We start from the raw sequence: 57,671 nt of genomic DNA, 5'->3' as shown, positions 1-57,671 counted from the left end.
AAACCTTTACTTATTAATAATCTTACTAAGTTGTTTCCCAAATGCCCGTTTGCTCCGGATACCAATACCAAATCTTTAGTTTTCATGTTCATTGATTTTAAATGATAAAGCAAAGTTCTGCCTTATTCATTTTAAACCACTTCACAAATGTTACTTAATGATCTTTTTACGGATTCGGCTCAAACTTTTAGGATTCATTCCTAAAAAAGAAGCGATATATTGCATCGGAACGTGATGAAGTATTTCTGGTTGTTCGTTCATTAGTTTTAAATACCGTTGCTCTGCCGTTAGTGTTGCCAACTCCCTGGATCTTTTTTCATTGTACGATAACGATTGCTGAAACACATAGATGCTAAAGTCTTTGAATGATGGTGTCTGTTGTATTAAAAGATCCAGATCAGATCTGGTAATACGCAAAAGCTCGCATTCGGTGATGCATTCAAGATTTTCGTCTGATCGCGTCTGATTGCTAAAATTTATATAGGACGTGATAAACCCAGGAGGACAGTTGATATGAGTCGTCACTTCATCACCCTTTTCATTATAGTGAAACAAACGTACAAAGCCTGATACCACAAAATATAGATAAGCCGGAACCTTCCCTTGCTCTTCGATGATCTGATTTTTAGGATAAAAAACAGGTTCCATAAAACGCCGGCATAATTCTTTTTCCTGATCGGAAAGGATAACATGCTTGGTGATAAGATCAATAAACTTTGCGTGCATGGATTGAAATTTAATAATGATCTGTTTTTTTACGGAAATAGTTTTTACAAGAGAATTGTTTTACTAAGCTATTAATAAGCCAACAGGTTTTCCAATACTTTTTCAGATAACCTTATTTTCGCCTCAGCTGTAAAACCCGCAAATTTATCAGAACTGATAACCCGGTTCTTTTTAGACAATTCGTCAGCATATGGAGCCATTCCATCTGCATCAAAAATTGCATAAGAAGATTCATCAGTAAGCAACCATTGACTAAAAGCTACTTTATCAAAGGTCAATCCTAATGATGTATTGATCAATATTGAATTCTTTTTCTTGATACTAAACTCGGACTCTCCAAGAAGAATTGTATTTTTAGGAAGATGGGTCGTGACAACATCACAAATAGCAAGAAGCTTATGCAGCGGTAAATAAGTAATTCCTTTTTGTTCGGCTTCTGTTTTTCTATTTCTGTTATAATAAAACACTTTCATTCCAAAATGTCCAGCCATTGTTGCGACCATACTCCCGAGGGTTCCCAAACCTATAATACCTATACTTTTCCCCTTCAATTCGGTTGAGTCAGCTTTCCATTGGTATTTTCCTAATCCCTGAAATAAATAGATCAATTGAGCAAAGATAAATTCGGCAGCTCCTTCATCTCCGTAATCCCTTACACCTTTAACCGTTATTCCTAGTTTTCGCGCAGCTGCTATATCAACATTTGCAGCACTCTCATCATACAAACTGCAACAAAGTCCAATAAATTTCAAGGACGGACAAGCTTCTAAAATTTCAGCAGAAATAATTGTCTTCCAACTTAGAAGAATACAATCACTATCACCAATTCTTTGAATAATTTCCTCTTTAGAAACGGGTGTATTATTAAATATGATGATGGACGACTTCGACAATTCGGCTATCTTTTGTACAATAGATTCTTGAATGCCACAATCATCTATAATCGTAATTTGATTAAATTTCATTCATCAAATATAGCGAAATAATACACCAGCAAATTCTTTTAAACAGAATTGTGCAAAAGAGACAGATACTTTGCTTTTGCCTAGGTTTCTCGTACAACCGATCTTCTTAAGACTAACGGCGGCTGAAATAATATCCACGCACCTTGTTTCCCCGGACTATTTTGCGAAACAGCACCAATCGTCTTTGATTGAATCTGCCAAAGTGATGCAACAGCACCAATAGAAGCACCGGAATACTGATCCAGCACAATACACCGAAGACGATCTTCAAAGCCGCCAGCATGGCATTGAGCTGCGAGGCCGGATACATCGCTATCCCATTAGAAAAATCACCGATATCCATATACAGTGCACTGTCATACAGACTCTGCCATTGCCCTTGATAGGAAGCCCAATTTAAAATAGCGGCGCCAAGTGCTGTTGCTACAAATGTTCTGACTATGATCAAAACCCCTACAATACCGAGAAGCTCATCCATATTCAGACCAGAACCGGCATAAAACCAGATTCCAATATAGAGTATTCCCATCCCTAGCCCCTTTAAGAACATCGGAAAATAAAGATATTCCATATTCATCTGTGGCTGTATGAGCAGATACATCATTAGGCAATGAATAAAGAACACCAGAAATCCCGAAGCAATAAAATACTTCAGTAACCATTTATGCTTAAAACTGATATACCCATATATACCTGCCAATATGATTCCAGGAATCATCCATAGATTCAGCTCCGAATTTAAGAGATTATTGTAGCCGAGTGCTCCTACAGTATATTGCGACAGCAAAGTAGAAGTTGCCAGATATATCCCCAACAGCAACAGCAGCAACATACTGTACCAGATGTTGACTCTTGCGGTAAACAGTTCAAATTTGACTAATTTACGTTTTGCTCCCTTTTGCCTATAAATTACGATTGCTATAAGTAGTAGACATAGCAGAATAGACACTATAATATAAGGAGAATTAAACCATCCCTGTTGCTTCATAAAGGTAAGTGCAAAATCCAAACTCAAGGCTGCAATAGCGAGTAAACCTAAAGAAAGCCAATCAATCTGTGATAAGGGCATCCGAAAGGAGAACCGTTGATTGTGCTGAAAGATCAATGAAAGCGCCGCAATGACCAGCATAACCGCAGACATCAGAAAATAGGGTGCCTGCCAGCTTCCGTCAAACACGACGTCGGCCATGAGGTAAGCTGATAACTGAGACAGACAGATCGAAAGCGGATAAAACATCGCGTAGAATTTGCCGCGATCTCCAGTAGGCGTCAGGATGACCATCATGACCAATAAAAGCTCTATAAAAGGAAAAGTTTTAAAAAAACCAATAAAGAAACCTGCAATAATAACGACCAAAGGATTGTCAGTCGTACCAATACAGTACGATAACAGTGCAAGAACTATCGAACAGAACACAATGATTTCCTTAGAGCGGAAACGCATTTTCACCCGCAGACTAAAGATAATAGCTACTCCCATTCCGATTGTAGTAGCATTACTTGCCATCGCCATATATTCCGTATAGGTCGCAAGCGCCCCTGAGATATCGGTAATACTATTGCTGTAAACGCTATTGATACTGAGTACCGGGATCAGAAAAATAAAAATGAGCAATAACATGAGCGGTTTGGGCACCCAAGCTGCAAACAATCCTTTATTATACATTATCTTAAAGTAACCTCCACATTCATTCCTGCACGCAACAGTTTTAAGTCCTCGGTTTTATTTTCCGAAGTAAATTCTATTCTTACAGGTATTCTTTGCTGTACCTTTACAAAATTACCGGTGGAGTTATCCAAAGGTACTGCCGCATACCGCGCGCCTGTCGCGCCTGAGATCGCCGTGATTTTCCCGACAAAGTGCTTTCCCCCCAGAGCATCTACCTGAATGGTCGCCAATCCTCCGATCATAACATTTTCCATCTGCTTCTCCCGATAATTGGCCGTGATCCAGATGTTATTACTGTCGACGATAGTTGCTACCTGCTGACTTGGACTCAACAGCTGTCCAATATTGATCGTCCTTCTCCCCATGATACCATCATGAGGCGCTGTGATCACGGTATATGATAAATTCAGTTTGGCCATATTTAATGCATTTTCAGCACGTTTGATCTCTGCATCGTTCATTCCTAAACGGGACTGTACCTCGGTAACCGTAAGTACCGAAGTACCTTGCGCATTGGCTACAGCTTGGTATTGCGAAGATACCGCCTCTAGAGCAGCACTACTCGCTTCATATTCCGTTTTCACCTGGTCGAACTGTTGACGGGTTACCGCCTCGTCCTTCAAAAGGTTTTTATAACGGTTAAAATTCTGTTCCGCATTCCACAATCTTGCTTTTGCCGAAGCAATGTTGGCCTGAGCGGCATCGCTGTTAGATTGTGCTGTACCGATATTATTAGTTGCTGTTCTGACCGAATTAGCCGTAACATGCTTAGATGCAAGTGCCGACAAATAGGCTGCTTCCGCCTGCCCCAGTTGAGTCTGAATCTCACTATCATCCAATATAAGCAAAGTATCTCCCTTTTTTACGTACTGATGCTCGATAAAACGAATATCTTTGATATAGGCCGATACCCGGGTATTGATCGGGTTAATATACGATTCGACCTGTGCTGCATTGGTAAAACGGTTATTACCGATATTGAAATAGGCGTGGATTACCCAATAGAGTCCTGCCAATACCAATAATAGCACCAACATACTGACGATCGTTCCTCTGTTCTTTTTTTTAGGCATTCTCTGTTTTACTTTACTTGATTTAACACCTGTATTTTCTACCGAATCTGTTCCTTGATTCTGATCCTGATTTTGTGACATATTTTTTATCTACTTCGATGGAGTTAGTTTCCAGTTCTTACATTTTCCCGCTTTCTTTCAATAATTTGTAATACGCAAACACGATATTGATTTCCGAGTTGGTGTACTGCAGTTCAGCATCCAACTTCGCATTGCTTGCATCGATCATATCAAGCAGAATGGCCAGCTGGTTATTGTATTTACTTTCCATGATTCTGTAATTCTCCTCTGTCAGATCTTTATTTTTTGCCAATGTTGAGTTCTGGCTACGTGTTTCATTATATTTTATGTAGGCGGCATTAACCGCAACTTCGATCATTTTTTCTGTTTCATTTTCCTGCGCTTTAGCTTTCTCTAATTCATATCTGTTAGCCTGTATCTTTTTAGAAGATTTGTAGAGCGAACTGATATCATAGCTTAATGACAAACCTACATTCCAACCATTTGAGTACATATCCAGGGCGGGTGATGTAGTCGTAATTGGTCTTTGCAATTTATTACCTGCAAAAGCGGCTAAAGTGGGCATACGTTCGGTCTTTGTTATCTTCGTTGCTGTTTCGGATAGTTCAACACCCTTTTTACTCATGAGAACTGAGGGGTGCTGATCAATATCGTTTTGATAGAACGCTAAAGGAGATGCTTCCAAATTGGTTTGCAATAGCTTTTCATCTGCCAGGAGCTGTATTCCTTCAGGAAGACCCAAGGCAACCAATAGCTGTTTATTCAAGATCTGCACATTATTCTCGATCACCTGTAAAGCCAGGTTTAGATTGGAGATCTGCAGTTCACCACGGATCACATCATTTCGAGTGACCATACCTTCTTTATAAAACCGGCTGATATTCTGTAAACGTTGCTCGGCCAATTGAATATTTTTACGGTATACGGAAGCCTGGTTTTGTAGCTTATACAAGTCCAAATAGTAGCCCAAGGCTAGCAACTTGATATTCTGCTCGTTAAACTGATAATTCAGGGTTGCGAGATCTTCTTGTAGCGATTTGGCTTGGATAGTATGTTTCACCATACCACCCTTCCAGATTAACTGAGTCGCTTCCAAGGCATAGTTATTGCCAAAATGTGGCATCTTGACCGTCGTCGAATTGGAAAAATCTTTATCAAGTAGGACACCGTCACCGATATAAAGAGCGCTGGCGCTTAGATTAAGATCAGGAAGCTGTAAATTTTTAGCGACCTCTACGTTCTGTTTTGCTATTTTTATACCTGCTTTGGAAACTGATAAAGTTGGATTGTTTTCCAGAACCAAAGAAAAGAGTTCTTCAACGCTGAGCTTTTTTTGAGTAGCTTCCTGAGCAAATAGTAAGGAGTCTGAAAAAAGCAATCCGATTACCAAAAACAGATAACTGAATGGTTTTATTTTCATTGTGTGCGATACATTTTAGAATTTCACAGCACAAAAGTCGTAAAAAACAACCCTAACAAAAAGGTTGAAAGCGGGGCAAAAGAAGTCCAAATAGTATCAAAACAAGGTAACCTCGTGTTTATTCCGGTAATTTTTGGGACTTAATCCCGTATGCTTTTTAAAAAATTTACCAAAAGCATACTGATCTGAGAAGTTTAATTCCTCGGCAATCCTTGTAATGGTATCCTTTGAACTGAACAGTAAAGTTTTAGCCTCATTGAGTAAGGCTGTAGCAATAAATACAGAAGGTGCTATATCGGTAATTTCCTTGACACAAATCGATAGATACTTGATCGAGATATTGAGTTTTTTGGCATAAAAATCTAACTCCTTTTCCGTTTTATAATAATCTGTAGCCAATTCAAGAAACTGCAAGGTGATTTCCTCTTTTCGTGCATTTCGTTTTCGGTCAAATTGAAGCTGGATTTCTAATGAATCCATCAATTTATAGGTTATGGTGGAAAATATGGAGAGGATGATCTGTTCGTGAAAGAAAGATTGTCTATTCTCCATATCAGTCTGATAAATCATAAGTTCCACCAAACCGGTTAACTGGTCAAAAATCACTTTATCTGGATTGAAGATATTTTGATTTTTCTCCGCATTGATGATCCGGTACACATCGTACCGGCTAAAGTTAAAATGAATCTTTTCCCTGATAGTCTCCCGATTATAGATCAGCATGTATATTTTAAGGTCATCGGTATAATGGCTCAATTTATAGCTGTTATGCGAGGATATCAGTAAAACGTGATCCTCCACATAAGAAACAGATTGGTTATTGATCTCCAAATGAATGGATCCACTTCTGATAAAAATCATGCTAAAATTAGCGGGTCTCAGGATATGGCCCATTTTAGCATTTTCAAAAAAGTCTTTTTCATTTAGTATTCTTATCAATGACATCAGCAAACTCTTTAAGTACTAAGGGACAAACTAAGATAAAATTATTTTATATGCAATATTATCTTTTGACGCTGTCTATCGAATGACCCGTTTACTTTCCATTACATGTACGTTGCAGAAACCGTAATTTTTAGCTATTTCATATGATCAGCATCAGTCACACAGAACTATGATTTACCCAATTATTATTGTACTTTTAAATAGATCAATCCATTATGAAGAATAACACCAAGATCACCAATACGAGTATAGAATCGGCAGGTTTACCAAAAGACGCCAAACATGTTATGGCAGAATATATCTGGAATGGATTTGATGCTAAGGCTACAGAAGTCTCTATCGACATCGAAAGTAATACCCTCGGATTTATAACAAGTATCTGCATTCGTGATAATGGAGAAGGAATTCCCAGGGAAACACTGAACCTTTCATTTGGAAATTTTTTAGATTCACTCAAGAAAAATAACTTAAAACGGAGCTCCTATACGCGTGGAAAAAAGGGAAAAGGCCGTTTTTCTTTCTCACTCTTTGCCACACGAGCAACTTGGAATACCACTGTTAAGACAGATGATGAGCTGATTTCCTATAGCATACGAATAGATCGTGACGCTAAAGAACAGTATGATATCGGGGATATCAAATCAGCGGCTAAACCTGAGGGAACTGGTACAACTGTCAAACTGGAAGGTATCTTTGGACTAACAGCTACTACACTGGAGTCTGAAGAATTTACAGATTTTCTTGCGCAGGAATTTGGTTGGTATCTGCTTCTCAACCGGGATTGGGGGTACCGCATCCTCCTCAATGGGACTGCACTTCATTATCATAACCTGATACAGGAGACCGACAGTACAATATTCACTCTTTATAGTATAGCGGAAAACTCGTACAGCTTCCGTGTAAACTATATCCGATGGAAAGAACAGATCGGAGACCGTTACTATTACTATTTTTTAAACAGCAACAAAACTGAAGTAGCAAAACTGCTCAGTAGTTTTAATAATAATGCGATCGACTTCCACCACTCGATATATATAGAATCTGACTTCTTTGATCAATTCGAGCAAGCTGATATCGCGATTTCTTCGGAAAGCAATCTCTTCAGTGAAAAAGAACAGCAGGTTATTTATCGTAAATTACTGGCTGAATTACGTGATTTTCTGGAGCGTAAACAGAAAAAATATATTCGCGAGCAGGCCGTCACAGTCAAACTTGAAGAACTGGAGAAGAAAAACCTACTGCCGCATTATAGTTCGTCGGATATCGATGTAAACCGAAAAAGGATTTTACTATCTCTGATTCAGGAACTGTATATTGCCGATCCACGTGCCTTTGTTGGCATCAAAGCTGACCTCATACGTACTTATCTCGGTCTTCTGGACCTGCTCTTGCAAACAGACCGTAAACAGGATATAGTACCACTTTTTGAAAATGCTATTGCGCTTTCGGAAAAAGAGCGTGATACGATCAGAAAGATACTGGAAAGGTAGATCTGCTTTATTCAATGGGTGAACTTAAAATTTAAGCATTTTCCGTATCCAAATCTGAAATTAAATTCATTTGGATGTTAGACAAGGCTGCTAAATAATTGAAAAATGCTTTTGACTTTCTGTATAATTGTCTTAAACATAAAAATATTTAAGACAATTATATTTCTATACGAACGATCATATTCAGTATCTATTGATATAACGATTCGCGTATTTGAAGAAGACTTTTTTCTAAATAAGTGGTATCCACTGATTTTGGGAATGAACTCTCGAAATACATTTCATCAATTTCACATTGTATCACTTCCACCTTTCTACATAATTCATCATATGTGCATCTGCCTGATTTTATTTCGAGCAATGCTTCACGATTAGGGCGCTTAAGAATGAGTTCTCCCTTTAATAACAAATCTCGCGCAACCTCCATCAGACGTATAGTATGCATCATATTTTTAGCATCATATCCTTGTCCATGTGCGACAGTTCCAGCATAACGCATAACATTACGCTTCTTTTCCCACTCCTTGTATGCCTTAAAATCTTTACAATATGAAGAATAGGCTTCATGATTAACAAAGAGCAATGCTAAGGTCTCCTCTCCTTTCGCAATGGAGCTCAAGGCAACTTCATGGCTATCTGCTTTTGCCATTATACCGCGATATAATCCTTGCTCATTCTTATCATAATATAATGCAAACACATTTTTACAATGATTCAATTTAATCAATCCGCAAAAGTGAGACTTTAACTTATGATCCTGTAACCATGATTCTACAGGATAACTTTTTCCGCTACTCATTATGTAAGCAAAATCTAATAAACTTTTCCGCGCTCCTGCATGTGGATTATTGATCTTTTTGTTCAAGCCTTTGGCTTTTTTCACCTGCTGCATCGCATATTGAACAAAACTGTCTATCAATCCCATATTAAGGAGTTTTTTAAATTGAAAATTTGCCATTAATGGATGGTTTATCAATATGGATGCTGAAGCACTAGCCAGTAGTTCCATTGCTCCTGGATTGTTTTTACTGAGTAATTCGACAAATCTGCCTAATTCATAATATACCTCATCATGACTATCGTTATTAATTTGAGCGATGTAGCTTAAACCATAGAATACATTTTTTGGTAAGTAAAACACGCCTTTAATATCTGTATCAGATGCCGCTGTATCTAAACCGTAAGCCCTGCTTCCTGTTATTGCTTTAAACAGAATCAGATTTTGATCATGCAGATCTTTAATTATCATCATCTTCTTTACGTATTAAGTCTATAAAATAACTATTGATCGGTTCTACTGAGATTTTTAAAGCAGGTATCGTCATAACAGTATCTTTAAGTTTTTTGAATGTATTTTTCATATAGATACACAGCTTCTCATCCGGAGAGAATATAAAATCTTCTCTAACTGATGCTTTTATCATAATAATCGACTCCAGACTTTTAATAAGATCGGATGGAAGCAATCGCATTAAATCTTTCATTTCCATTGGCGCATAAGATCTGTTTGTTTCAATCCATAGAGCTGATAAAAGACTTCTAGCAATGTAAAGAAAATCTTTCAGCGAGATGTTTGACTGATCAAGCCCTTCCATTTTCTTATGACATAAACCTAAATAATGGTGCATATGTGCACGCAAGTTAGGTGCATAATCAAGTAGTGTGATAAAATCATTTTTAAAAAAACTATAATCTCCATAACAAATTGGGGATTGCAACCATTCATATAATGTACAGTTACTTTTGTAAAGTAGCTTCAGTACTTTGCGAATATCCCAACCATAAATATCAAGATCACCAACAATTGGGTACTTAATATCCTCTTCTATAGAGAAGACCGATAGATAATCGGTCTTTCGTCTTTGATAGATAAACCGAATATCGTAGTCACTGTCTAAAGATGGAAAACCCCATGCACGACTTCCTGACTCACATGCATAAAGTATCTTTATATTTTCCTTAATTTCAATTTCTTGAATGATTCCGCATAAATAATGATGATCCATTTTCAATTTTATTTTCCACAAAGGAACATTCCTTTGTACTACATGACAAAGATGAGAGCTACCTACTGCAGCTTAACTGCGCAATAAAAATTAACAATATAAAAAGCTGAAAATCAAAACAATAAAATATTTAAGATCAAAATAAACCAAGTCGAATCGCAGTAGCTACGCAACTTGATTGCGCAGGAATATAAATCATTTATTCTCTATCAAGCTACTGTACAAGAAAAATTAGAGATAAAGTTCCAAACTATAGTTTAGAATACGGTTATTACCATAATTATGAGCAATTGTGAAATTGTTGCCAAACGCACTATTCACTTCATAATAAGTAAAAAGTTGCTACATTTGTCTCAGTGAAAAATTTTTCAATCTTATTGATATTATCAATTTATTTGTTTTCAACAACTGAACTGATTCAATTGTTGAAAATTCCTGTATTAATTTCTCATTGTATAGAACATAAAAATAACAACAGTAAACTGACGTTTGTACAATTCTTAAATGATCATTATAATATTCCTGTAAAAGATAATGACCGGGATACAGATGAAAAACTTCCTTTTGTAAAACATGTCAATTTTTTAAACATCACAGCAATTTCTTCTACCGTGTCATCGGAAGTACCATTAATGACATCAAGCATATTCTTTGAGAAAAAGCTGTTATTTTACCCTGATCAGTATTATTTAAATACTTATACCAGCCATATTTGGCAACCTCCAAAAATTTCTTAATTATTTTCATTTTTTTTATCCTTTATCTGTATTCATTTGTTGTTAGTTAAAACAGCATTTGGTTACGGTCTGGATTTCTTTAATAGCCTTTGCTGATCATGCAATTCGAGGTTATTAGGGAAACATTTCTATATTCTCATTAAATTGACGCTTAAAAAACAATAAAATGTCAAATGAACAAACGGCTATAAAAGCAACCTACTTTAGTATAATTGGAAATTTTTTACTGGCGCTCTTAAAATGGTTAGCTGGTTATTTTGGAAATTCATACGCGCTTATTGCAGATGCAATAGAATCTACAGCAGATATATTTTCCTCTTTTTTGGTTTTACTTGGATTAAAATATGCAAAGAGGCCGGCAGATGAGAACCATCCTTACGGACATGGTCGCATTGAACCACTTGTAACATTTGTCGTAGTGGGCTTTTTAATTATTTCAGCGACAATCATTGCTTACGAAAGCATTCAAAATATTCGCACCCCTCATGAGTTGCCCAAACCATGGACTTTATTCGTCCTATTGGCGATCATTATCTGGAAGGAAGTTTCTTTTAGGGTTGTCATTAAAAAAAGTAAAGAAACTGGAAGCTCTTCATTACGAGCCGACGCATGGCATCACCGAAGTGATGCGATCACTTCGGTAGCAGCCTTTATCGGCATATCAATCGCTCTGATTTTAGGAAAGGGCTATGAGAGTGCCGATGACTTTGCCGCGCTATTTGCTTCGGGATTTATACTTTACAACTGCTATCTTATCTTTCGTCCTGCCTTGGGAGAGATCATGGATGAAAACCTTTACGATGATTTAATCGCTGAGATACGTATCAACGCCGTAAAGGTAGATGGTATCTTGGGTACAGAGAAATGCTTTGTTCGTAAATTAGGCACAAAACATCTGGTTGATTTACATGCAATTGTAAGTGGTGACATCTCAGTAAAAGAGGGCCATCAATTAGCGCATAGGCTTCAGGACTATCTGCAAAAAAAAATACCCCAACTGGGAAACATTTTAATACATATTGAACCAGATTAACGCTGGCAGTCTGAAAAAAAATCCAAAGGTCCTAAGAATTCATTAAAAACTAGAAACAACTGGATTGAGCTACACGTAAATCAAAGATGATATGTAATATCTTAAAAGAAGATTTAAAGATTACCTACATTGGTGTCTTTTCACTACTTCCACCTTATTAACAGCAGATTAATAGATGGAAATCATTAATTTATAAAACTATTCATCTTGTTCCTATCCTATATTTTGATTCATTTAATATTCTTAAATTTAGGTCATGAAACTAAATAAAGCATTTCAACAAATTACAGAAGATTTCATCTCGCTACTTGATTCTTTAGATGAAAATCAACTGAATACGAAACATAAAGCTGAAGATTGGTCGCCTGGACAAATCGGCGATCATATATTGAAGTCTTATGCTTCAGCAGAAGTCATGAACGGGCGTACCGAATCGACTCATCGGAAACTAGATGAAAAGGTAACAACCATTAAAGATACATTTACGGACTTTACAATACGCATGAAATCTCCTCAAGCGATATTGCCTTCTGAAAAACGACTCGACAAACAGCGTTTACTACAAAATCTTCGTGATCGCATTGCCCAGATCGAAACCATAATTAAGGAGAAAAATCTTTCAGATACCTGTATCGATTTTGCCATCCCTGAATATGGTCCATTTACAGTTTTGGAGTGGGCTTGGTTCAATACCTATCATACACAGCGACATGTACATCAATTAAAAGATGTGATTCAATCAATTAAATCTTAAAATATGACTAATAAAGATCTCATTTTAGCTTATTTTAATTGCTATGAAATAGGTGCCCGGAATAGGCTACAAAGCCTGCTGGATGAAGATTTTCAATTCAGTAGTCCTCACGATCCAATGCTTACTAAAGAAGACTATTTCCGAAAGTGCTGGCCATTTCATAAAAAAGCAACTGCATATCACATCGATACCTTCCTGGAAGACAAAAACAGTATTTTTGTCATTTATACCTGCACGACTCATGATGAAAATAAGTTTGAAAATGCCGAATACTTTCAGATCGAAAATGCAAAAATAAAAAAGGTCAGGGTATTCTACGGAACGCTGAATTAGTTAATATTTCTATTAATTTCATCACCCATTACACTATTCGTTAGCCATACCCTCCTCGCTTAAAATCACCCGCTGATTTTAATCATTGTAAACATAATACTTTACCCTGTAGCATAAATAAATGCGCAGTACCATAAGCTTCCATAACTAGTTCTCCTGTCTCAGAAGATTTATAATAACACACGAGTATTAAAGGCACATATGTTAATGGAGCCGTTATTCCTATACCTCCTTTCCGCATCAGCTGATGATTAAACAATAATTTTCCTTTTTTGACTTAAGTCAAAGGTTAAGGTTTGCAATACTTGCAGCTTTGCACTGTAAATAATAATTAAAACAAAAAATTATGAGTGTAGCATTAGAAAATGGCATAACCAGTAATTTTTACAGGGCCATAACGCCGATTATAATATCGGTATTCGGAGTGTATCTTACCATAGGGATTGCATTGGGTGTACTGCCAAAATTTGTTCAGCAAACCTTAGGATTTGACAGTATCATCGTCGGCCTTGTTATTGGAATGCAATTCTTGTCGACTTTATTAACTCGGGCATATGCAGGGAAACTTACAGATACCAGAGGAGCTAAAAAAAGCCAAATGATCGGTGTAGTACTTGCAGTAATAGCTGGCATTACATATCTCCTATCAGTCACAATACAAAGTAATGTAATCTTTGCATTAGCCTTACTCTTACTTGCAAGAATCATTCATGGTGTAGGAGAAAGTTTCTTGGTTACAGGAGCGTTAACTTGGGGAATCGGACTTGTCGGAACATCAAATTCTGGAAAAGTAATGACTTGGAACGGAATAGCGATGTATGCAGGTATTGCAATTGGAGCACCTTTAAGTATTTGGATCAATAAAAGTTATGGCGGTTTCCCAGCGTTTATCATGATCATGCTCCTGCCCTTTGTCAGCTGGCTATCTACAGTAAAACTACCCGCAATAGCAGTTGACAAAGACCATGTCAGAACACCTTTTTACAAAGTAATCGGAGCTATATCCGGACAAGGATTAAGTCTCGCTTTTTCTTCAATGGCATTTGGCTGTATTGCTTCTTTCATCGCCTTGTTTTTTAGCGAAAAAAATTGGGGTGATGCCTCATTAGCTTTTATGGTCTTTGGGGCTTGTTACATCTTAACCAGAATTTTCTTTGCTTCTTCTCCTGATAAATATGGCGGTTATAAAATTGCATTGCTTTCACTTATTATTGAAGTGATTGGTCAAGTTTTGATCTGGACTTCCGTATCAAAAACGATTGCCATTATCGGATGTGGGATGACAGGGATTGGGTTTTCACTGGTTTTTCCAGCTCTAGGTGTTCTAGCTATCCAGAAAGTAAAGCCACAAATGAGGGGCACGGCTTTAGGTGCCTATGTAGCTTTTGTTGACCTTTCTTTGGGATTGGCAGGGCCTCTAGCAGGGTTAATAGCTGGCTGGTTCGATTACCAGACTGTCTATTTATTTGGAGGAATAAGTTGCATCCTCTCGATGATTACATTAATGATGAATAAAAAATAAGTATAACAATGGAAAATACATTAAAAATGTTTGGTAAAGATGCCAACGAAAGGGTTGAGAATGCTTTAAAGGAACTAAAATCTGGTAAAGGCGTTATCCTCTTAGACGATGAAGATAGAGAAAATGAAGGTGACCTTATTTTCTCGGCAGAAAACATGGATATTCAGGATATGGTGCAGATGATAAGACACTGTAGTGGTGTAGTCTGTCTGTGTCTTACAAATGAAAAGGCTGATGAACTCGATTTACCTTATATGGTCAATGCTAATTCCAGTCTCTTTCAGACTCCTTTTACAGTTTCGATTGATGCTCGGGAAGGTGCAACAACTGGTCTTTCGGCATCTGATAGAATTGCCGCTATTAAAGCGGCATGTGCTGAAAATGCGCAACCTGGAGATTTGGTTCGACCGGGGCATATCTTCCCATTGCGTGCTCACGATTATGGTGTCTTAGGAAGAAATGGTCACACTGAAGGCAGTATCGACCTCATGAAGCTTGCTGGTCTAAAACCAATGTCCGTATTATGTGAACTAATGGAAGATGATGGAACCATGTCGCGTCTGCCACAGATGATCGCCTTTGCTCTAGATCATCATCTAACGATATTATCCATCGCCGATATTATCGAATACCGAAAATTGCAGTTAGTAGCGAATGAATTATAAAGTCCTTTAGTCCATCAAAAAATCAGCATTAAATAATACCATGATGAGAAAAATACGTTTCGTATTTACGGTTAAACGCAAAGAATTCCTGACACCACATATGATTCGTGTGGTGTTTGGAATCAGTAATGAACAAGCGGTACTTTTAACGCATATAAAGTCCGGATCTAATAATAAAATTTTCATACCACCTGCCGATAGAAATGTCATTTATTTCCCTGAAAAAGAATCAGAAACAAGACCTGAATTGCTGGCATCAATAAGAACATACACCAATCGCAAAATTGATCTGAAGAAAAAGGAACTAACCATTGATTTTGTCGCCCACGGAGATAATGGACCTGCATCTGCATGGGCATTAAAAGCTAAACCGGGCGATGCTCTAGGTATCGGTATGAAAGAAAGTATGAAACCCTTAGTGCCCGAAGCCGATTCCTATCTACTTATAGGTGACGCAACAGCATTGCCCGTAATCAGTGCAATTTTAGAAAAATTAAAAACCGGGATTGATGTTAAGGTTATTTTGGAGGTATCTGCTAAAGAAGATCGAATAAATATTCCATCTTCGGCAAATGTAGATATTGACTGGCTGTACAACCCGCATCCTGAAAAAGGAAGCAAATTAGCGTCTACAGTAAAGACTTTTAAATTCGCAAAGGCAGACCTGCGTAATTATGTATATTTAGCCGCTGAATATGCTACTGTCAAAGAATTAAGAAACTATTTTAAAACTGACCTAGAGTGGGATCCACAGATGATATACAGCTGCAGCTATTGGAAGTCTGGTGAATCTGAAAGCGCATATCTTTAAAGATACAACACGCCAAATAAACAGCGCTACGATCGAGCTTTTATTGATAAATTTGTCTATCACTGATTTCAAATACATGCAAGAACTATTAGCTTCATATATTAAAAGTAAAATATCATTAACGGATAAAGATCTAGAGATCATTTTGTCCCATTTTAAGCCGATGAAGCTCAAAAAGAATGAACTCGTACTAACAAATGGGCAATCCAGTCAACGGACATTTTTTGTTACACAGGGATGTCTGCGCATTTTCTTTATCAATGAAGAAGGAACGGACTCCACCCGATATTTTGCTTTTGAGAATCAGTTTGCAACAGCATTAGTAAGTTTTATTACTTCCGAACCTTCAGAAGAATTTATTCAGGCTGTTGAAGATTCGGAAGTATATTACATCACACATAAAAGCTTTTATCATCTTCTGGATATCATACCCCTATGGGAAAAATTTTACCGTATATATCTTGAAATTGCTTACGTAACCAATACCAAAAGGTTAATGTCTTTTCTAATGCAAGACGCTTTGGAAAAATATCGGCAGCTCTTAGATGAAAATCCGATTATTGTCCGAAGATTGTCGAATAAGCTTGTCGCTTCCTATCTCAATATTTCCCAGGAGACGCTAAGTAGACTAAAATCAAAAATCTGATCTTCTTTTTTTGACTCAGGTCAATGTTTTAATATATGCTATTGACCAACTTTGTATCACTAATACAAAGACAATGAGCAACCAGGCCCGTACCTTCGAAATATTTTCAGGAATTATTCTTCAGAAGAATAAAATAGCTGAGCATACGTATCATATCAAAATTCAGAGTATGGATTTTTCGCGCATCCACTATATTTCGGGTTTTTCTATTGATATATTTTTATCCAATCCTTATTACAATCCACTGAGCGAAGTGCGAAGATATTCATTCTGGAATTATGAACCGGTCTATCATGTTGCAGACTTTGCCATTAATACCTTTTCCAATGGCAAGGGGGCACAATGGGTTCAAACCGTACAGGAAGGCGATACCATATTTTTTAAAGAACCGTCCAGTGAAATAAGTATGAATGACACAGCAGACCACTACTTTTTAATTGGGGATATTATTGCTTTATCTCATCTATATGAAATAAACAGAGCCTTATCGGTAAGTAAACAAGTAAGTAGTTTTATTTTTGCAGAACATCAAGCAGATATTTTTCCAGATCTCGATCATAGTTTTCCTTTAGAAACGCACATAATTGAATCATTAAATCCGCAGAAAATTATTGAATTGATTTCCCTTAATTTTCCTGAACATAAAACAAATACCATTGCTTACATACTTGGTGATTCTAAAACAGTATCCTATATTTATAATTATTTAAAAGATAATCCAATGTATGACATCAGTACGATTTACATCAAAAGCTTTTGGAACAAAAAAATCATTTAACATGTAATAAAGATGATTATAGCAGGTATAAAGAGAGATTTATCAAAATAACAAAATTACCCTACGAAGCTCTGCGACTAGAAGAATAGATTTGAATAGCGAAAGAACTACGATGGCAATGTTACGCGCATATTTAAATTAGATCACAATAAAACTAAAAAAAATCAAGTCAAAATAGCTTTCAAAAGAAAGTAAATAAGCTCAGATGCCACCAATCGACATTTTTTTGTATTTGGACAGAAAAATTAATCAGCTTGAAATGCAATGACTTAATGTTTTTGAGTAAAAAAAAAGTACATAAGTTTTGGAAATATAGATCATTTAAGTACTTTTGCATCACCGAAAGGGAAACGCGCTCATAGCTCAGCTGGATAGAGCATCGGTTTTCTAAACCGACGGTCTCAGGTTCGAATCCTGATGGGCGTACTTAAAATCCTCTTTACTTTTGTAAAGAGGATTTTTTGCTTTATGACTTTTTCACTTGAACATTTCTTTCGATCCACTTTTCAAATTTTTCAACAAAGGAGGTTAGAAAATCATGTGTAGAAGTATCTATAAGTTCTCCACTGGCATCAAACAACTTTGCGGCATGGCTGATATACGCTTCCGGCTGTTGTAAAGTAGGCATATTTAAGAATACCAAAGATTGGCGAAGATGATGATTGGCACCAAAAGCACCTAATCCTCCCGGGGTACAGCTTATAATGGCCGCAGGCTTTCCATCCCACACACTCTTTCCGTATGGTCTTGAACCTACATCCAGTGCATTCTTAAGTACTGCAGGAACCGATCGATTGTATTCGGGAGTAATAAATAATACAGCGTCATAAGGGTTGATTATTTCTCTAAAATTTTGCCAGGCTACAGGTACGTCTTTTTCTAAATCCTCATTGTACAATGGCAATTCTCCAATTTCAATGTCATCAAACTGTATACCGGCTATTTTAAATTGGCCAATAGCTCTTCCTATCTTTTTATTGAAAGATTCCTTTCTTAAACTTCCAACGATGAGTGCAACTTTAAATGGTTTCATAAATGATCATTTGTTTTTTTAATAACGTACAACAGTAGCTTTTGGTTTGCATATAATTCGCTGATTTGTCATGACACAACATGATTTCTAAGTTTAAAAATCATTACATTAGCGAACCATTAAACCAAATATTTTAAGCATTATGATGTCAGATATCTATAGAGAAAAATCACCTTTATCAGAGCAGGATTGTTTCGTAGTATTCGACCGCAGAAAATCATCTTTTACCTTTCCTGTACATATACATCCGGAGTATGAACTGAATTATGTAGAAGGAGCATCTGGAGCGCAACGGATCATTGGAGATTCCATTGAAACCATCGGTCACAAAGATTTAGTTCTTATTGCCAATCCGGAATTAAAACACGCATGGAAGGATGGGGAATGCACATCAACAGACATTCACGAAATCACCTTACAATTTCACCCCTCGCTGGTTGAACAGATCTTAGACAAAAAGCAATTTCAAAGCATACAGGAATTATTTAACAGGGCATCCAAAGGAGTTCACTTTGGCACCGCAACTATTGAGAAGGTGCTTCCCTTACTACGCATTTTGACCATGGAAAAAGATGGCTTTTACGCGGTAATGAAACTCTTTATCCTGCTATATGAATTATCCAAAGGAGAAGATCTCAGAGAACTTTCTAGTTCCACAAAAATGGGTATGACCCCAAATGAAATACTCCTACAAAGACTACAGAATTACATTTCTAACAATGTTAGTCACATGATTCGACTACCGGAAGCTGCCAATACGCTTAATATGAGTCGGTCTACATTTGCTAGATTTATAAAATGCCACACGGACATGAATTTCACAGATTACCTGCTCGATTTCCGAATTAATCTGGCCACACGAAAGCTAAAAGAACAAACATCCATCGCAGACGTTGTGAATCTCTGCGGATTTAATAGCATTTCCTATTTTTATAGAGTCTTTAAAAAAGCTAAAGGGGTTACACCCGCAGAATTTAGGGACAACTGTAAAAATCATCAGCTCATTATCTAACAACAACCTAGAAACATAGTTCTGATCATCAAACGATCATCTCCCACATTCCATTGCATACCTGATTCAAAATAGGGTTTATTATGATATAAGCCCTATTAAATAGCCTCCCCCCTTCCGCGCCTTTCCACCAAAGAGCTTAAAATTCAAATAATTTGAGTGTAGAGTGCAAAGGTCAAAAAGACAACCAACACATAACTAACTAAATATTAACTCATTAATACTTTTCAAACTCTTAGACGAATAGTTTTAAAAATGAAGCATAAATAGACCAAAACCCGTTCTATTCGGTTATTTATTCCTCTTTTCTCCCCAATTTGTATAAACAAAGAATAAATAGTTCAATCAACTTGAATCTATTGTACAATTTACCAATTGTGTTTTACCGTAGTTTAGCCCCCACTGATTACTAATAAACCAATTAGCAGCTTAAGGATAAATCATCTTACCCTTAAATCCGCCAACATGACAAACAACTAATTATCAACAAGAATATGAGAAAAACCATATTACTATCTCTACTTTGCAGCTCTAGCCTATTTGCATGGGCACAGCAGGCTATTCCAGTTAAAGGAACGGTAAAAGACAAAGAAAATAATCCAATTGTCGGAGCAACAATTGTTGTGAAAGGAACCACAGATGGCACAAAGACGGATCAAAACGGTAATTTTTCGATCAGCGTTCCTACTGGAAAACTTCTCCTCATTACCTATGTAGGTATGCAGCGTGCAGAAGTACCGATTAAAGACGATTCGTTTATCAATCTAAGCCTCGTAAGTGACAGCCAACTGGATGAAGTAGTCGTTATCGGCTACGGAACGGTAAAAAAACGAGATCTAACGGGAGCCGTAGCCACTGTTACGGGTAAAGATTTACAGTCTAATCTTGCAAAAAGTGCTTCAGGTGCTTTGCAGGGCCGTATAGCCGGCGTAAGTGTTTCCAATGCTGGTGGCACACCTGGAGCGGGCATGAGTATAAATATTCGCGGTCTAAGCTCCATGGGAAACAATACACCATTATATGTCGTAGACGGTGTATTCAGTGATATTAACCTGGTAGACCCTAACGATATTGCATCATTAGATGTGTTAAAAGATGCTTCTGCTGCTGCAATCTACGGTTCTCGTGCCGCAAATGGTGTGGTAATAATCACAACTAAAGGTGGAAAAAGAGCTTCACCTGCTACACTTGGAATAAACGCTTACACAGGTATACAGAGTCTTCCAAAAAAAATGGACCTCATGGATGGACCACAATGGAAAAAATTTCAAAAAGAAAATAAATATCTCCCAACACAAGCTGAAAGTTTCAATGCCAATACCGACTGGCAGGATGAGGTATTTGACACTGCTCCTATTAATAAGATCAATGTCGATATTTCTGGAGGTGGCGAACGATCGACATATAGTGTATCTGCGGGCTACCTGAATCAAGAAGGGATCCTAAAAACAACGGGCTACAAAGCATTCAATGTTCGTTCAAAGAATACATTTAATTTTTTTAATGACCACCTCCGCATCGGAAATACGTTTCTACTAAAATCAGGTGATCGGAAATATTCGGATTTGACCATTACTGATATCCTTCGCCAAAATCCTTTGCTACCGATCTATGATGAAAATACGCTGGGTGGTTATGCGACCTATGCACCCTGGATGAAAAATTTAGAAAATCCTGTAGGCTATCTAAATCTATACAATAAACATGTTTATCAAACAGATATCATGCTTAATGGTTATGCTGAAGCAGATCTGTTTATAAAAGGCTTAAAATATAGATTAAACGTTGGAATTAATAGAACTTCTGGAAGAAATTACAACAAGAATGAAGCTTATACCTATGGTACAGCCAAGAATCAATCTTCCCTCAATGAAAACGCTTTCTTCAACAATCAATGGTTGATCGAAAATACCATTCACTATGACAATACTTTTGATAAGCATACGATTTCCGCATTAGCGGGTTATTCATCACAGGAAAACTCCAATCGGGGGTTTGGTGCTGGCCGAAAGGATATTCCGATAGGAACTGACGTAATTGGTGCAGGTTCACCAGCCGAACAGTCCACCTCCGGAAATTTAAATGAAGCCGCTTTAATATCTCAATTTGGTCGATTAATGTATAGCTACGATAGCCGGTACCTGTTCACAGCCACAGTACGTCGAGATGGTTCATCCAAATTTGCCAGCGGACAGCGATACGGAGTATTTCCTTCTGTTGCCCTTGGCTGGAATATCATGAACGAAGGTTTCTTTGAAAGCGCTAAAAATACAGTGAATGATTTCAAACTGAGAGCGAGTTATGGCCGATTGGGGAATCAGGAAATCGGTGATTATACAACACAAAATGTAACCACCTACGGTATCAATTATATACAGGGTGGTATGTGGTGGCAGGGTGCTATCCCCGGTAACAGCTGGGTATCGCCTCGGAATTTAACCTGGGAAGAGACTGAAACCAGCAATATCGGTTTAGATCTAGCCTTTTTGCAAAGCAAATTGAACATCAGTGCCGACTATTATATCCGGGATACAAAAAATATTCTTTTAGGAATTAATCAGCCACCTTCTACAGGACTTAGTGGTACACCCACCATGAATGCGGGTACAATCAGAAACAAGGGTTTTGAGTTTTCGGCAACGTTTAAAGATGCTATTGGAGATGTAAATTATAACTTCGGCATTAATGCTTCTACGGTGAAAAATGAAGTAAAAGCTGTCACAGTGGGTGGCAAACAGGAATTTGAAGGTTATAACCCACAGGGCGAAGGTACTGTATCATGGGCAAAAGTTGGTTATCCTATTGGCGGATTTTGGGCGATAGAAACCAACGGACTCTTCCAGTCGGATACCGAAGCACAAAATTACAAAACCGCAGACGGCACAGTAATCCAGCCCAATGCAATGGCAGGGGATATTAAATTTGTCGATTTTAATGGAGATGGACACATTGATAATAATGACCGCCAATACATGGGCAGTCCTTTCCCTAAGCTTGCGTATGGTATTCGAGGAGGCCTAGATTTTAAAGGAGTTGATTTTGCTTTTTTCTTTGATGGCATGTATGGCAACAAGATCTATAACTACACGCGCGCCCGTATGGAACAAACCAATGAGGTAAACAACCACTCGGCACGCATCTTAGATTCCTGGACCCCAACAAATACGGATACCGATATTCCGCGCTATACAAGAGAAGATCCTAATGACAATAAGCGTCGAGTTAGTGACCGTTGGATAGAGAGTGGTGCTTTCTTCCGTCTTAAAACCATCGAATTGGGTTACACATTGCCTACACACTGGCTGAGCAAAGCTACATTGAAAAACGGCCGTATATTTTTGGCTGCAGACAACCTGTTTACCGTAACAAAATATAAAGGTTATACACCCGATCTTGGACAAAGTAATGGTGACAATGGAGCTCCGTCGGGTGTACTAACAGCTGGTACAGATCATGGACGTTTTCCGCTGGCACGTAACATTATGTTCGGTATACAAGCTAACTTTTAATGGATAGACGACTTTTAAACAACAACCTTTAATTTCCTAAATACGATATACATGAAAATTTCAATCATAAAATGTTCGATCGCGGCAACCCTTCTTCTGTCACTAGGGGGCTGTAAATCTGACTTTCTAGACCGCATCAATCCCAACAAACCAGTTGAAGATATCTTCTGGGTCAATGAGGAAGATGCCCAGGCAGCCATGGCTACCATCTATTCACCTATTCGCTCGCAGATGAGCGGATATTATGGTGCCTATAGCGGCTATCAAACGATGAACAGAGCAGATGATGTATGGTTCCTCGCTGGTGAAGAACCATTTACCTGGGAATATATTAATTTCTTAAACTCTGCTGGGACCTCTGCGAGTGACTTTGGCAGCTTGTATAGTGGTATAAACAGGGCTAATGTGTTTTTTCAAAACATATCCAAGGTTCCAATGGATGAAAATAAAAAGAAAGAACTAAGTGCTGAAGCAAGCTTCTTGCGGGGAATGTATTACTTTTTATTGGCTGCTAATTATGGCGATGTACCTCTGTTGCTAATTCCAGCTGGTGATGATCCAGAAGGAACTAATAAACCGGCTTCTCCAGAAGCTGAAGTATGGAAACAGGTCATAACTGATTTTAAAGCAGCCAAAGACAATCTTCCTGTAACCAGACCTGCCGCCGAAGCGGGACGAGTAACAAAAGGTGCGGCAATTGCTTATCTTGGCAAAGCCCTTGTTTACACCAAGCAATATGCACAGGCTGAAACAGAGTTAAAAGCCTTGCTAACCGCACCATACACGTATGATCTGGTTGAAAATTTTGAAGATAACTTTAAAGATAATACCAAGTTAAATAAAGAATCAATCTGGGAACTGGTATATGACAGCAAATTTGGATCAGATGGTCCTTGGGGACAAGAATCGCCAAACAGCCCACAAGGATTTGTTCTACCAAATTTTGCCGGACCTGATGGCACCGGAGCTTGGTTCAAATTAATGCCAGGTGCTTCTGTCGTGTCAAGCTTTATTGCAGAAGAGCGTCCGGCGGGATCAGACACACGTTTTGACAAAAGGATGTATACCAGCTTTTTTTGGAAATATTCCGACTATGAAACCGGTCTGACAGATGGTGCCTGGTTCGGAAATCAACCTTTTGATCTGATGTGGAGCAATGCAAGCAGCAAAAGACAACGTGGCGAACCGGTATATCCAACGATTAGCAATAAACCGGGCCGCTTTCTAATCAAAAAATACACGAACTTTTTCTTAAATGCAGCTGGCTCGAACAGCATGTATGATGCAACAAATCGAAATAACAATTTTCGCGTATTCCGATTTGCTGAAGTATTATTATTGCATGCAGAGGCCTGTGCAAAGAATGGGAACTTGATAGATGCAGCCAAGTCGCTGACACGCGTCCGTAGTAGAGCTGGTTTGGGGACAAAAAACTGGACCGGTGAAAACGAACTGATGAAGGAGATCATCAAACAAAATGAACTCGAGTTTTTCTTTGAAGGGCATCGTTTCTTTGACTTAAAACGCTTGTATACTCCAGCCGAAATGAAACAGATCCTGATAACAAATAAAAAACAAGGAGCCAATAATTTTCAACCAAAACATTATTACCTGCCTATTCCGGAATCGGAGATGAATACAAATACAAAAATACAGCAACATCCATTATGGAGATAAGTTAGTCAAAAGCAGCTCACAATAAAGTAACCACAGTTTTCTAGCGAACACAGGAACGTCTTCGCTAGAAAACTTAAAAAATTCTTCCAGCTTTAAAAATACAATAGATGATGGTAACAGGTAGAACACAAAATAACATAGCAAATAAGATCCTAATAATAATCCTCCTGATCATACTGCTCTCCTCTTGTGCTAAAGATAAAGCTACACCTATAATAATAGCGTCACAGCAGTCACTAAGTTCTAAAATCGATGCCGGTGAGTTATTGATCAATATTTCTAAAAATGAAGATTATATCTTCACTTTTGAAAAGGAGACACTACGGATTCCATTGCAGGATATTTCCAAGATTGAAGCTGAACTTGATCGCTGGCGCACCAAGATTATCTTCCGCGACGGTTCAGAGCTTATTGTACCGACCAAAGGTACTGAACTTGATTATATCGTTGAAAAGATAAAACTCAACCCCTCCGGATACAATCCTTTAGCGGCTTTAGTCGATGTATGGTTGCCAACCTACGGTAGAATAAAAGTAACGGTAAAGGGCAAAAACAGCTCAATCGGAACAATAACACATTTATGTCAGGAAAATGCAATCCGCCAAAGCGTACCTATTCTGGGTCTTTATCCTGACCATGACAATCTGGTTGATCTTACTTATACCGATATGGAAGGTAAGGAACGAGGCAGTACCCAGATACATATACGTACAGCAGCGATTTCACTTACAGACTTTCCGAAATGGAAAAAAGTGAAAGCACTACCCGAAAAGATGGAACCTGGAATGAATTTAATTAACTATCCGGGTATGAGTGAAGCGGATGTATCCCTCCCTTATATGTTAGATAGCGAAGGAGAATTACGCTGGCTATTGCTTCTTAAATCATCTCCAGATTTACAGAAACTTTCGACCTCTATCGGGCTCAAACGGACTAAAAAAGGAACTTTTATTGCAGGTGATCAAGCACAGGCACGTGTGGTGGAAATCGATATGTTTGGTAATTTAAAGCGTCAGTGGGATCTTCAAAAACTAGGATATGGATTTCATCATGAAATTACGGAATCGAACAACGGGAACTTCTTAATTACAGTGACAAAAACTGGTGCGCGCCTGCGAAATGGTGAACCACGCGTCAATGACCACATTATCGAGTTAAATCCCGAAAGTGGTACGCTAGTAACCGAATGGGATCTTGCTCATCAGCTCGATACTTCCCGCTACATAAAGCCAGATGGTATTACTCCGCCCCTTTTCTCGCAGACACCCAACAACTGGGCCCACAATAATGCTATAGGCGAAATAGGCAATGATTTATTAGCCACGCTACGCTACCAGGGAATTGTAAGTTTTAATCATTCCGGAAGTCTTCGCTGGATCATATCACCTCACAAATTATGGAAAAGCCAATATCACGCTCTGTTACTAAATCCTATTGCTGAAGACGGCACTCCGGTTACAGATCCCGCAGTTATCAATGGCGACGCACAAATCGACGGCTTTGACTGGCCATGGGGGCCTCATACTCCGGTAGCTATTGCCAATGACCGCATACTGGTATTTGACAATGGTTATGACCGTAATTGGATATCAAACTCCATCCCCTCTAGAACGAATTATAGTCGTATAGTGGAGTACAAAATTGATGTTGCCAACAAAACTGTACAGCAACTTTGGTCCTATGGTAAGGAACGCGGTGCTAAGGGATTTTCTCTTGCCGTGTCAGGAGTACAATACCTGAAACAAACCGGAAATGTCCTTTTCTGTCCCGGTATGGGCGTGTCCACCTCATTGGGAACAGGGGGCCGCATCATGGAAATAAATCCAAAGACTAAAGAAATACTATTTGAACTTGAAATCGCGGCCAACAGTGGCTTCGCCTTCCACCGTGTAACCCGCATGCCTTTATACCCAGAGAACTACTAAATTGAAAATACTTCTAGATTTTACTGCCTGATGTCGACTATATTTGAAAACCAAAAGAAACAAGTAGCTGAATACCATGAATCTTTACTTAACCGACCCAATTATTGCATTCCTTCATCAAATGGTATTATACAGCGTTGTGAAAATCCTGTAATTACAAAAGATCACATTCCTTTGCATTGGCGTTATGATTTTAATCCACAGACGAATCCCTTCTTTTTAGAACGCATAGGTTTTAACTCGACTATGAATGCAGGTGCACTCTACTGGAAAGAAAAATATCTCCTTTTTATCCGTGTAGAGGGCACAGATAGAAAATCCTTTTTTGCGATTGCTGAAAGTAAAAATGGTCTTGACAACTTTCGCTTCTGGGATCGTCCGATCTCTGTGCCAGATACCGATCCTGACGAAACAAATATTTATGATATGCGACTCACTGTTCATGAAGATGGCTGGGTTTACGGAGTCTTCTGCAGTGAAAAATTAGATCCTAATGCAGCACCAGGGGATCTCTCAAGTGCTCTTGCTTCTGCAGGCATTATACGTTCAAAAGACCTGATCCAGTGGGAACGTCTCCCCAATCTGCGTGCTTCCAGTCAGCAACGTAATGTTGTGCTTCATCCGGAGTTTATCGATGGAAAATATGCACTTTACACAAGACCTCAAGATGATTTTATCCTGGCCAAAAGTGGTGGCGGAATTGGATGGACATTGATAGATGATATCGCTAATGCTACAATACAAGAAGAAAAGATCGTCAATTTCAGACATTACCATACGATCAAGGAAGTTAAAAATGGAGAAGGTCCACCTCCTATTAAAACAACTGAAGGCTGGTTGCATTTAGCCCATGGTGTGCGTAAAACCGCAGCGGGTCTAAGATATGTTTTATACCTCTACCTCACAGCCCTGCAAGACCCTAGTCTATTGATTGCGGAGCCAGGTGGATATCTGCTAGCCCCTCAAAAAGATGAAAGAATTGGAGATGTGTCCAATGTTTTATTTTCAAATGGATGGATTGTAAAAGATGATGGAACTGTTTATATATACTATGCATCCAGTGATACACGCATGCATGTTGCCATATCAGATATTGACAGACTACTGGATTACTGTCTTCATACACCAAAAGATGATTTTAGATCATTGGAATCTGTAAAAAAAATAAATCAGCTGATTGACAAAAATCACGCTTACCTCGCTAAAATGATCTAAAAGAAATTTCAAGCCACCAGCCAGGAAACATCAATTTTTTCTTAAAGCCTTCATGAGTTCTTACAATTTCAGGAATTCATGATGGCTTTATCTCAACGATACAATCATTAATTTCTTTAAAGTCTTCATCAGCTTATACTAAATTGTCCTGATAACGATGTATATGGTAACATCCCTATCGCTGAAAACGGGATAAGGAATAGTAGAAAAAAAATGTATATTTGGTTACCGAAGAAACCAATTTACAAATCAATCACTAGAAAGGAATAGTTAATATTCAATGAAGCTCCAACTCATAGATATACTTATAATAGTCGTCTATCTCATCGCTATGATCGTTATCGGCTTATTATTAAAAAAAAGAGCCTCAAAAAATCTGGACTCCTATTTTCTTGGAGGCAAAAAACTTCCGTTCTATATGCTTGGTCTATCGGATGCATCTGGCATGTTTGATATTTCAGGGACCATGTGGATGGTCTATCTTGCATTTGTTTATGGTTTTAAAAGCCTTTGGATTCCTTGGCTATGGCCTGTTTTCAATCAGGTATTTTTAATGATATACCTTTCAGTATGGTTACGCCGTTCCAATGTACTAACGGGAGCTGAATGGATCCGAACACGCTTTGGTTATGGACGAGGAGCCAACCTGTCACATACAATAGTAATCTTATATGCAATTATTGGGGTTCTTGGATTTCTTAGCTATGGTTTCATCGGAATAGGAAAATTCATGGAAGTATTTTTCCCCTGGGAGTATATATCTCCCTATGTTCCCATTCATCTGGAACCAGAATCTGTCGCCAAAGTTTACGGTATATTTTTTACGACTATTGCAACGTCCTATGTGATGCTTGGAGGCATGCATAGCATTGTTTGGGCCGATGTTGTCCAATTCAGCATCATGACTATTTCAGGAATCATCATTGCGACAATAGCCATGAATAAAGTGAGTCCGGAAATGCTTGCAGCACATACACCCAAAGGATGGGACTCTCCTTTTTTTGGGTGGAAATTGGATCTTGATTGGGGAGATTTAATTCCCTCCATCATGACTAAAATTCAAGAAGATCAATATAGCATGTTTACGACATTTGTTATGATGATGCTTTTCAAGGGTGTATTTATGAGTATGGCAGGGCCAGCAGCTAATTATGATATGCAAAAAATACTTGCCTGTCGCAGTCCAAGAGAAGCCGCACTCATGAGTGGCTCGGTATCGGTTATTCTATTAATTCCCAGATACTTGATGATCATGGGTTTTACAGTACTTGCACTTGTATTTTTTAGCGACGAATTTAAGACAATGGGAAACAATATAGACTTTGAAACCATTCTTCCTAAAGCGATCAATGAATTTGCATACGTAGGGCTCGTAGGTATTTTGCTAGCAGGGTTGCTCGCTGCTTTTATGTCGACATTTGCCTCCACTGTAAATGCTGCTCAAGCATATCTGGTAAATGATGTTTTTCTAAAATACATCCACACAAAAGCATCCTCCAAAACTCAAATTAGAGCAAGCTACATCATATCCGTACTGGTTGTTGTTGTCAGCACCATAATTGGCCTTTATCTGCACAATATTAATTCTATTTTACAATGGATCGTTTCTGCATTGTATGGCGGATACATCGCTGCTAATGTTTTAAAATGGCATTGGTGGAGATTTAATGGCAATGGCTTCTTTTCAGGTATGTTTACAGGTATTGTAGCTGCAATGGTGGCACCATTGTTTTTCCCAGACATATTACCTTTGTATTATTTTCCGATATTAATGTGCATTTCATTGATTGGATGTATAGCAGGCACATTACTATCCAAACCTACTGAAGATAAAACGCTCATAGACTTCTACATTAAAGTACGTCCGTGGGGTTTCTGGGATCCAATTATAAAAAAAGCACAAGCTCAATATCCCGATTTAAAGCAAAACAAAAACTTCAAACGTGATATGTTCAATATTGTTATCGGTATTGTATGGCAGTGTTCTTTGACATTAATACCGATGTATATTGTTGTTCAACAAGGATTCCCATTAATAACCAGTATATTGGTTCTGAGTATTACTTCGCTAATATTAAAGAAAAATTGGTACGACAAAATGAATATGGAAGAGAAAGAATACGATGCATTTATGAAAAAGAATTTCACACCATAAAAAACTGAAGATTTTTCCCTCCATACAACTCCTTTTTCATAATAGATCCAATATGAAATATAGTTCAAAACGGAAAATGTATATCTAAAACAATCGAAATATAGCTTCTGGAACACGGTATTATCGGATTTTGGAAATACAAGTGATGTTTGTTTTATCGAAAACATCGATCTCTTTATCATAAAACAAAAAACTAATAAAAATTAAGACACTTAAAATCAGCAAAATCACTGTTCAAAATCTATTTTTACCTTTATTTTTTTAAAATAAATTTGGTAGGAATGTTAAAATTCGTACTTTTGTCGCGGAGAGCTGGCAGAGTGGTCGAATGCGGCAGTCTTGAAAACTGTTGACTGTCATAGGTCCGGGGGTTCGAATCCCTCGCTCTCCGCCAACAAAAAATAAAGCCCAACTGCAAAGTTGGGCTTTTGTTGTTTATCAAGTTTTTGAAGCTTGCTTAAATAAAACTCTATAAACAACAAAAGAAATGAGCAAAGCGAATGGTTATATTTTGTGATTGAAGCCCCCCCTTTTTAGGATCATGAAATAATCCCTCGCTCTCCGCCAAAAAACAAAGCCCAAAGTAATTTGGGCTTTTGATTTATATGATATTTTGCAAGCTTTTTTATATTACTATATTCTATAGGGCTTCCTCTTCCTGGGATCATAAAATAATCTGCCACACTTTCCAAATATTAAAAACGATCGGTATCGAAATAACAAGCATACTTTATTCTATCAAAGATTCTTTAAATTGCAAGATAAAGAAATCTAGGATTTCAACTTTTTTATTTTTTGGAAAATGGAATTAAAGACAATTTGAAATTGTTTTAATTTTCACTAATAATTTAAACAAACCGATGATATTAGAATTAGCGATATTACATGTAAAAGCAGGTAAGCAGCTTGCATTTGAAAATGATTTCATCACAGCCAGCCAATATATTGCAGCTATTGACGGCTATATAAGGCATTCACTAAAAAAATGTATCGAGGTAGAAAACCAGTATGTACTTCTAGTGGAGTGGAGTTCTGTAGAAGCACATGAAATTGGATTCCGCCAGTCTCCGCAATATTTAAAATGGAAAGAGCTGCTTCACGACTATTATGATCCCTTTCCTCAAGTTTTTCATTACGAAGATTTACCTCAAAAAATATGATAAATTATAATAACAAACGTTTTTCTGCTGTAAACAATAGCAATAATGGAGAAACATCCCATGAAACAGTTTTCCACTATAAACAGCTTGACTCTATTGTAACAGCTCAATATAACGGAGGTAAAATCATCCATGGCCAATTGATTGGTCTCGTGAATGAGCAGGGGGAAATTGATATGCGCTATCAACAGGTGAATAGAGAAGGAAAATTAATGACTGGAATCTGTAAATCTAAACCTGAAATCTTACCGAATGGAAAAATAAGATTACATGAAAGCTGGCAATGGACTTCGGGAGACCTATCTTCGGGGCAGTCTATTATTGAAGAGTTGTAAACCATATTTTGAATACCAATACTAAAACAATAAATAATGAATTTCACGTTCCACCAGATCAATAACATTAAAGTAGCAGAATTAATTTCCGATGGTCTAGTCATAAAAACGGCAGATGATGCCGTAGATTTAATAGGAAATCTTTATTATGAGGATCTCTCTAAAGTAATCGTACACGAAAAAAATTTGATATCAGATTTTTTTGATCTCAAAAATAAAATCGCGGGAGAAGTATTGCAAAAGTTTTCTAATTACCGCATGCAAATCATTATTATAGGTGATTTTTCAAAATTCACTTCCAAAAGCATGATTGATTTCATATATGAAAGTAATAAAGGAAGACAGGTTAATTTTGTAAAAACACTAGAGGAGGCACTGTCACTTCTTGCAAAATAAAAAGCATGAAGGAGGGATTTTGAACTTTCACAGGCAATTCAAGTATTATTCATAAGCTTGAATGAAGTATAAAATTTAAATTTTCTATTTTTTAAAAAAAACCTGCTTCAGCAACAAAACTGTTAGATAGGAAAAAAACAACAGCCAATATTTGCTGGCTCGCATAAAAAGCCCTAGCTTTACCTCAATATGAACCGCTTTAGACTACATATCACAAGAAAATCGCAACGCATCTTATTTGTCGTTGCAACGGTTTTTTGTGTACTGTTGACTTCCTGTGCAATAAAAAGTAGCATCAAAAGCTGGGCAGATATTACAAGTAATACAACAAAAGCTCCGATAAAAAATGGAAATCTATTTTCCAGCAACGGAGCTGAAAAATGTATCAATAGTGAAAGCACAGATACACAGATATCACAAGCTGTTTCTTTTCATGTTGGTGATTTTGCTCCACTTGTATTATTCACCCTTGCGTTTATGTTGCTGCTTAACATTGTTATCCGCAGTCAACAAGTACACCCCAATTATGGTAATCTGAAACTATCAGGCTCCATTCCTATTTTTATAAGAGATCGCAATCTCCAAATTTAGTACTTCTTTTTACCTTCCTATAATCCTATTGATCATTACTTTTCAATAGGCTAAAACTTCTATTTTATTCTAGACAGCTTGTTGTTATTTCAACGGCTTTTCAAAAACATAATATCATTATGATAAAAGACATAGTGGCAGCTATATGTATGTGGCTTGCCCTTGCATCCGTGCTACCCTTATACGGACAGCAAAAAAAAGAAAACACACTGGGCAGTTTATGGTCTCAGGTGGAAGAAAACTACCCTGGAATAGGTGTTAAAAAAAGTGCTATAAATGCGGCCGAGCTAAATGCCAAAGCTGTAAAAAGTGCACATCTTCCACAAGTAAAAACACAATTTCAAAACACCTATGGCACTTATGAAGGAAGTGCCGGAGCTTTCTTTCCGCAGCCCGGTTTTTTTAATGTAAGCGGAAATCCTGGAGCATTAGAAGGAAGCAACTTAGCGGCAAATAGCTTTGCATCGGCTACTGTTGAATGGGAATTATTCACCTTTGGTAGACTTAAAAAAGAAAATGAAGTGGCAGAAACGCTAGTTCAGAAAAAAGTGAGTGAACAGGAAGCTTACATCCTAAATCTCAAAAAAGTACTTTCTGAACGCTACATCACATTGCTTTATAATCATGCAAAATTAGAATGGTCTAAAAAAAATACGGAACGCTTAGATGATATCCGCAAGATCAGTTCAGGTTTAGCGGCTTCGGGTCTTAAACCTGCGGCAGATAGTCTTTTGGCTACTTCTTCTTATGTGCAGGCAATGGGTGAGCATGATAAATGGAACGGTAATAAGTATGCTTCCTATATCAAACTCCAAGAACTATATGGTCAAGATACTGTTATGTACAGTTCATCCATTCGGCATTTTTCAGCTCCCATGGAAAGTCAGGATGTAAATGCTAGTCAGGGCATCAATGACAGTCATCCAATATTAGCTGCATTAGGCAAACAGGTGCAATACTATACGCAAAGCGGAGAAGCCCAAAAGAGAGCAGCGATGCCATCATTAAAGCTACTAGGTGGCTATGCTTACCGAGGAACAGGTGTTAACTCCAATGGTAAAAGTTCAAGTGCATGGCAAGACGGTTTTAGAAATAACACGAATAATATGCTTGTCGGTATAGGCATAACATGGAATATAACAAGTTTATATACAAACCGATTAAAAGCTAAAGGATTAAATGAAGAGGCCAACAGCGCTAAATTATTGCAAACGCAATATCAGGATGCGATGGAAGCAGATCTATCAGCATCTCAAACAAAAAGCCACTGGCAATATAAGCAGTTACAGAAATCTCAAATCGCCGTTAAACAGGCACAAGATGCTTATGGTATGTACCTAGCCCGTTATAAAAGTGGACTGATCACGCTTAGTGAATTATTACAGATCCGCATTTTACTTGAACAGGCCGAGAATAATCATATCGAAGCCTCCCGTTCGTATTGGATGTTACTGGCATATGAGTCAGAGCTAACGGCCAATTTCGATTATCTGTTTAATAACCTTTAATATATAGATATGAATCTAATAAGATTTGCACTCAGGAAACCCATTGCTATCATGGTAGCGGTCATTACGATTGCCTTTTTTTCTTATAGCACAATAAAAAAAATCAATGTAGACATCTTTCCTGAAGTTGAATTACCGGCTATGTATATCGCTATGCCTTATGGCGGATTATCCCCGGCCTATATGGACGGATTTATGGCAAATGAATTTCAGAAGGTGCTCCTATTTGTCAGCGGTGTTAAAAATATAGACTTTAAAAGTGTTCAGGGGCTTAGCCTGATGAAGCTTACCTTTTATCCAGGTACCAACATGGCACAAGTTGCCGGAGAAGTATCTACTTCAGTTTCAAGAGCGATGGGCTTTCTACCTGCTGGTGCAGTACCGCCGATGGTAGTCCGTTTTGATGGAAGTTCATTACCGGTAGGTCAGTTGGTCTTTGAAAGTGACAAACTCTCGATCAATGAAATACAGACACTTGTGTTAACCAAAATCAGACCGATGTTTGTCGAAATCCCCGGGATCACCGCACCCGCACCTTTTGGAGGTAATGCGCGTTCAATTGTCGTCGATATTGATCCCGAAGCGATGCAGGCCAGCGGACTAAGTGCCGAAGACATTACAATTGCCATCACCAAAAGCAGTATTCCTTCTCCTGCCGGAAATATCCGTATAGGTGATGAAAATTTAATGGCTCCAATTAACTCAATCGCTAAAAATCCGGAGGAGTTTTTAAATACACCGATCAAGACCACTGACAACCGTACCATCTATGTCAGAGATGTCGCTTCTGTGTCAGATGGCGCAGATCAAACAGTGGGATATGCATTGGTCAACGGGAAACGCTCCGTATACCTGCCTATCATCAAAAAAGCAGATGCTTCTACACTAGATGCTGTAAATAATTTAAAGTCCTCCATGGATAAATTAAAGAATCAACTTCCGGAAGATGTGGATGTTCGTTACGAATTTGATCAATCCAAATACATTGAGCGCTCACTTTCTAATCTGATACATGAAGGCATACTCGGTGCTGTATTTACGGGATTGATGATTTTCTTATTTCTAGGAGATACGCGGGGGGCTTTTATCGTAGTACTGACAATACCGATCGCTATACTCTCGGCTGTTATGGTTCTTTACCTATTTGGACAAACCATCAACATCATGACACTAAGCGGCTTAGCTCTATCGATAGGCATTCTTGTCGATGAAGCTACAGTGACGATCGAAAACATCCATCAACATATGGAAATGAAAAAAGGAAAACAGCGCGCTATTTTAGATGCGTTGCTTGAAATATCTGTTCCAAAGCTTTTAATTCTACTTTGCATTTTAGCAGTGTTAACTCCTGCTTTCATTATGACCGGTATTCCTAAGGACATGTTTATTCCTTTATCAATGGCAGTAGCATTTGCAATGATAGCATCCTTTATTGCCTCTCAAACATTCGTACCTATTTTGGCGAATTGGTTAATGAAAAATAAACAGGAAATTGTAAGTAAAACGAATAGAAAAAAAGCTTTTTTTGAGAAATTCAGAGTAAATTATTCTTACAGAATGCGCAAGTGGTCCGCAAAATCACTTGGTCTTTTTTTACTCTATATTGTACTTTCTGGGGGAACAATCGGTTTATTATTAAATTTCGTCGGAACCGATGTCATGCCTGTATCAAATAGCGGTGACTTCCAATTACGTATACAAGCCCCTCAAGGAAGCAGAATCGAAAAAACAGAACAGATCATCAACTCCATTACTGATGCTATCAAAACACAGCTTCCTGAAGATGGCATAGCGATAACTTCTGCTTTCGTGGGCATGCAACCTGCAACATCCCCGATCAATCCTATTTTTCTGTTCACAAGTTCTTCACATGAAGCGGTACTGCAAGTATCCGTAGATCAAAATTTGTATGCTGGATCTATGGAGGACCTGAAAGAAAAAATAAGAACTTCAATAACTCAGAATCATCCACAGATAAAGTTCAATTTTGAACCGATGGAACTGACAGAAAAAATAATGGGACAGGGAGCTATGACGCCCATTGAAATTAAAGTTGGTGCCGGACAGCTTAAAGCAGCAAATACACATGCTTCGAAAATTGAATCGAATTTGAAAGAAATACCTTATTTAAGAGATGTACGAATTGCTGAACCAATCGCCTACCCTACTCTTGAAATTGAAGTTAACCGTGACTTGGCCGGACAGTTTGGATTGACCATGCAGGAAATCACGAAGAGCTTAGTGACCGCCACCTCTTCTACCCGTTTTACAGATAAAAATCTTTGGGTAGATCCGAAATCGGGGCTTGTTTTTCAAGTTCAGGTTCAGATCCCCGAGCATATCATGTCATCAGAAGAAAGGCTTAAATCACTTCCTTTAAAGAAAGGAAACCTCCGTCCGGTACTTGAAGATATTGCCACTGTTCGCCGAGTAACCGCTCCGGCACAAGTAAACCGCAAAGGTCCTAACCGATATGTCACGATCATAGCAAATGTCTACAATCAAGACTTGGGAACAGCTTCTACAGCCGTAAAAAAAGCTATAAAAGATGCGGGCGAACCTCCACGTGGTGTTAGTATATGGACTGAAGGTACAATGCAACTTCTTGACGATACATTAGGCAATCTTTTGACAGGATTAGCTGTAGCTATTATGGCTATTTTCTTGATGTTATCTGCGTACTACCAGTCTTTTAAAGTTCCTTTAATTATCCTATCAGTCATTCCTGCTGTAATTACGGGGAGCTTAATTGTATTATTTCTTACGAACAGTACTCTAAATTTACAATCATATATGGGTATTATCATGTCCATTGGTGTATCGGTATCCAATGCCGTATTGCTCATTAATCAAGCTGAGTATTACAGAAGAAATATGGCCTTAAAGCCTACAAACGCGGCAAGATTAGCTGCTTCGTCAAGATTACGTCCGATATTAATGACTGCCGCGGCCATGCTTGCCGGCATGTTGCCTATGGCAATAGGTATTGGAGATGGCGCCGAACAAGTAGCACCTCTCGGTAGAGCTGTTATTGGCGGTCTTATTGCATCTACAATTGTTATTTTACTGCTTCTACCGCATTTCTTTTCTTCGCTCATGTCCAGAACATCAGTTAGTAGCCCATCTCTAGATCCTGATGATGAGACAAGTCAGTATTATTCTAATAATAAAACATCATCCCTATAAAATATCACATCATGAATACGACAATCTCTAAATATAAAATATCAAGTTTAACGGGCTTTGCTTTGCTCCTCCTTACATGTATGTCATGCGGTCAGCAAGAACAAAAAACTAAAAAAGAGAATAAAAAAGCGGACAAACAAATAAATTATAGTACTGTGGCGGTGCAGTTCATAAATCCGGAATATGAGATTTCAGTTCCAGCAGAACTGAAACCTTATGAACAGGTGGCTGTTTTTGCAAAAGTATCAGGATTTGTAAAACAGTTATATGTAGACCGTGGTGATCATGTACGTAAAGGACAGCTATTGGCAATACTGGAGGCCCCAGAAATGGATCAACGATATCTTTCTGACAAAGCTACTGAGCAAAAGATATATAACGATTACCTCTTTGCACAACAAGCATACGATCGTTTGAAAGATGCATCAGCGACAGCCGGTGCTGTAGCGGCAATTGAATTAGACAGAGCAAAGAGTTCTGTTGAAAGTGCACGTGCAGCTTACGAAGCTTCTAAAGCTGGTACGACTCATACATCACAATTACAGCAATATCTGCGTATCACTGCCCCTTTTGATGGCGTGATCACAGAGCGAAATGTTTCCGTAGGAGCATTGGCAGGAACTTCATCCAACCAATCGCTGTTCATGATGGCACAAGGTAATAAATTACGCTTAACTTTATCACTTCCAGAAAAACATGCGGCTTCTGTTCAGCAAGGTGTTCAAGCAAATTTCACCGTAAGTTCACAGCCTGGAAAAACATTTGAGACAACATTATCCCGTACTTCAGGATTACTGAATCAGCAAGATCGGTCACTTACACTAGAATTTGATGTCGACAATCCATCACGCGAATTACAAGGAGGCGACTATGCACAAGTTAAATTAAAACTAAAACGTAAGACCCCATCTAGTTGGGTACCTAAAAAAAGTGTTCTAACGACGCAGGCTGGCACTTTTATACTTATATTAGACGATCAAGAAATTAAACGCATTCCTATCAAGGAAGGCGTACATTTGGATACGTTAACGGAAGTATTTGGCCAAATTTCGACAGAAAGTCAGATCATATTAAAGCCATCAGAAGAAATTAAAGAAGGAAAAATAAACAAATAGAAATAAATATGAAAATCCAATTCAATAGGAAAATGATCGGCATGCTCTTGATTGCATGCAGCATTACAGCTATATCCTGCAATTCAAAAACTAAAGACACGCAAAATTCAAAGTCGGACGAAACAGCAGAGGATAGTACAGCGGCTACTACAGCTATCCAAGCAAACGAGGTTAGCTTTAAAGATGAAAATGGAAAAGATATCACCCTAAGCTCACTAAAAGGTAAAGTGGTATTCATTAACTTTTGGGCGACGTGGTGCCCTCCCTGTATTCATGAAATGCCTTCTATCAACACTTTAAAACAATCCTTCAAGGGTAATGATGACATCGTATTTTTAATGGTAGATGTAGATGGCACGATGGAAAAATCAAAAGCATTTATGACCGAAAATAAATATGATTTACAAGTGTATATTCCAAATGGCGATATTCCGCAAGATTTCTTAGGAAATGCAATACCAACTACGGTAATCATTAACAAAAAGGGAGAGATGGTAGATCGTATGGAAGGTGGGCGTGATTACGCAGATCCTGAAATAGCAAAATCTTTGAATGAGCTTATTCAAAGCAATTAATACCTTATTGTAAAAAATGTAGCTCATTATTAATACAGTGAGACCAAAAGCCTTCATCTGTCCACGATGAAGGCTTTTTTTATACTCATTAATTTACTTCTCCCGAAGTGAGCAATCAAAAGAATCCAATGCTCAAGCATAGCAAAGAAATGTTACTTCTATATTAAACAATAAGAAAGCACTTTTGCTAGACTTTTTTACAAAACAGCATGAAATAATCTTTGAACTTAAAAAAATATTGAATTATTATATTTTTTCCTTCATTATATAGATTTATCTCCTTATTTTTATATATGAGCAAAGCAAGTTGTGCTCATTAGTAACCAAATAGACTATAAAATACGCGATATAGATTAAAATTTATAGCTCATAATTCCCTGTTCTTTTACATTAACTATTTTATATGAAAAAAAACTTACCTTTTGCAACATGCACTTTAATTGGATTTTTACTTTTATACAGTATATCGGCTCGCGCCCAAGTGCCCGATAGTACGCAAGGAGAAATTTTAGAAAGTTACCCCAAATTTCAGTTCAAGGGGCTTTTTCAAGGAAGGTTTACAACAAGTCTTAAAAAAAATGTTGATGTAGAAGGCCTTCACCATACAGATGATAAGGGCACAAATAATTCCTTTTCGCTTAAATACATGCGCGCGCAACTCAAAGGACAAATTAGCAGAAGAGTAGAAGTTGTTGCTTTAGCAAATTTTGCTGATTTTAAAAATGATCCCAAGACCCGAGTTTTAGAGAACGCTTATCTACGGTACAGTTTTAATCCCAAAGTTGCCATTACTGTTGGGCAGTTCAGACCTTGGTTTGGATTAGAAGAAACTTATCCCGTGGATATCATCAAATCATTGGAATGGTCTAACCAATATACCGAATTTGGAAAAAATGGTTGGACAAGTTTTCAAATTGGGGCTTCCGTAGGCGGTACATTACCGTTAGGAACCATACCAATGCGTTATGCCGTTTCTGTTGTGAATGGAAATGGAAAAAATCAGGTTTCGGATAAAGATAATGGAAAACAATTTTTAACAAGGATCGTATTTGATCTGGCAAAAAAATATGATTTCAGTATTGGTTTAAACGGTGGTACGGGTACCGTGTTTAAAAGAAATGTACATGCTTTAGCATTTGATGTATCGTCTAAATTTCAGCTTGCACATAAATGGAATATAGATTTTCAGATCGAAGCTAAGCAGGCGATTAATCACAACCTATACTTCAGTCTCGAAGAAACAGAGCGACTTCAAGATATTTATCAATACCAAATGCGAGGAGCTTACTTCTTACCGAATATGCGTTATGAAATTGATTATAAAAACCTGAAAGCTATTGAGTTTTCTTGTAGATATGAATACTTAGATACTGATTTCAGACAAAAATCTAATCCCAGACAGTCTTTAGTTCCTATGGTAAGCTTGGAATTTCTCAAAAACTACGGGGCTAGAATACAAATGGGTATGCAGATGGATTATTATAAACATCAAATTGAAAGTACAAACAAATACAATGGTAATTTGTTCATTTTACAAGTACAAAGTCGATTATAACCTTAAACAGAAAATATGAAAGAAGTGGACATTAAAAAGATGGGTATAACCTTTGCTTTCGCATTGATTATTTGGTTTATACCTATACCAAAGGGTGTGTCACCCGAGGCTTGGCACCTATTTGCTATATTTGCGGCAACTATCCTGGGTATCATACTAAAAGCTGCTCCTATGGGTACCATGTGTATGTTGGCCATTGGGTTCACCGCTTTTACACAGGTTCTAGCACCTGGTAATGCCTCTCTATCCATTACCAAATCATTAAGTGGTTTTGGTGATAAAGTAATCTGGCTTATAGGAATCTCATTTTTTATAGCAAGAGGGTTTATTAAAACCGGCTTAGGAAACAGAATAGCATTTATATTTATCAAAATATTCGGAAAAAGTTCTTTGGGATTAGCTTATGGATTGGGGCTTGCAGACGTTTGTCTTGCTCCTGCTATTCCTAGTAATACTGCCCGTGGTGGAGGTATCATCTACCCTATTATGAAATCAATGGCTATTAGTTTTGGATCTCTGCCAGAAGATCCGAGCACTCATAAAAAAATCGGTTCATATCTAACGCTTAATAGTTATTACATGAACCTCATTGCCTCATCAATGTTTCTTACCGGAACAGCGAGTAATCCCATGTGTCAGAAATTCGCTGCAGATTTGGGAATAAATATCACTTGGATGTCATGGGCTGCGGCTGGATTTGTACCCGGAATTGTTGCATTTTTTATTGTTCCGTTAGTTTTATACAAATTATACCCACCAGAACTAAAAAAAACTGCTGATGCACCTAAAATGGCTACTGAAAAATTAAAAGAAATGGGTGCTATAAAAACAAATGAATGGCTGATGTTACTTGCTTTTTTTATATTGTTGGGATTATGGATTTTCGGAGGATCACTATCCATAGATGCCACAACTACAGCATTTATTGGACTGACACTCTTATTGCTCACATCTGTCCTGACTTGGGAAGATGTAAAATCAGAGAAAGGAGCATGGGACACCATTGTGTGGTTTGCAGTACTTGTCATGATGGCCAGCTCTTTAAATGAACTTGGTTTTATTGGCTGGTTCAGTGATTTAATCAAAACGGAGATCGGCGGATTAAATTGGATTGTTGCCTTTCCTGTCATCATTTTAGTCTATTTCTACAGCCATTATATTTTTGCCAGTGCTACTGCACATGTCGCGGCAATGTACGCCGCTATGCTCGGAGTAGGAGTTTCCTTAGGTATACCAGGTATGCTATTGGCCATGATGCTTGGTTTCGTAGGATCTATATATGGTGTCCTTACACATTATGGACATGGTCCTGCTCCTGTTTATTTCGGTAGTGGCTATGTCGATCTCAAGTCATGGTGGGTAAAGGGTTTTGAAATTGGAGTGCTGTTACTCGTGATCTACATGGCAGTTGGTGGTCTGTGGATGAAAATAATCGGTTATTATTAATTCTTTGCTTATGTTATCAACCCTATCTCGAAAATTAGTAATGTGTTTGACAGGTTTATTCCTATGTTTTTTCCTTATCATTCACTTTTTAGGAAATTTGCAACTGTTTTTACCTTCCGAACAGGCCCATACACAGTTCAATGCCTATTCTCAATTTCTATCTGGTAATATTTTAATAAAAATAGTTTCATATGTACTTTATGCAAGCATTCTGATACATGCCCTAGATGCTTTGGTCATTACCCTTAAAAATAGAAAATCCGGAAAACAGTATCAACGTGATCAAAGACAAAGGGCGAGTAAATGGTATAGTCGTAACATGGGTATTCTAGGTACCATTATTTTAATATTTCTAGTCATTCATTTTCAAAATTTTTGGTACGTCTATAAATTCGGGAGTCCACCAATAGATAGCAATGGTAATAAAGATCTTTATATTTTGGTAGTAACCACATTTAAAGAATGGTGGTATGTGCTCATTTACGTCTTATCTATGGTTGCATTATGCTACCACCTCATTCATGGTGTACATAGTGCCATTCGTACTTTAGGTCTCTTTCATCCAAAATATGTAAAGTGGATCAAAACCTGTGGCATAGCCTACTCCATTATTATTAGTGTAGGGTTTGCGATGATGCCCATCTACATTTACTTTACACAATAGCTAAACCTTTATATGTTAAGAATATGAATTTAGATGCAAAAATCCCCGAAGGTTCTTTAGAGAAAAAATGGGAAAACTATAAAAAAACTGCAAAATTAGTCAATCCGGCAAATCGTAAAAAACTAGATGTCATCGTAATAGGGACTGGGCTAGCGGGAAGCTCTCTTGCTGCATCATTGGGTGAAATGGGTTATAATGTAAAATCATTTTGTTTTCAAGACAGTCCAAGACGCGCCCATTCTGTCGCGGCGCAGGGCGGTGTCAATGCCGCAAAAAATTATAAGAATGATGGCGATAGCATCTACCGGATGTTTGTTGATACTTTAAAAGGTGGGGATTTTCGTGCGCGAGAGGCTAATGTATACAGAATGGCTGAATGTTCCCTCAATCTCATCGATCAAGCCGTTGCTCAAGGTGTCCCGTTTGGTCGAGAATATGGAGGCTATCTCAACAATCGTTCTTTCGGTGGTGTTCAAGTAAGCCGGACATTTTATTCAAGAGGACAGACCGGACAGCAATTGCTACTTGGATCTTATCAAGCACTTATGCGTCAAGTCGGAAAAAAAACAGTCAAATTACATGCCCGTCATGAAATGTTAGATCTAGTGATTATAGAAGGAAAAGCGCGTGGTGTAATTATCAGAAATCTCGATACTGGCGAGATTGAACGCCATGCCGCACATGCTGTTGTACTGGCTACTGGAGGCTATGGGAAAATCTATTATCTTTCCACTTTAGCGATGGGTTGCAATGGTTCTGCGATATGGAGGGCGCATAAAAAAGGTGCATTAATGGCTAGCCCAAGCTGGATTCAGATTCATCCGACATCATTACCGCAGTCTGGAGATTATCAATCTAAATTAACACTCATGTCCGAGTCTTTAAGAAATGATGGACGCATATGGGTACCACTTAAAGAAAATGAACAACGCTCTGCTAATGACATTCCCGAACAAGAAAGAGATTACTATCTGGAAAGAAGATACCCCGCATTTGGAAATCTAGCCCCTAGAGATATTTCTTCACGCGCTGCAAAAGAAAGAATTGATGCCGGATTTGGAATCGGTCCCTTAAAAAATGCCGTTTATCTGGATTTTTCTAAAGCCATTAAAGAACAAGGAATAGACAAAATAAAAGAAAAGTACGGTAATTTATTCGACATGTATGAAAAAATTACCGGTTATAATGCTTATCAAGTACCAATGATGATTTCTCCATCGGCCCACTTTTCAATGGGAGGACTTTGGGTAGATTATGAATTAATGACGACAATTCCTGGGTTATTTGCTTTAGGAGAAGCTAATTTTGCAGACCACGGAGCTAATCGATTAGGAGCAAATTCTCTCCTTCAAGCCTCTGTGGATGGCTATTTTATTGCTCCTTATACCATAGCAAATTACCTCTCAGGTGATATCCACACGGGAAAAATATCAACAGATCATATGGAATTTGAAAAGGCTGAGCAAGAAATCAGAACACAATTGCAACAATTCAGCAAAAGTAAAGGAAACAAAACTGTGGATTATTATCATAAAACTCTTGGTAAAATACTATATGATTACTGTGGCCTTGCCCGAAATGAAGCCGGATTAAAATTCGCGATCTCAGAGATTCAGAAATTACGGGAAGAATTTCATAGAAATGTTCATATTCCTGGCAATGAAGAAACAATGAATACAGAAATAGAGAAAGCAGGAAGAGTCGCTGATTACCTCGAAATCGGAGAATTAATGTGCTATGACGCCCTGACTAGAAATGAATCTTGTGGTGCACATTTCCGTGAAGAATATCAGACACCTGAAGGCGAAGCAAAAAGAAATGATGCGGAATATCAATTCATTTCGGCATGGGAATGGAACAACGCATCTGTTCCGATTCTTCATAAAGAACCACTATCTTTTGAAGTCATTCAACCAATTGTACGTAGTTATAAATAATTAAAATTCAAGCTATGAAATTACATCTAAAAATATGGAGACAAGAGAATAAAAATGCTGATGGCAAACTTGTAGACTATACTTTGGAAAACCTCAATCCGCATATGTCCTTTTTAGAGATGCTAGATACATTAAATGAAAAGCTCATATTAGCGAATGACACACCTGTTGAATTTGACCACGACTGTCGTGAAGGAATCTGTGGACAATGTGGTATGATGATAAACGGGATTGCGCATGGACCGCTGAAAAATACAACTACCTGTCAATTACATTTAAGGTCCTTCAAAGATGGTGAAGTGGTTTTTATCGAACCATTTAGATCTGAAGCATTTCCTGTAAAAAAAGATTTAAAAGTAAATCGTTCTGCATTTGACCGCATTATCTCTTCAGGTGGATTTGTATCCATCAATACAGGACAAGCACCGGACGCACTGACCATTCCCGTAACACATCAAGTGACAGAAGCGGCATTTGATGCTGCTGCCTGTATCGGATGTGGAGCCTGTGTTGCCACCTGTAAAAATGGAAGCGCGGCCCTTTTTACATCAGCAAAAATCAACCATATGGTATTACTCCCACAAGGTAAAGAAGAAAGACTTACTAGGGTCATTGCTATGGTGAATCAAATGGATGAAGAACTCTTTGGCCACTGCTCCAATACGGAAGCCTGTGAAGTTGAATGTCCACAAGGTATTTCAGTACTCAATATTGCACGAATGAATTATGAATATAATCGAGCACATCTATTAAAAAAATAAAGGTTGTAAATACCAATATTCTGGACTACAGTTCATAAAAAAAATTGACCTTAAGAATCAAAAATGGATCAAATAGCAAAACAGCATTTAAATCATTTTATAGGAACTTGGGATACCGAAGGTATTATTCTAAAAACCAATAATGCTCCTGCAGTTAAAATCAAAGGGACTGATACATATTATTGGATTCTAGACAATTCTTTTATTTTGCACCAGGCAAATGTCATGATAGGAACGTCAAATAGCCTTACCCATGAAATTATAGGATATGACGTCGTACGTCAACATTACAGCATGCAATATTATAACAATCAAGGTCAATCTGGCTTTATGAATGCTATATTAGACAATCACCTTTGGACATTTACCGGAACTAACTTAAAGTTTAACGGTGGGTTCAGTAAGGAGAACAATGAATTTTCAGGTATTTGGAAACAGCTGACTGATCATAATATCTGGAGCGATTTTATACACATAAAACTGACAAAAAGATAAAGTTGGTATAGGGTAAAACATAAAAATATTTTACAAAAAAAATCAACTCTGCCCTTTTTTTCTATATTTAAATAAATTATAAAACTCTAAAATATGAAAAAGTACTTTTATACAGATGGCTACACAAACTTTGGTCCCTTTACTCTCGAAGAGCTCAAATATAAAAACATTACACCAGAAACAAATGTGTGGTATGAAGGAATGGGTGACTGGAGAAAAGCCAGTGAGGTTCCTGAGCTTGCTGCTTTATTTTCTTCAAACATAGCCCCCCCTCCTAATCCTCCCAATCCATTTCAAGCAACTGGACAATCTCCCTTCAACCAGTCAGCCGATCCTCAAAATAAAGCCTATGACCCATTTTTAAATATCGTACCTAAAACATGGTTAGTTGAATCTATTTTAGTTACAATTTTATGCTGTCTTCCTTTTGGAATAGCGGGAATAATAAATGCAGCAAAAGTTGAATCCAGATTCTATGCAGGAGATCTGCAAGGTGCACAAAGAGCATCAGATGAAGCTAAAAAATGGACTAAAATTGGTTTTATTGTTTCCATTGTGATGACAGTATTATATGTACTATTGATGATCTTAGGTGTAGTTGGATCTATATTTAATTATGGTAATTAAGAAATATTATCTATGGTCCATAGGGATTATACTTCTATTCATCTTAATTCTTACATATAAGTTCTTTAATCCGATACAGTATGACATTTTTCCTAAATGCCCATTTTATGTCATTACAGGCTACAAATGTCCCGGATGTGGATCACAACGCGCCATACATTATCTTTTAAATTTTGACCTCCAGAACGCATGGAGGCAAAATTTTTTACTGATCATCGCTATCCCCTATATCATCACAGGATTAATCTTTGAATATCAAAAATCACCTACTCCAAAAATGCTTAAATGGCGAAAGATACTATTTGGTTATAAAGCAATTGTAATCGTTTTTATCATTGTAATTGGTTTTTGGATAGTAAGAAACTTATAAAGTAGAAACAGTTACTGTAAGTCGCTTTAATATAAAAAAACATTACGGTAAAAAATACTCATTTCAGATCATCTGTTCTATTTGCACGATTTTAATGGAATGATCTTACTTTAGGAATATGGATTAGATCTTATAGTTAACTCCCAATTCCTATCAAGAACTATCTGTGTGTTTTAAAACTCATAAAAAAAGGAGCGTTTTATTAAAAACGCTCCTTTTATGTATGATAAATTGTTTAATTACAACTTACGTTTTACTTCAACTTGTTCGTATGCTTCAACGATATCACCTTCTTGAATATCATTATATCCTTGAATATTCAAACCACACTCATAACCGAATGAAACTTCTTTCACATCGTCTTTGAAACGCTTCAATGAAGCTAATTTACCTGTGAAAACAACAACACCATCACGGACGATACGAATATCATTATTGCGGTTAATTTTACCATCCAAGACCATACAACCTGCAATTGTACCGACCTTAGAGATTTTAAATGTCTCACGGATCTCAACGTTAGCAACGATTTTTTCTTCAAATTTCGGAGCCAACATACCTTCCATTGCCGATTTAAGTTCTGCAATAGCATCGTAAATGATTGAGTAAAGACGAATATCAATTTGCTCTTGTTCAGCCAATTTACGTGCACCTATAGATGGACGAACTTGGAAACCGATGATAATTGCATCAGAAGCAGAAGCTAATAAAACATCTGACTCTGAGATAGCACCCACAGATTTGTGAATTACATTCACTTGAATCTCTTGTGTTGATAATTTCAATAATGAATCAGATAATGCCTCGATTGAACCATCCACGTCACCTTTTACGATCACGTTCAACTCTTTAAAGTTACCGATTGCCAAACGACGACCGATCTCATCCAAAGTAATATGTTTCGTAGCACGCATACCTTGCTCACGTTGTAATTGAAGACGTTTATTCGCCACATTACGAGCTTCAGATTCACTCTCCATAGTATAGAACTTATCACCTGCAGTAGGTGCTCCTGCCATACCTAAGATTTGAACCGGTACAGAAGGACCTGCTTCTTTCACACGCTCACCACGTTCATTTGTTAAAGCTTTCACTTTACCACTATGAGAACCTGCTAAAATAGGATCTCCCACACGTAAAGTACCGCCTAATATCAGCACTGTTGTCACAATACCTCTACCTTTATCCAAAGCAGCTTCAATTACAGAACCAACAGCACGTTTGTTCGGATCAGCTTTTAAGTCAAGCATCTCTGCTTCTAATAATACTTTTTCTAATAAAAGATCTACATTCAATCCAGTTTTTGCTGAAATCTCCTGTGCTTGGTATTTACCACCCCAATCCTCTACTAGTATATTCATTTGAGACAACTGCTCTTTAATACGATCTGTATTAGCACCTGGCTTGTCAATTTTTGTAAATGCAAATACGATTGGCACACCAGCAGCTTGTGCGTGGTTGATTGCTTCTTTCGTTTGTGGCATCACAGCATCATCCGCTGCAATAACAATAATCACGATATCTGTTACTTTTGCACCACGAGCACGCATCGCTGTAAAGGCTTCGTGACCTGGAGTATCTAAGAAAGTGATCTTACGTCCACCGTCCAATTGTACCGCATAAGCACCAATATGCTGCGTAATACCTCCTGCTTCACCACCTGTTACATTTGCTTTACGCACGTAATCTAATAAAGATGTTTTACCGTGATCGACGTGACCCATTACCGTAACAATCGGAGCACGAGAAATCAATGCATCTTCATTGTCAGCTTCTTCAAGATCAGCAATCTCTTCATCTTCAGGTTTGATAAATTCAATTTGATAACCAAATTCATCAGCAACAATGGTTAAAGTTTCTGCATCTAGACGTTGGTTAATTGAAACAAACATACCTAAACTCATACAAGTCGCGATAATTTGTGTAACAGCCACATCCATTAAGTTAGCAAGTTCGTTTGCCGTTACAAATTCTGTAACACGCAACACTTTTGCTTGCATTTCTCTTTCTAATGCTTCCTCCTCCGCGTTAGTTGCGACATCATCACGTTTTTGACGTCTCAATTTCGCACGTTGAGCAAATTTACCTGACTTACCAGCACCACTTAAGCGCGCTAATGTAGCCTTGATTTGATCTTGGATTTCCTTTTCAGTAGGCTCTTCTTTTGGTACATTAGGTCCATTACTTCTATTATTGAAGGCTGGACGACCTTTATTTGCACCTGGACCTCCTGGACGGTTATGATGTCCTCCTGGACCTCCCGCTGGACGGTTTTGATTATTTCCTCCTGGACCTCCTGCTGGGCGGTTTTGATTATTCCCTGCTGGATGATTTCCACCAGTACGATTTGGATGATTTCCACCACCTTGGTTTGGACCTCCAGTACGATTTGGATGGGTACCACCACCCTGAGGCGGAGTTCCTGTATTATTCGTACGTTTACGTTTACGCTTATGATCATTACCAGTAGCACTTGAAGAAGATGCTACAGGCTTATCGCGATGAGAAGGTCTTGCCGTAGGCAATTCAATCTTACCAATTACTTTTGGACCTGTTAATCTCTCTGCTTTAGCACTAATAACCTCATCTGCAGGATTAACTTTTTTCACTTCCTTTACAGGAGTTTCAACCGGTGCTTTCACAGCAGGTTTTTCATTTTTTGGCTTTTCTTCTACCACTTTCTTCTCTTGAACTTTAGGAGCTTCAGTTTTAACTTCAACTTTTTGAGGTGCAGCAATGACAACCTTAGGTGCTTCTGGCGCTTTCTCTTCTATTTTTTGTGCTTCCACTATCGGAGCTTTAGGAACTTCTACTTTAGGCTCTTCTTTTACGATAGGTTTTGGAGCTGTAGGAGTTGCTTCTTTAACTACCTCAGGCTTCTTCTCCACTTCCTTTGGAGTTTCAGCTTTCACTTCTGGAGTTTCCTCTTTCTTAGGTTTAGATCCTCTTTTCAAAGCATCTAAATCAATTTTACCCACAACCTTCATACCTCCAGTGTGTGTATTTGATGAATTTTCCTTTGCCTCAGAACCCGTTACCTTTTCAACTGGATTCTCTTTTTTATCTGCATTAGATTCTTCTCTTGTATTTACCGCAGCATTTTTTATCAAAATATCTTTTGAAGCTGCAGTTTCTTCATAATCGTCATTTTTAGATGATTCTTTAGGAGAAGCGACTGGCGACTCATCACGACGAATTTTGCCAATCACAATTTGTTTAGCTTCATCTTTCACGATCTTGTCACCTTGAAACTCTTTCAACAGCACATTGTACATCTCTCCGGATAGCTTAGTACCAGGTTTGGCGTCGACGTCATACCCTTTTTTCACTAAACAATCTACGGCAGTAGATATGCCAATATTGAGTTCCTTTGCTGCTTTAAGCAGGTTTGTACCTTTTCCTTCAGTCATCTATTATTTTAACTAATTAAATATTTAATACAAAAATATGTTTTTTTTACATCTCTATAACAATTAAATTCGAAATAGAGATGAAAATAAATTATGTGGCTTCATTTTATTCAAATTCAGCCTGTAAAATACGTAAAATGTCTTTTACCGTATCTTCTTCCAAGTCAGTCCTTCTAGACAACTCTTCTTCTGTCAATGCCAATACTGAACGTGCTGAATCTAAACCTACACGTTTCAATGCATCAATTACCCAGCTTTCGATTTCATCGCTGAATTCTTCGATATCCACATCTTCATCAAACTCGTCATTCTCACGATAAACATCGATCTCATAACCTGTCAATTTACCTGCCAATTTGATATTGTGTCCACCACGACCAATTGCCAAAGAAACTTGATCAGATTTTAAATACACTGCAGCCGTCTTATTTTCTTCATCAATCTTGATTGAGCTAATACGAGCTGGGCTTAATGCACGTGTAATGTAAAGTGAATGATTCGTTGTAAAGTTGATTACATCGATATTTTCATTACGCAATTCACGAACGATACCATGAATACGAGATCCTTTCATACCCACACAAGCACCAACAGGATCAATACGATCATCATAAGATTCTACTGCCACTTTAGCACGCTCTCCTGGTTCGCGAACGATTTTCTTAATCGTAATCAAACCATCAAAAATCTCAGGAACTTCCAGTTCAAATAAACGTTGTAAAAATTCTGGAGCAGTACGAGAAATAAGAATCTTAGGATTATTATTCATCATATCCACTTTATAAACGACTGCACGAATGCTATCACCTTTCTTAAAATAATCTGCAGGAATTTGTTCTGTCTTCGGTAAAATTAATTCATTACCGTCATCATCTAACACAAGCAATTCTTTTTTCCAGATTTGATAAACCTCGCCGATCACCAACTCCCCTTCACGGTCTTTATATTTTTTGAAAACTTCGTCTTTCTCCAATTCCAAAACTTTTGAAACCAAAGTTTGACGGGCTGCTAAAATAGCACGACGACCAAAACTCTCTAACGTTATCTGTTCAATATAATCATCGCCAACTTCTAAATCAGCATCAAATTTCTTCGCTTCTGTTAATTCAATTTCAAGATCATCATCTTCCGAAAATTCATCTTCAACAACAACGCGTGTTCTCCATATCTCTAAATCTCCATTATCAGGATTTACGATAACATCACAGTTTTCATCTGTACCAAAACGTCTACGGATCATACTACGAAATACTTCTTCTAAGACAGAAATAACCGTAGGTCGGTCAATGTTTTTAAACTCTTTAAACTCTTGGAAAGAGTCAATCAAATTGATATTGCTGCTCATTTTTATTTAAATGAAATTAACACCTTAGTTGCTTTTATTTGTTCAAAAGGTATAATGCGAGCAACCTGCTCCGCTTTTTTACCTTTTTCTTTTATTGTTTCTTCAATTGTTATCTGTGCATCCTCAACGGCTAACAATGTACCTTCCGTTTTTGTACCATCATTTAACTTCACTTGCACATTGCGTCCAATATTTTTCTCATATTGCCTTTGATTAACAAAATTAGCATCTAGCCCCGGAGAAGAAACTTCAAGACGATAAGCTTTCTCTACTGTCCCCTCTTCTTCCAACTGAAATCCGACAAATTTACTAACCTGTACACAATCATCGATACTAATTCCCTGATCACCATCTAGCAAAACTTCCAACACGCTGTTCGGATGAAATTTAACACTTACAATAAACAAATCATCGCGATCTGCTAATTTTTCTTGGACGAGTTCGATAACTCTTTTCTCTACATTTTGCATATTCTTTCGAAAACGAATAAAAATACTGAAATCAATGAATTAAAAAAGGGGGCATACGTTGCCCCCTTCCTCTCAGATAAGACAAAGGTAAATATTTTTTTTCAACTATCAAAATATAGATAAAAAAGATCCATCAAAATGATCCTCTAACCCTTATCTACAACCGAATTAATTGTTTTTTGCATTTCTGCCATCATGCTTGTCAAAGTCTCCATAGAAGGTTCATTACTAGGTTCCGGAAGCGTTGTACTAATAAACGCTTTTGCTTTCCAAACTTCCATAATATCACTCGCTTCTACCCAATATGGATCGTAGCTCTTATTATCAGAAACTAACTTCAGACCTTTATCTTCTTTAAATTTAAATGCTATTCGCTTGTAGACAACCCCCTCATCTTTTGAAACGACAATATAGGTCTGCCCTGGCTTAATATCATTCCAGTTCTCCACATATTCTGCGACGACAATAGAACCACTAGCCAAAGGACGCATCGAATCACCCTTGATTTCAAAAGCCCGATAGGTTCCTTGATTGAACATAGGTAACGAAAATTTCGGTAACGTTGCAACATATTCCGGATCAGCATAACCATTCATATAGCCAGCGCTCGCTTTTACTGGAACCAACTCGATATTTTCGCGGTCAAGCCCGTCAACGGTAACACTAAGTACCCGTAAATTAGAAGCATTACTTTTAGGAGCCCGTTTCCATTTTTCATTTATCTCATCATTAGCAAGCTCATCCATTGAAAGGTCATAAAACTCTGCTATTTTTTTTAGTAACTCATATTTTGGCTCTGCCCGATCTTCTTCATACGCCCCTACAGAAGCACGTTTTATCTCCATTAAGTCAGCAAACTGCTGTTGTGTAAGCCTTTTCGTTTTTCTTAAAAACTTAAGATTGGAAGCTATGTTTGGCATATTTTTTTAATTTTAATTTTTAATATCTAAAAATATTAGTATTATTGTGCCAATAAAATTAGTAAAAATTATACAAATAACCAAATTTATTAGCTCAAAACATGAAATCACACACATTATACATCATTACGGACAGCAACAGACAGTTCTTAAATGTAGATATCACATCAGACTTTAACCGGGCGATGAACGAAATAAAAAGCAGCTGCAACATTTTCTTTCCCAATGGTCCACACTTAACTCGTGTCGTTTATATGGAAAAATTTGATTGTCAGGAACACGCTGAAAAAAGACAATTTGAATTAAATCACTTTACACGGATGCAGAAGGAGAAGCTCATCAGAAAACAAAATGCGAATTGGAACAACCTATGTCCAACTAATATGGATACTTCCAAAAAAAAATCGGTTGTTTATACTTCATAAACAACCGATTTAAAATTTTTAAGAGAACGTATTAATCACCAAAACCTAGTGAATCACGCGGTCTTATTGCCGCTGCATCATTATGGGTAGATAAGACGTCAGAAGCATCATCATCTCCAGAAGTCGATAACCCTTCTTCTTGAGTTGTACCACCATTTTGCACATCTTCCAGACCATCGATTAATATCTCATCATCTACAGCGGTCGAATCTGAGACAACCTCTTCACGAGGCGGACGAGGAGTTTCACACTTATACTTCTTTGTAATTTCCACAGTTGGAGCAGGAAATTTACCCTGCGTATAGCCTAACTGCTTATCCTTATAAACAGATTCCATAAATAAACCAAAAATTGGTAGCGCAGTTTTAGAGCCCTCACCGGTCTGCGAATTTTTAAAATGGATATTTCGATCGTCACAACCGACCCACACCGCAGTTACCAGATCTTTGGTAACACCCATGTACCACCCATCTACATACTCCGAAGAAGTACCCGTTTTTCCACCAATCTCATTTTCCTTATCAAAAAGATCATACTCCCATAATGCCTGTGAAGTTCCTCCCGGCTCTTCCATTCCTCCGCGAAGCATATAGGTCATCAACCATGCATCTTGTTTATCCACTACCTGCTTACGTTCAGGTTTAAAAGTTGCAATCACTTTTCCGTCATAATCTTCTATTCGAGAAACAAGAATAGGTGTTACACGTTCACCGTGATTCATCATTGTAGCATAACCATTTACCATTTCAAAAACTGAAACATCATTTGGCCCCAAACCGATCGACGCCACAGGACTCAATTTACTTTCAATTCCAACTCGATGTGCCGCTTCAACAATTTTATCAGCCCCTACTTTCTCTGTCAGTTGAACTGTAATCGAATTTACCGAACGCGCCATGGCCCAACGCAATGACATATCCCGATAGCTAAAATTCCAGTCAGCATTTTTAGGCTCCCAGACTTCAATTGAATCTCCTTTATCAATCTTAATGGTTACGGGCTTATCTTGAATCTGATCACAAGGTGTCATACCGGATTCCAATGCTGCTAAATAAACAAAAGGTTTGAATGTAGAACCTGCCTGTCTTTTAGATTGATTAACATGATCATATTTAAAAAACTGATGATCGATACCTCCTACCCACACTTTAATTTCAGCAGAATATGGATCCATACTCATCACACCCGTATTTAACATAGTTACATAGTATTTGATCGAATCAACAGTGGACATCTCTACTTTTTCACGCATCCGCTCTCCTTTCCAAGAAAATACTTCCATTTCTTTTTTACGGTTCAAGTAGAAATCAATACTATCAGTACGTTGATCATATTTTTTCACCAAAAATTTATAATAGTCTGTCTTTTTTACCAAGTTTTCAATAAATCCAGGAATTACCTTACCAGACAAATCACGCCACGGCTCTTCACTACCCCATGCATTCTTCAATCTCCGTTGCAATACCTGCATCTGCTTAGCAACAGCTTCCTCGGCATGTTTTTGAAGCTTTGAGTTGATTGTAGTATAAATCTTTAGACCATCCTTATAGATATCCATATCATTTTCATCAGCCCACTTCTCCAGCCAACGCTCTACCGCTGCCCGTAAATAAGAATCTTCACCCGCATGTATATCTTTGTTCTCCGTACGTAATACCAATGGCTCCTTTGACAACTGATCAACCTGAGTTTGATCAATATACTTTGCCTTCTCCATTTGAGTTAAAACGACATTTCGGCGCTCACGCGATTTGTCTAGATTACGCATAGGATTATAAATTGTTGTTCCCTTCAGCATACCCACTAATACCGCAGCTTCATTGATGCTAAGTTCACTTGCATTTTTACTAAAATAACGTCGTGCAGCCGTTTGGATACCATATGAATTATTACTGAACGAAACGGTATTTAAATACATCGTTATAATTTCATTTTTTTCATATCGTGACTCCAATTTATAAGCGGTCATCCATTCCTTAAACTTGGTTACAATTAAACCAACACCAGGTATTTTACCAAGAAGACCACCCGATTTATTATAGCGTGTACGATATAAGTTTTTTGCCAATTGTTGCGTAATTGTACTAGCCCCTCTTCTATCTCCAGATAAAGTAGAAACAATACCAGATCCGAGACCTAAAAAATCAACTCCGCTATGTTTATAAAAGCGAACATCCTCTGTAGCCACCAGCGCATTGATCACGTTTTTAGATATGCTGTCAAAAGCCACTGGATTACGGTCTTCATCAAAATAACGACCGATCAAAACACTATCTGCAGTATACAATTCGGTCGAGATATTAACACTGGGCATCGTAATATCCTTTTTTGTAGGCGAGTAGCCAAATAGCCCCAAAAAGTTAAGCTGTATAGCACAAACAAGGACGATTAAAAAATATATAGCAATTGCTATATAGCGTATATATTTATTCTTAATACGTTTAAACATATGGTAAAGGTCTAAAAATGTTTTGTGAAAACAAGCAAAAAAAATAGCTTTTACATGTCATAAAGAAGAATTAACGAAATTTAACATTTCATTATTCCAATTCTGATAATTAGGAGTATAAGATTATAGATAGCTACAAAAATTATACCCAAATACCTTTTCCATGTATTTTTGTTTCTTAAATCAATATAATTTATATAAATTTATATTCGAATTAGTCATAGAAAAACATGTTAAAGCAAACCTTACAACAAAAGTTATTACAAAAACTATCTCCACAGCAGATTCAGTTTATTAAACTTTTACAGGTTCCTACAGTCTCTTTGGACGCACGCATTAAAGAAGAATTAGAGGAGAATCCAGCACTTGAGGACGGCAGTTTAGCAAACATGGCCGAACCGAACGAAGAATACCCAGATCGCGATCCAGATGAGAGTTTTGATAGTGAAGAAAGCTTCGACAGCGATGAGTTCAACGTAGATGAATATATCCAGGAAGATGATTATACTGATTACTCCAACAACTATAATTATACTGACGAAGATGATGATAAAAAAGAGATTCCCATTGCTGTACAAGATTCATTTTTTGAGAAATTACAACAACAGCTCGATTTACTAGCCTTAGATGACCGTGATTTCTTAATCGGTCAGCAAATTATTGGAAGTTTAGATGATGACGGATACCTACGTCGTCCAATATTAAGTCTCATTGATGACCTTGCGTTTTCTCAAAATGTTATCGCTACTGAAAGCGAAGTATTAGAAATGTTAAAGGTTATTCAAGATTTTGAACCGGCAGGTATCGGAGCTCGTGATTTACAGGAATGCTTGCTGATACAATTACAAAAGAAAGATCAAAATAATCCAACCATCATTCAGGCAACTAAAGTTGTAAAAAATTATTTGGATGAATTTACCAAGAAGCATTATGATAAACTTGAAAAATCGCTAGGGTTAACCTCAGATGATCTTAAAAATATTGTAAATGAAATTCTAAAGTTAAATCCAAAACCAGGTGATTCAGGAGCTGTTGCAGGTAAACAGTTACATGTCATTCCCGATTTTCACATCATTAACAACGATGGAGTACTTCATCTAACATTAAACGGACGAAATGCACCAGAACTACGTGTGAGTCGTTCTTACCAGAACATGTTCGAACATTATGAGAAATCCGATCAAAAGGATAAAAAAATGAAAGAAGCTGTTCAGTTTGTAAAACAGAAACTCGATTCTGCGAAATGGTTTATTGATGCGATAAAACAAAGACAGCAGACATTGCTAAAAACAATGAATGCCATCATGGAGTATCAGTATGACTACTTTTTAACAGGTGATGATGTTAAGCTTAGACCGATGATATTAAAAGATATTGCCGATCGCATAGGTATGGACATCTCGACCGTATCCCGTGTTGCCAACTCAAAATATGTACAAACAGAATTTGGGACATTTCTTCTTAAATCATTTTTCTCTGAAGCTATTCAAACAGAATCTGGAGAAGAAGTATCCAATAAAGAAGTTAAAAAGATCTTAGAAGAATGCATCGCAAATGAAGATAAACGCAAACCTCTTGCTGATGAAAAGCTGACCGAAATCTTAAAAGATAAAGGTTACAATATCGCTAGACGTACCGTTGCAAAATATCGCGAAGCACTTAATATACCTGTTGCACGTTTACGTAAAGAATTATAATAAGTAAAAGGCCACCTATATGGACTGACCCCAAAAAGCTGGACTAATTTACGCAGTGTTTTTGATATAATGAGCTCGGTATTCCACCGGGCTCATTCCATTTAAATTAATCCG

General features: G+C 37.6%; 49 protein-coding genes and 2 tRNA genes (1 of these 51 running past the window's edge). 36 read left to right on the top strand and 15 right to left on the bottom strand.

Annotation, left to right across the window (positions count from 1 at the left end):
* The 7 genes from EDF66_RS23965 to EDF66_RS23935 form a co-directional block, all read right to left on the bottom strand.
* Positions 1-86: the beginning of an NAD-dependent epimerase/dehydratase family protein gene (locus EDF66_RS23965; RefSeq protein ID WP_132845610.1), read on the bottom strand. It extends 925 nt beyond the left edge of the window; only the first 86 of its 1,011 coding nucleotides appear in the window; it begins with the start codon at positions 84-86; the stop codon falls past the left edge of the window.
* Between the two features lie 64 nt (positions 87-150).
* On the bottom strand, positions 151-726 hold the full coding sequence (locus tag EDF66_RS23960; RefSeq protein ID WP_132845609.1) for a Crp/Fnr family transcriptional regulator: 576 nt from the start codon (positions 724-726) through the stop codon (positions 151-153).
* A gap of 71 nt (positions 727-797) precedes the next feature.
* Positions 798-1,691 (bottom strand): NAD(P)-dependent oxidoreductase, encoded by an 894-nt coding sequence (locus EDF66_RS23955; RefSeq protein ID WP_132845607.1) that lies wholly within the window; start codon positions 1,689-1,691, stop codon positions 798-800.
* 112 nt (positions 1,692-1,803) lie between these two features.
* Complete coding sequence (locus tag EDF66_RS23950) at positions 1,804-3,357, bottom strand: hypothetical protein (protein WP_132845605.1); 1,554 nt, start codon at positions 3,355-3,357, stop codon at positions 1,804-1,806.
* Entirely contained in the window at positions 3,357-4,514 is a 1,158-nt protein-coding gene (locus tag EDF66_RS23945) for an HlyD family secretion protein (RefSeq protein ID WP_132845604.1), read from the bottom strand. Before EDF66_RS23945 ends, EDF66_RS23950 begins: the two co-directional genes overlap by 1 nt.
* 37 nt (positions 4,515-4,551) lie before the next feature.
* Positions 4,552-5,874 carry a TolC family protein gene (locus tag EDF66_RS23940; protein WP_132845602.1) on the bottom strand — a complete coding sequence of 441 codons (1,323 nt, stop codon included), beginning with the start codon at positions 5,872-5,874 and terminating at the stop codon, positions 4,552-4,554.
* 96 nt (positions 5,875-5,970) lie between these two features.
* Positions 5,971-6,819 (bottom strand): helix-turn-helix domain-containing protein, encoded by an 849-nt coding sequence (locus EDF66_RS23935; protein WP_132771129.1) that lies wholly within the window; start codon positions 6,817-6,819, stop codon positions 5,971-5,973.
* A 215-nt stretch (positions 6,820-7,034) separates the two neighbouring features.
* On the opposite strand from EDF66_RS23935, the gene EDF66_RS23930 reads away from it, so the two are divergent.
* A complete protein-coding gene (locus tag EDF66_RS23930; RefSeq protein WP_132845600.1) occupies positions 7,035-8,309 on the top strand; it encodes an ATP-binding protein in 1,275 nt (424 codons plus the stop codon).
* Positions 8,310-8,499: 190 nt separating this feature from the next.
* Here the strand turns inward: EDF66_RS23930 and EDF66_RS23925 are convergent, their stop codons facing one another.
* Positions 8,500-9,561 (bottom strand): DNA polymerase beta superfamily protein, encoded by a 1,062-nt coding sequence (locus tag EDF66_RS23925; protein WP_243656130.1) that lies wholly within the window; start codon positions 9,559-9,561, stop codon positions 8,500-8,502.
* Positions 9,548-10,315, bottom strand: a complete 768-nt coding sequence (locus EDF66_RS23920) for a DNA polymerase beta superfamily protein (protein WP_132845599.1) — start codon at positions 10,313-10,315, stop codon at positions 9,548-9,550. Before EDF66_RS23920 ends, EDF66_RS23925 begins: the two co-directional genes overlap by 14 nt.
* 356 nt (positions 10,316-10,671) lie before the next feature.
* Between EDF66_RS23920 and EDF66_RS23915 the strand changes: the two genes are divergently transcribed.
* The 10 genes from EDF66_RS23915 to EDF66_RS23870 all read left to right on the top strand — a co-directional run bounded on the left by EDF66_RS23915 (position 10,672) and on the right by EDF66_RS23870 (position 18,020).
* Complete coding sequence (locus EDF66_RS23915; protein ID WP_021189467.1) at positions 10,672-11,052, top strand: hypothetical protein; 381 nt, start codon at positions 10,672-10,674, stop codon at positions 11,050-11,052.
* Between the two features lie 166 nt (positions 11,053-11,218).
* On the top strand, positions 11,219-12,085 hold the full coding sequence (locus tag EDF66_RS23910; RefSeq protein ID WP_132845597.1) for a cation diffusion facilitator family transporter: 867 nt from the start codon (positions 11,219-11,221) through the stop codon (positions 12,083-12,085).
* 256 nt (positions 12,086-12,341) lie between these two features.
* A complete protein-coding gene (locus EDF66_RS23905; RefSeq protein WP_132845595.1) occupies positions 12,342-12,839 on the top strand; it encodes a DinB family protein in 498 nt (165 codons plus the stop codon).
* A gap of 3 nt (positions 12,840-12,842) precedes the next feature.
* Entirely contained in the window at positions 12,843-13,172 is a 330-nt protein-coding gene (locus EDF66_RS23900; RefSeq protein ID WP_132845594.1) for a hypothetical protein, read from the top strand.
* 346 nt (positions 13,173-13,518) lie between these two features.
* Complete coding sequence (locus EDF66_RS23895) at positions 13,519-14,694, top strand: MFS transporter (protein WP_132845592.1); 1,176 nt, start codon at positions 13,519-13,521, stop codon at positions 14,692-14,694.
* Positions 14,695-14,702: 8 nt separating this feature from the next.
* Positions 14,703-15,359, top strand: coding sequence for a 3,4-dihydroxy-2-butanone-4-phosphate synthase (gene ribB / locus EDF66_RS23890; RefSeq protein ID WP_132845591.1), 657 nt, complete (start codon positions 14,703-14,705; stop codon positions 15,357-15,359).
* 40 nt (positions 15,360-15,399) lie between these two features.
* The gene (locus EDF66_RS23885) at positions 15,400-16,170 is read left to right on the top strand and encodes a siderophore-interacting protein (protein WP_132845590.1); all 771 of its coding nucleotides are present in this window, start codon (positions 15,400-15,402) and stop codon (positions 16,168-16,170) included.
* Positions 16,171-16,246: 76 nt separating this feature from the next.
* Positions 16,247-16,816 (top strand): Crp/Fnr family transcriptional regulator, encoded by a 570-nt coding sequence (locus EDF66_RS23880; protein ID WP_132771120.1) that lies wholly within the window; start codon positions 16,247-16,249, stop codon positions 16,814-16,816.
* 73 nt (positions 16,817-16,889) lie between these two features.
* Positions 16,890-17,594 (top strand): hypothetical protein, encoded by a 705-nt coding sequence (locus tag EDF66_RS23875; RefSeq protein WP_132845588.1) that lies wholly within the window; start codon positions 16,890-16,892, stop codon positions 17,592-17,594.
* A 352-nt stretch (positions 17,595-17,946) separates the two neighbouring features.
* Positions 17,947-18,020 (top strand) — tRNA-Arg (locus tag EDF66_RS23870).
* A 40-nt stretch (positions 18,021-18,060) separates the two neighbouring features.
* Here the strand turns inward: EDF66_RS23870 and EDF66_RS23865 are convergent.
* Complete coding sequence (locus EDF66_RS23865; protein ID WP_132845587.1) at positions 18,061-18,627, bottom strand: NADPH-dependent FMN reductase; 567 nt, start codon at positions 18,625-18,627, stop codon at positions 18,061-18,063.
* 142 nt (positions 18,628-18,769) lie between these two features.
* Between EDF66_RS23865 and EDF66_RS23860 the strand changes: the two genes are divergently transcribed.
* From EDF66_RS23860 to EDF66_RS26645, 23 genes are all read left to right on the top strand, one after another.
* On the top strand, positions 18,770-19,639 hold the full coding sequence (locus EDF66_RS23860; protein WP_132845586.1) for an AraC family transcriptional regulator: 870 nt from the start codon (positions 18,770-18,772) through the stop codon (positions 19,637-19,639).
* A gap of 494 nt (positions 19,640-20,133) precedes the next feature.
* Complete coding sequence (locus EDF66_RS23855; protein ID WP_132845584.1) at positions 20,134-23,148, top strand: SusC/RagA family TonB-linked outer membrane protein; 3,015 nt, start codon at positions 20,134-20,136, stop codon at positions 23,146-23,148.
* A gap of 51 nt (positions 23,149-23,199) precedes the next feature.
* Positions 23,200-24,825, top strand: a complete 1,626-nt coding sequence (locus tag EDF66_RS23850; protein WP_132845582.1) for a RagB/SusD family nutrient uptake outer membrane protein — start codon at positions 23,200-23,202, stop codon at positions 24,823-24,825.
* Between the two features lie 107 nt (positions 24,826-24,932).
* Complete coding sequence (locus EDF66_RS23845; protein ID WP_243656129.1) at positions 24,933-26,750, top strand: aryl-sulfate sulfotransferase; 1,818 nt, start codon at positions 24,933-24,935, stop codon at positions 26,748-26,750.
* A 30-nt stretch (positions 26,751-26,780) separates the two neighbouring features.
* Positions 26,781-27,965 (top strand): glycosidase, encoded by a 1,185-nt coding sequence (locus EDF66_RS23840; protein ID WP_132845581.1) that lies wholly within the window; start codon positions 26,781-26,783, stop codon positions 27,963-27,965.
* A 280-nt stretch (positions 27,966-28,245) separates the two neighbouring features.
* Positions 28,246-30,120: a sodium:solute symporter family protein gene (locus EDF66_RS23835; protein ID WP_132845580.1), complete on the top strand. Its 1,875-nt coding sequence runs from the start codon at positions 28,246-28,248 to the stop codon at positions 30,118-30,120.
* Between the two features lie 306 nt (positions 30,121-30,426).
* Positions 30,427-30,514, top strand: a tRNA-Ser gene (locus EDF66_RS23830).
* Between the two features lie 466 nt (positions 30,515-30,980).
* Positions 30,981-31,280, top strand: a complete 300-nt coding sequence (locus EDF66_RS23825) for an antibiotic biosynthesis monooxygenase family protein (protein WP_132845578.1) — start codon at positions 30,981-30,983, stop codon at positions 31,278-31,280.
* Positions 31,277-31,615, top strand: coding sequence for a n-acetylglutamate synthase (locus tag EDF66_RS23820; protein ID WP_132845576.1), 339 nt, complete (start codon positions 31,277-31,279; stop codon positions 31,613-31,615). Before EDF66_RS23825 ends, EDF66_RS23820 begins: the two co-directional genes overlap by 4 nt.
* A gap of 36 nt (positions 31,616-31,651) precedes the next feature.
* Positions 31,652-32,011, top strand: a complete 360-nt coding sequence (locus EDF66_RS23815) for a DUF4180 domain-containing protein (RefSeq protein ID WP_021189517.1) — start codon at positions 31,652-31,654, stop codon at positions 32,009-32,011.
* 189 nt (positions 32,012-32,200) lie between these two features.
* On the top strand, positions 32,201-32,602 hold the full coding sequence (locus tag EDF66_RS23810) for a hypothetical protein (protein ID WP_132845575.1): 402 nt from the start codon (positions 32,201-32,203) through the stop codon (positions 32,600-32,602).
* 119 nt (positions 32,603-32,721) lie between these two features.
* Entirely contained in the window at positions 32,722-34,110 is a 1,389-nt protein-coding gene (locus tag EDF66_RS23805; RefSeq protein WP_132845574.1) for a TolC family protein, read from the top strand.
* 9 nt (positions 34,111-34,119) lie between these two features.
* Positions 34,120-37,296, top strand: coding sequence for an efflux RND transporter permease subunit (locus tag EDF66_RS23800; RefSeq protein WP_132845572.1), 3,177 nt, complete (start codon positions 34,120-34,122; stop codon positions 37,294-37,296).
* Between the two features lie 11 nt (positions 37,297-37,307).
* The gene (locus EDF66_RS23795) at positions 37,308-38,411 is read left to right on the top strand and encodes an efflux RND transporter periplasmic adaptor subunit (protein ID WP_132845570.1); all 1,104 of its coding nucleotides are present in this window, start codon (positions 37,308-37,310) and stop codon (positions 38,409-38,411) included.
* An 8-nt stretch (positions 38,412-38,419) separates the two neighbouring features.
* Positions 38,420-38,986: a TlpA family protein disulfide reductase gene (locus EDF66_RS23790; protein ID WP_132845569.1), complete on the top strand. Its 567-nt coding sequence runs from the start codon at positions 38,420-38,422 to the stop codon at positions 38,984-38,986.
* A 403-nt stretch (positions 38,987-39,389) separates the two neighbouring features.
* A complete protein-coding gene (locus EDF66_RS23785) occupies positions 39,390-40,541 on the top strand; it encodes a porin (RefSeq protein WP_132845568.1) in 1,152 nt (383 codons plus the stop codon).
* Between the two features lie 15 nt (positions 40,542-40,556).
* Positions 40,557-41,987: an anion permease gene (locus EDF66_RS23780; RefSeq protein WP_132771106.1), complete on the top strand. Its 1,431-nt coding sequence runs from the start codon at positions 40,557-40,559 to the stop codon at positions 41,985-41,987.
* A 10-nt stretch (positions 41,988-41,997) separates the two neighbouring features.
* Positions 41,998-42,651, top strand: a complete 654-nt coding sequence (locus tag EDF66_RS23775) for a succinate dehydrogenase cytochrome b subunit (protein WP_132845567.1) — start codon at positions 41,998-42,000, stop codon at positions 42,649-42,651.
* Between the two features lie 23 nt (positions 42,652-42,674).
* A complete protein-coding gene (locus EDF66_RS23770; protein WP_132845565.1) occupies positions 42,675-44,588 on the top strand; it encodes a fumarate reductase/succinate dehydrogenase flavoprotein subunit in 1,914 nt (637 codons plus the stop codon).
* A gap of 14 nt (positions 44,589-44,602) precedes the next feature.
* Positions 44,603-45,349: a succinate dehydrogenase/fumarate reductase iron-sulfur subunit gene (locus EDF66_RS23765; RefSeq protein WP_132845563.1), complete on the top strand. Its 747-nt coding sequence runs from the start codon at positions 44,603-44,605 to the stop codon at positions 45,347-45,349.
* Between the two features lie 63 nt (positions 45,350-45,412).
* Positions 45,413-45,844: a DUF1579 family protein gene (locus EDF66_RS23760; RefSeq protein WP_132845562.1), complete on the top strand. Its 432-nt coding sequence runs from the start codon at positions 45,413-45,415 to the stop codon at positions 45,842-45,844.
* Between the two features lie 93 nt (positions 45,845-45,937).
* Positions 45,938-46,471: a CD225/dispanin family protein gene (locus EDF66_RS23755; RefSeq protein WP_165902512.1), complete on the top strand. Its 534-nt coding sequence runs from the start codon at positions 45,938-45,940 to the stop codon at positions 46,469-46,471.
* A complete protein-coding gene (locus EDF66_RS26645; protein WP_132771102.1) occupies positions 46,461-46,841 on the top strand; it encodes a DUF2752 domain-containing protein in 381 nt (126 codons plus the stop codon). The genes EDF66_RS23755 and EDF66_RS26645 overlap by 11 nt, the downstream gene beginning before the upstream one ends.
* Before the next feature lie 239 nt (positions 46,842-47,080).
* On the opposite strand, the gene infB is transcribed toward EDF66_RS26645, so the two are convergent.
* The 4 genes from infB to EDF66_RS23730 form a co-directional block, all read right to left on the bottom strand.
* Complete coding sequence (gene infB, locus EDF66_RS23745) at positions 47,081-50,251, bottom strand: translation initiation factor IF-2 (protein WP_132771101.1); 3,171 nt, start codon at positions 50,249-50,251, stop codon at positions 47,081-47,083.
* A gap of 106 nt (positions 50,252-50,357) precedes the next feature.
* Positions 50,358-51,596: a transcription termination factor NusA gene (gene nusA / locus EDF66_RS23740; RefSeq protein ID WP_021189504.1), complete on the bottom strand. Its 1,239-nt coding sequence runs from the start codon at positions 51,594-51,596 to the stop codon at positions 50,358-50,360.
* Between the two features lie 2 nt (positions 51,597-51,598).
* Positions 51,599-52,066, bottom strand: a complete 468-nt coding sequence (gene rimP, locus EDF66_RS23735; protein ID WP_021189503.1) for a ribosome assembly cofactor RimP — start codon at positions 52,064-52,066, stop codon at positions 51,599-51,601.
* 146 nt (positions 52,067-52,212) lie between these two features.
* On the bottom strand, positions 52,213-52,986 hold the full coding sequence (locus EDF66_RS23730; protein ID WP_132771100.1) for an XRE family transcriptional regulator: 774 nt from the start codon (positions 52,984-52,986) through the stop codon (positions 52,213-52,215).
* Between the two features lie 101 nt (positions 52,987-53,087).
* Between EDF66_RS23730 and EDF66_RS23725 the strand changes: the two genes are divergently transcribed.
* Positions 53,088-53,411, top strand: a complete 324-nt coding sequence (locus EDF66_RS23725) for a GIY-YIG nuclease family protein (protein ID WP_132845561.1) — start codon at positions 53,088-53,090, stop codon at positions 53,409-53,411.
* Between the two features lie 31 nt (positions 53,412-53,442).
* Here EDF66_RS23725 and EDF66_RS23720 read toward each other — a convergent pair whose 3' ends face one another.
* Positions 53,443-55,860 carry a penicillin-binding protein 1A gene (locus EDF66_RS23720; RefSeq protein WP_132845559.1) on the bottom strand — a complete coding sequence of 806 codons (2,418 nt, stop codon included), beginning with the start codon at positions 55,858-55,860 and terminating at the stop codon, positions 53,443-53,445.
* A gap of 230 nt (positions 55,861-56,090) precedes the next feature.
* Between EDF66_RS23720 and rpoN the strand changes: the two genes are divergently transcribed.
* Entirely contained in the window at positions 56,091-57,557 is a 1,467-nt protein-coding gene (gene rpoN, locus EDF66_RS23715; protein WP_021189499.1) for an RNA polymerase factor sigma-54, read from the top strand.
* Positions 57,558-57,671 lie beyond the last annotated feature (114 nt).

Source organism: Sphingobacterium sp. JUb20 (assembly GCF_004342035.1).
GTDB lineage: Bacteria > Bacteroidota > Bacteroidia > Sphingobacteriales > Sphingobacteriaceae > Sphingobacterium > Sphingobacterium anhuiense.
Note: the sequence above shows the minus strand (reverse complement) of the source record. Positions and strands in the feature narration are given on the sequence as shown.

Coding starts and splice junctions, on each gene's coding strand:
- EDF66_RS23880 (WP_132771120.1), top strand. CDS start 16,247: ATGCAAGAACTATTAGCTTCATATATTAAAAGTAAAATATCATTAACG.
- EDF66_RS23800 (WP_132845572.1), top strand. CDS start 34,120: ATGAATCTAATAAGATTTGCACTCAGGAAACCCATTGCTATCATGGTA.
- EDF66_RS23855 (WP_132845584.1), top strand. CDS start 20,134: ATGAGAAAAACCATATTACTATCTCTACTTTGCAGCTCTAGCCTATTT.
- EDF66_RS23845 (WP_243656129.1), top strand. CDS start 24,933: ATGATGGTAACAGGTAGAACACAAAATAACATAGCAAATAAGATCCTA.
- EDF66_RS23755 (WP_165902512.1), top strand. CDS start 45,938: ATGAAAAAGTACTTTTATACAGATGGCTACACAAACTTTGGTCCCTTT.
- EDF66_RS23935 (WP_132771129.1), bottom strand. CDS start 6,819: ATGTCATTGATAAGAATACTAAATGAAAAAGACTTTTTTGAAAATGCT.
- infB (WP_132771101.1), bottom strand. CDS start 50,251: ATGACTGAAGGAAAAGGTACAAACCTGCTTAAAGCAGCAAAGGAACTC.
- EDF66_RS23725 (WP_132845561.1), top strand. CDS start 53,088: ATGAAATCACACACATTATACATCATTACGGACAGCAACAGACAGTTC.
- EDF66_RS23730 (WP_132771100.1), bottom strand. CDS start 52,986: ATGCCAAACATAGCTTCCAATCTTAAGTTTTTAAGAAAAACGAAAAGG.
- EDF66_RS23720 (WP_132845559.1), bottom strand. CDS start 55,860: ATGTTTAAACGTATTAAGAATAAATATATACGCTATATAGCAATTGCT.
- EDF66_RS23835 (WP_132845580.1), top strand. CDS start 28,246: ATGAAGCTCCAACTCATAGATATACTTATAATAGTCGTCTATCTCATC.
- nusA (WP_021189504.1), bottom strand. CDS start 51,596: ATGAGCAGCAATATCAATTTGATTGACTCTTTCCAAGAGTTTAAAGAG.
- ribB (WP_132845591.1), top strand. CDS start 14,703: ATGGAAAATACATTAAAAATGTTTGGTAAAGATGCCAACGAAAGGGTT.
- EDF66_RS23825 (WP_132845578.1), top strand. CDS start 30,981: ATGATATTAGAATTAGCGATATTACATGTAAAAGCAGGTAAGCAGCTT.
- EDF66_RS23930 (WP_132845600.1), top strand. CDS start 7,035: ATGAAGAATAACACCAAGATCACCAATACGAGTATAGAATCGGCAGGT.
- EDF66_RS23840 (WP_132845581.1), top strand. CDS start 26,781: ATGTCGACTATATTTGAAAACCAAAAGAAACAAGTAGCTGAATACCAT.
- EDF66_RS23805 (WP_132845574.1), top strand. CDS start 32,722: ATGATAAAAGACATAGTGGCAGCTATATGTATGTGGCTTGCCCTTGCA.
- EDF66_RS23950 (WP_132845605.1), bottom strand. CDS start 3,357: ATGTATAATAAAGGATTGTTTGCAGCTTGGGTGCCCAAACCGCTCATG.
- EDF66_RS26645 (WP_132771102.1), top strand. CDS start 46,461: ATGGTAATTAAGAAATATTATCTATGGTCCATAGGGATTATACTTCTA.
- EDF66_RS23910 (WP_132845597.1), top strand. CDS start 11,219: ATGTCAAATGAACAAACGGCTATAAAAGCAACCTACTTTAGTATAATT.
- EDF66_RS23945 (WP_132845604.1), bottom strand. CDS start 4,514: ATGTCACAAAATCAGGATCAGAATCAAGGAACAGATTCGGTAGAAAAT.
- EDF66_RS23810 (WP_132845575.1), top strand. CDS start 32,201: ATGAACCGCTTTAGACTACATATCACAAGAAAATCGCAACGCATCTTA.
- EDF66_RS23940 (WP_132845602.1), bottom strand. CDS start 5,874: ATGAAAATAAAACCATTCAGTTATCTGTTTTTGGTAATCGGATTGCTT.
- EDF66_RS23780 (WP_132771106.1), top strand. CDS start 40,557: ATGAAAGAAGTGGACATTAAAAAGATGGGTATAACCTTTGCTTTCGCA.
- EDF66_RS23865 (WP_132845587.1), bottom strand. CDS start 18,627: ATGAAACCATTTAAAGTTGCACTCATCGTTGGAAGTTTAAGAAAGGAA.
- EDF66_RS23900 (WP_132845594.1), top strand. CDS start 12,843: ATGACTAATAAAGATCTCATTTTAGCTTATTTTAATTGCTATGAAATA.
- EDF66_RS23785 (WP_132845568.1), top strand. CDS start 39,390: ATGAAAAAAAACTTACCTTTTGCAACATGCACTTTAATTGGATTTTTA.
- EDF66_RS23770 (WP_132845565.1), top strand. CDS start 42,675: ATGAATTTAGATGCAAAAATCCCCGAAGGTTCTTTAGAGAAAAAATGG.
- EDF66_RS23765 (WP_132845563.1), top strand. CDS start 44,603: ATGAAATTACATCTAAAAATATGGAGACAAGAGAATAAAAATGCTGAT.
- EDF66_RS23905 (WP_132845595.1), top strand. CDS start 12,342: ATGAAACTAAATAAAGCATTTCAACAAATTACAGAAGATTTCATCTCG.
- EDF66_RS23955 (WP_132845607.1), bottom strand. CDS start 1,691: ATGAAATTTAATCAAATTACGATTATAGATGATTGTGGCATTCAAGAA.
- EDF66_RS23815 (WP_021189517.1), top strand. CDS start 31,652: ATGAATTTCACGTTCCACCAGATCAATAACATTAAAGTAGCAGAATTA.
- EDF66_RS23760 (WP_132845562.1), top strand. CDS start 45,413: ATGGATCAAATAGCAAAACAGCATTTAAATCATTTTATAGGAACTTGG.
- EDF66_RS23885 (WP_132845590.1), top strand. CDS start 15,400: ATGATGAGAAAAATACGTTTCGTATTTACGGTTAAACGCAAAGAATTC.
- EDF66_RS23920 (WP_132845599.1), bottom strand. CDS start 10,315: ATGGATCATCATTATTTATGCGGAATCATTCAAGAAATTGAAATTAAG.
- EDF66_RS23850 (WP_132845582.1), top strand. CDS start 23,200: ATGAAAATTTCAATCATAAAATGTTCGATCGCGGCAACCCTTCTTCTG.
- rimP (WP_021189503.1), bottom strand. CDS start 52,066: ATGCAAAATGTAGAGAAAAGAGTTATCGAACTCGTCCAAGAAAAATTA.
- EDF66_RS23860 (WP_132845586.1), top strand. CDS start 18,770: ATGATGTCAGATATCTATAGAGAAAAATCACCTTTATCAGAGCAGGAT.
- EDF66_RS23795 (WP_132845570.1), top strand. CDS start 37,308: ATGAATACGACAATCTCTAAATATAAAATATCAAGTTTAACGGGCTTT.
- EDF66_RS23820 (WP_132845576.1), top strand. CDS start 31,277: ATGATAAATTATAATAACAAACGTTTTTCTGCTGTAAACAATAGCAAT.
- EDF66_RS23895 (WP_132845592.1), top strand. CDS start 13,519: ATGAGTGTAGCATTAGAAAATGGCATAACCAGTAATTTTTACAGGGCC.
- EDF66_RS23790 (WP_132845569.1), top strand. CDS start 38,420: ATGAAAATCCAATTCAATAGGAAAATGATCGGCATGCTCTTGATTGCA.
- EDF66_RS23775 (WP_132845567.1), top strand. CDS start 41,998: ATGTTATCAACCCTATCTCGAAAATTAGTAATGTGTTTGACAGGTTTA.
- EDF66_RS23925 (WP_243656130.1), bottom strand. CDS start 9,561: ATGATGATAATTAAAGATCTGCATGATCAAAATCTGATTCTGTTTAAA.
- rpoN (WP_021189499.1), top strand. CDS start 56,091: ATGTTAAAGCAAACCTTACAACAAAAGTTATTACAAAAACTATCTCCA.
- EDF66_RS23960 (WP_132845609.1), bottom strand. CDS start 726: ATGCACGCAAAGTTTATTGATCTTATCACCAAGCATGTTATCCTTTCC.
- EDF66_RS23875 (WP_132845588.1), top strand. CDS start 16,890: ATGAGCAACCAGGCCCGTACCTTCGAAATATTTTCAGGAATTATTCTT.